The following is a 57,671-nucleotide window of genomic DNA, read 5'->3' as shown; positions in this document are numbered from 1 at the left end:
AGGGACAGCGTCCACACGGTGGACGCCACCGACCGGATCTTGGTCCATTCGGACCGGACGACCTGGGCCGCCGTCATGCCCGTCCCTCCTTCCAGCCGTCGCCCCACCGCTCGGCGGACGCGGGTGTGTCGGAGTGCGCGTGGTACTCCACGGACTCCGCGGTCAGCCGCATGAACGCCTCCTCCAGGGACGCCTGCTGCGGGCTCAGCTCGTGCAGCACCAGCTGGTGCCGGGCCGCCAGCTCACCGATGTGCTCGGCCTTGGAGCCGTCCACCTCCAGCGTCCCGTTGCCGTTCTCCACGGCGGTGATGCCGGCCCCGTGCAGCACGTCCAGCAGCCGCTCCCGCTCCGGGCTGCGCACCCGGACGTAGGAGCGCGAGTTGCGCTGGATGAACTCGGCCATGGAGGTGTCGGCGAGCAGCCGGCCCTGGCCGATGACGACGAGGTGGTCGGCGGTCAGCGCCATCTCGCTCATCAGGTGCGAGGAGACGAAGACCGTGCGGCCCTGGGCGGCGAGCGACTTCATCAGGGTGCGGATCCAGTGGATGCCCTCCGGGTCGAGCCCGTTGACCGGCTCGTCGAACATCAGGATCCGCGGGTCGCCGAGGAGCGCGGCGGCGATGCCGAGCCGCTGGCCCATGCCGAGCGAGAAGCCCTTGGCCTTCTTCCGCGCCACCGCCGACAGCCCGACCGTGTCCAGCACCTCGTGCACCCGCCGCGCCGGGATGCCGTTGCTCTGCGCGAGGCACAGCAGGTGGTGGTAGGCGCTGCGGCCGGGGTGCACGCCCTTGGCCTCCAGCAGGGCGCCGATGGACGTCAGCGGGTCCTTGAGCCGGTCGTAGTGGGTGCCGTCGATCCGCACGTCCCCGGCGGTGGGCCGGTCCAGGCCGAGGATCATCCGCATGGTGGTCGACTTGCCCGCCCCGTTCGGGCCGAGGAAGCCCGTGACGATGCCCGGTCTGACGGCGAAGGTCAGGTTGTTGACCGCCACCTTCTCGCCGTACCGCTTGGTCAGCCCCTCGAGCTCGATCATGCGGCCACGCTAAAACGGGACAAAGCCCTCTGCCACCTCAGTGGCAGAGGGCTTCGCCGATGTTCGCTCGCCGTACGGCGGGACGTTACCGGGACTGCTGGGCCGGCACTCCGCGGGAGATCGGCTCGTCCTCGGTGGCGGGCGCGCCGGTCGCGGCGACCGCGGCACCGGTGAGCGTCGCCAGCATCTCGCGGACGTTCGTCAGCTGGGCGTTGATCGAGTCGCGGCGGTTGGTCAGCGCCGCGAGCTCGCGCTCGGATTCCGAACGGATGCGGTCGGCCTTGGCGTTGGCGTCGGCCACGATGTCCTCGGCCTGGCGCTGCGCGGTCTCCACCGTCTGGCGGGCACGGCGCTCGGCGTCGGTGCGCAGCTTCTCCGCCTCCAGGCGCAGCTGCTCCGCACGGTGCTCGATCTCGGCGAGGCGCTTCTCGGCCTTGGCCTGACGGGAGGCCAGGTCGCGCTCGGACTGCTCGCGGCGCTTGGCGAGGTTCGTCTCGAAGTCGGCGGCGGCCTGCGCGGCCTTGGCGCGGGTCTCCTCGAAGAGGGCGTCCGCCTCCTCCCGCTTGGACTGCGCGTCCTTCTGCGCCTCGGAACGCAGCTGGGACGCCTCGCCCTTGGCCTTCTCGACGATCCGGACGCCCTCGTCCTCGGCCTTCGCCTTGCGCTCGGCGGCGTAGGCCTCGGCGTCGTTGCGCACCTGCTGGGCGGCGGACTCGGCGAGCTCGCGGTGCTGCTCCGCGGCGCGACGCGCCTCCTCGCGCAGATCCTTGGCCTCCTCCTCGGCGAGGCGGAGGATCTTCTCCACCCGCGCGCCGAGACCGGCGTACGACGGCTCGGCGTCGTTGACCTGGGCCTGGGCGTTCTGCGTCTCGAGGTGGAGCTCCTCGATGCGCTTTTCCAGAGCGGTGATGCGGGCGAGGGCGCTGTCACGGTCGGAGACGAGCTTGGAGATACGTTCGTCCACCTGAGCGCGGTCGTACCCACGCCGCACAAGCTCGAAGCCGTAGGGGGAAGTGTCGCTCATGGGGTTCCTGTCGAATGAGACCGGTGAGGTGATAAGTGGAATCCTAGGGGTCGAAGCGCTGTGTCATCGAGCGGATGCACGTTTGATACGGAGAATGACACCCCTTTTGAGTGGCTAACCGTCCCAGGGCTTGCCAAACCCTTGGTCAAAGCCCTTCAGGAGCAAGGGATTTCGTCCGTTTCGCTAACTATCCGATGACTTGCCACCCGTACGGGTAGCACCCGCCGCGGCCCCGGCCTTGACCCCATTGTCCTTGCCGCCGACGGGTGCCTCGAACGACTCCAGCGCCTCCAGCACGTCCTGCACGCGGGAGATCTCGGCGTTGATGTCCTCGCGGCGCCGCACCAGCACCTCCAGCTCGCGCTTGCCCTCCTCGACCGTGCGCCGCGCCTCCCGGACCGCCTCGGCCTTCAGCTCCTCGGCCTCCTTCACGAGCGTGGCCTTCTTCTGCTCCGCCTCCTTGAGCAGCCCCTCGGCCTTCTTCACGGCGGCGATACGCACCTTGCCCGCCTCGGAGTTGGCCTCGGAGACGATCTCCTTGGCCTTCGCCTCCGCCTTGGCGAGCTGCTCCTCGGCGGCCTTGACGAGCGCGTCGCAGCGGTCGCCGGTGGCCTTCATCGTCTCCGCCGCCTCACGGCGGGCCCGCTCGTGCAGCGCCTCGATCTCGGAGGTGATGCGGTCGCGCAGCTCCTCGGCGCGCTGCCGGATCTGCGTCGCGTCCCGGCGCGCGCCGACCAGCAGCTCGTCCGCGTCCGTGCGGGCCTTCTCCACCCGGGAGTTGCCCTCGACGGTCGCCTCGGACACGATCCGCTCGGCCTCGCTGCGCGCGGCGCCGACCATGGTGTCCGCCTGCGACTCCGCCTCGGCCGTCGTCTTCAGCGCCTGCTTCTGCGCCTCGGCGAGCAGCTTGTCCGCCTCGGCGGTGGTCTCGGTGATGAGCGTGTCCACCTGCTCGGCGGCCTCGGAGCGCCGCTTGTTGGCCTCCTTGCGGGCCTCGTCCAGCGTCCGCTCGGCCTCCTCGCGCGCGACCGTGACGAGCCGTTCGGCCTCCGCCTCCGCGTCGGTCCTGACCCGCTCGGCCTCCCCGCGGACCCGCTCCGCGTGCTGCTGGGCCGCCCCGACCGTCTCCGCGGCCTCGGCCCGCAGCCGCTCCGCGTCCCCGGTGGCGTCCGCGATCAGCTTCTCCGCCTTGGCGACCGACTCCGAGCGCACCCGCTCGGCCTCGGCCACGGTCTCCGAACGCAGCCGGTCGGTCTCCGCGACGGTCTCCGCGCGCAGCCGGTCGGTCTCCGCGACGGTCTCCGCGCGCAGCCGGTCCGTCTCCGCGATGGTCTCGGCGCGCAACCGGTCGGTCTCGGTGACGGTCTCGGAGGTGAGCCGCTCCGCCTCGTTGCGCGCCTCCGTGATGAGGGTGTCCGCCTGCGTCGCCGCGTCCGAACGGATCCGGTTGGCGTCCTCGCGGGCGTCCGCCCGGGTGCGCGCCGCGGCCTGCTCGGCCTCCGCGATGGCGTCCGACGCCTCCGTACGCACCCGCTGGGCGTGTTCGGACACGTCCGTGCGGATCCGCTCGGCCTCGGCGATCGCCTCCGAAACGGTGCGCTCCGCCAGCGACTTGGCGGCCTCCGCCTCCTCCTGCGCCTCGCGCCGCAGCCGGCCCGCGTCCTCGCCGGCCCGCTCCCGCTCCGCGTAGGCGTCGGCGCGGACCCGGTCCGCCTCCTCCTCCGCCTCGTGGCGGGTGCGCTCCGCGGCGTGCTCGGCGGCGCTGCGCAGCCCGGCGATCTCCTCCTGGGCCTGCTCGTGCAGCCCCGCGACGGACTCCCGCACCTGCTGCGCGTGCTGCTCGGCCGCCGACACCATCTCGGTGGCGCGCCGGTCGGCCTCCTCGACCAGGCGCACGGCCTCGGCCTGCGCCTCCTCCACACGGGTGCGCGCCGAGGCCAGCAGCTCCTCGCTCTGCTCGCGGGCCCGCTCGCGTTCCTGGTCGGCCTCCTGCCGCGCCGCGCCGAGGAGTTCCTCGGCCTCCCGGCGGCGCCGGGCCGCCTCCTCCTGCGCGGCGGCCAGCGTCTCCGACGCCTCCGTGCCGATGCGTTCCGCGGCGGCCTGCGCCTCCGCCCGCATCCGGTCGGCGCTGTCCTGCGCCTCCGACTTCAGCCGCTCCGCCTCGGCCGCGGCCTCCGACCGCAGCCGCACGGCGACCGCCTCGCCCTCCGCGCGGGACGCGGACGCGTCCGCCGCGGCCTCGGTGCGCAGCCGCTCGGCCTCCGTCTCCGCCTGCTGCTGCAGCGCCCGGATCCGCTCGGCCGCCTCGGTGCGCAGCCGCTCGCTCTCCTCGGACGCCTCCCGGCGGATCCGGGCGGCCTCGTCGCGCGCGTCGCTCAGCGCCTGCTCGGCGGCGGCGAGCCGCTCCTCGGCCTCGGTGTGCAGCCGGGTCAGTTCCGCGGTGGCCTCGGCCTGCCGTGCCTCGACGGCCCGCTCGGTCTCCTCGCGCAGTTCGCGCGCCGCCCGCTCGGCGTCCGCCTTGACCGCGTCGGCCTGCTCGACGACCTCCGCGCGGTGCCGCTCGGCCTCCTTGCGGGTGCGCTCCAGCGTCTCCTCGGCCTGCCGGCGCAGCGTCGTGGCGCGCTCGATGGCCTCGGTGCGGACCTTCTCGCTGTCCGCCTGCGCGGTGGAACGCAGTTCGTCCGCGTCCGCCTTCGCCTTGGCGAGCAGTTCCTCGGCGGACTTCGCCGCCTCCTCGATCTGCGCCACGGCCTCCTTGCGGGCCTCCGCGCGGATCTTCTCGCCCTCGGCGACCGCGTCGGCGCGCAGCTGCTCGGCCTCGCCGCGCAGCCGGCGGGCCTCCTCCTGCAGCTCGACCGTCTTGGCGCGGTACTCCTTGGTGTCGTCCTTCGCCGCGCCCTTGAGCTGCTCGGCGAGGTCGTGCGCCTCGGCCCGCAGCCGGTCCGCCTCGGCCTCGGCCTCCTTGCGGATCCGTTCGGCCTCCTCGGCGGCGGCCTTGGTGGTCCGCTTCGCCTCCTCCGACGCCTTGTTCAGCACGTCCTCGGCGGTCTTGGCCGCCTTGGACAGCTGCGTCGCGGACTCCTCGGCGGTGATCGTGCGGGCCTTCTCGGCGGCCTCGGCGACGAGCTTCTCGGCCTCCGCGCGGGCGTCGGCGACCAGCTGCTCCGCCTCGGACTTGGTCTGCTCGGCCTCCTTGGTGGCCTCCTCGACCAGCCGGGCGACCTGCTCCTTGGCGGTGCGGGTGCGGGTCTCGTTGGCGGACTCGGCGGTGGCGATCGCCTTGGACGCGGCTTCCTTGGCCTCGGCGAGCACCTTCTCCGCCTCGGCGCGCGCCTCGCGCAGCGCGGCCTCGGCCTCGGACATGCGCTGCTCGGCGGCCCGGCTGAGTTCCTGCGCGGCGCGGCGCGCGGCCTCCGACTCGCTGGCCGTCGACGTCCGCAGCTGCTCGGCGTGGTCGGTGGCCTCCTGCGCCTGCGTGGAGGCGGCGTTCAGCAGCCGCTCGGCGTCCGCGCGGGCCCGGCGCAGGATCTGCTCCGCCTCGGAACGGGCCGACTCGGCCTCGCTCTGCAACCGCTGGCGCGCCTCGGCGGTCAGCCGCTCGGCCTCCGCGCGGGCGGCGGCCATGGCCTGCTCGGCCTCCGCGCGGGACTCCTCGAGCAGCCGGCGGGCCTGCTGCTCGGTGCGGGCGCGCAGTTGCTCCGCCCACGCCACGTTCTCGTTGACGTGCGACTCGACGGTCTGCCGGCGCTCCGCCAGCTCCTGGTCGAGCTGCTGGCGCCGGGTCACCGCCTCCTGGTGCAACTCCGCCTGGAGCCGGGCCGCCTGCTCCGCGTGCTCCTGGAGGATGCGCTGGGTCTGCGCCCGCGCCTGGCTCAGCTCGCGCTCGGCGTCCGCGCGGAGCTGGTCGGCCTGCATCTGCGCGTTGCGCAGCATCTGCTCGGCCTGGTAGCCGATGTCGCCGCCGTCGTACGCGGGCCGGGACATGATGGTGCGCCGCGCCTCGTGCAGCTTGGCGCGCAGCACCTCGACCTGGTAGCCGAGGTCCTCGGCGTGCTGGATCGCCTTTTCCCGCTCGGTCTTCAGCCGCTTCATCTCGGCTTCGAACCGAGAGAGGTGGTCGACGTCAGCCGCCGGCTCTCGCTCCTGGCTCTCGTAGCCCCGCACTGCGCGGTCCCATCCGTCCCCTGGTCGCAAGTCTGGCCGAGCTCCGTCCATTCGCCGAACGGGGCCCCCGGGGAATGGTGTCAGATCAACGGCGGAGCTTGGGCCGCTGCCCCGCGATCGCCCCCCGAAACCCGGACCCCGGTGATCCCGTCGGCACACGCGACGGGACGCGGTCACCACGGATCGTGCGGCGACCGGACCCAACCCTACCGGCCCTTATGTACGTGGGTCAGTGCTCGGACGACTCAACAGGCGCCGAAGTGACCAGTTCTGTCAGGACGCCATGGCAGTCCTTGGGGTGCAGGAAGGTGATTCGTGACCCCATGGAGCCGCGCCGGGGCTCTTCGTACAGGACGCGCACGCCCTTGCCGCGGATGTCGGCGGCCTCCGCGTCGACGTCCGCCGTACCGAACGCGATGTGGTGGACGCCCTCGCCGTTCTTCGCGAGCCACTTGGCGACGGTGGAGTCCTCGCGGATCGGTTCGAGCAGTTGGAGGTAGGAGGCGCCGCCGTCGGAGGTGTCGTTGATCTTGAGCATGGCCTCGCGCACGCCCTGCTCCTCGTTGACCTCGGAGTGGAACACCTCGAAGCCGTAGGTGGCCCGGTAGAACTCCACGGTCTTGTCCAGGTCGAAACAGGCGATCCCGATGTGGTCGATTCGCGTCAGCATGGATTCAGTGCAGCGCTCCGGAGGTGGTTACGCAACGTGCGCGCGATCACACCGAAAGGCCGATGACGGCGCGGACCGCGCGTCAGTACATTCGAAGTAAACCCTCGTTCACTCCTCGGCTGTGCAGCCGGAAGGGGACCGCAGCTCATGACTTCTGCATCTTCGGCATCATCGGCATCATCAGCAACGAACGGCACCACCTCCGTCATCGTCGCGGGCGCCCGTACCCCGATGGGACGGCTGCTCGGTTCGCTGAAGTCCTTCTCCGGGGCCGACCTCGGCGGCTTCGCGATCAAGGCCGCCCTCGACCGTGCGGGGATCGGCGGCGACCAGGTCCAGTACGTGATCATGGGGCAGGTGCTCCAGGCCGGGGCGGGGCAGATCCCGGCGCGTCAGGCCGCGGTGAAGGCCGGCATCCCGATGAGCGTCCCGGCGCTCACGATCAACAAGGTGTGCCTCTCCGGTCTCGACGCGATCGCGCTGGCCGACCAGCTGATCCGGGCCGGGGAGTTCGACGTGGTCGTGGCCGGCGGCCAGGAGTCCATGACCAACGCGCCGCACCTGCTGCCGAAGTCCCGCGAGGGCTTCAAGTACGGGGCCGTTCAGATGCTCGACGCCATGGCGCACGACGGCCTGACCGACTCCTTCGAGGGCATCGCCATGGGCGAGTCCACCGAGAAGCACAACACGCGCCTGGGCATCGCCCGCCCCGAGCAGGACGAGATCGCCGCCCTGTCCCACCAGCGTGCCGCCGCCGCCCAGAAGAACGGTGTGTTCGAGGCCGAGATCACCCCGGTGGAGATCCCGCAGCGCAAGGGCGACCCGGTGCTGTTCAGCCAGGACGAGGGCATCCGCGGCGACACCACCGCCGAGTCGCTCGGCAAGCTGCGTCCCGCCTTCGCCAAGGACGGCACCATCACGGCCGGCTCCTCCTCGCAGATCTCGGACGGTGCGGCGGCCGTGGTCGTGATGAGCAAGGCCAAGGCGCAGGAGCTGGGCCTGGAGTGGATCGCGGAGATCGGCGCCCACGGCAATGTGGCCGGCCCCGACAACTCCCTCCAGTCGCAGCCCTCCAACGCGATCCGGCACGCCCTGAAGAAGGAGGGCCTGGAGGTCTCCGACCTCGACCTCATCGAGATCAACGAGGCGTTCGCCGCGGTGGCCGTGCAGTCAATGAAGGACCTCGGCGTTTCCACCGAAAAGGTGAACGTCAACGGTGGTGCCATTGCCCTGGGTCACCCGATCGGCATGTCCGGCGCCCGGCTGGTGCTGCACCTGGCGCTGGAGCTGAAGCGGCGTGGCGGCGGTGTCGGCGCGGCGGCGCTGTGCGGCGGCGGCGGCCAGGGTGACGCGCTGATCGTGCGGGTACCCAAGGCCTGACCCGGTTTTTTGCTGATTTCCCTTACGCGAACGGAGCTGTGATGCAGGACGTCTCCACTCTGGTGGCCCAGGCCAGAGAGGGCAGGCCGCGGGCCGTGGCCCGGCTGATCTCCCTGGTGGAGGGGGCGTCCCCGCAGCTGAGGGAGGTCATGGCGGCCCTGGCGCCGCTGACCGGCAACGCCTACGTGGTCGGCCTCACCGGCTCTCCGGGTGTCGGCAAGTCGACGTCCACGTCGGCGCTGGTGAGTGCCTACCGCAAGCAGGGCAAGCGGGTCGGCGTCCTGGCCGTCGACCCGTCGTCCCCGTTCTCCGGCGGTGCCCTGCTCGGCGACCGGGTCCGGATGTCGGAGCACGCCTCCGACCCGGGCGTCTACATCCGCTCCATGGCCACCCGCGGCCACCTGGGCGGTCTCGCCTGGGCCGCGCCGCAGGCGATCCGCGTGCTGGACGCGGCGGGCTGCGACGTGATCCTCGTCGAGACGGTCGGCGTCGGCCAGTCGGAGGTGGAGATCGCCTCCCAGGCCGACACCTCCGTCGTCCTGCTGGCTCCCGGCATGGGCGACGGCATCCAGGCCGCCAAGGCCGGAATCCTGGAGATCGGCGACGTCTACGTCGTCAACAAGGCCGACCGTGACGGCGCCGACGCCACCGCCCGCGAGCTGAACCACATGCTGGGCCTCGGCGAGTCCCGCGGTCCCGGCGACTGGCGCCCGCCGATCGTCAAGACGGTCGCCGCGCGCGGTGAGGGCGTGGACGAGGTCGTCGAGGCCCTGGAGAAGCACCGGGCCTGGATGGAGGAGCACGGCGTCCTCACCGAACGCCGCCTGGCCCGCGCCTCCCGCGAGGTCGAGACCATCGCCGTGACCGCTCTGCGCGAACGCATCGGCGACCTGCACGGGGACCGGCGTCTCGACGCGCTGGCGGAACGCATCATCGCCGGCGAGCTGGACCCGTACCGCGCGGCGGACGACCTGGTGACGGGCCTGACCTCGGCCGGCCCGTCCGGCGTCTGACGACCTGGTGACGGGCCCGACTTCCTCGGGCCCGTCCGGCGTCCGAGCCGCCCGAGTCCGTAACGGTGGCGGGCGAGTCCAGCCCGTCCGGCGTTCGAGGACGAGGCCCGTCCAGGGCCGAAGCAGGGGTCCGGGGGCGGCAGCCCCAGGGGGCGGGACGGGAAGGGGCGGCGGGGGCGCAAGCCCCTCACCGCCCCACCCACCACACCGCGCGATCAGTCGTCGTCGGAGTCGTCGTCGCCCGAGTCGTCCCCGCGGTCGGCCTTCACGGCCCCGCCGTCCAAGCCGACCCGCCAGTCCTTCTCGTGCCCGCCGGAGGCGGCCGTCTCGGCCTCCCAGCCCCGGTCATCGTCGTCGTCCAGGTCGATCGAGACCACCGTGCCCTTGGCGGCCACCAGTTCCGCGGCCTCCTGAGCCGTCACCGACGACCCCTTCAGCGCGGCCCGCACCTCGCCGGCGTCGTCCTCGTCGTCCTTGTGCGCGCCCAGCACCTTCCCGGTCGCCGGGTCGACGCGCACGCTGTACCAGGAGTCGCCGCCCCCGAGGACGTCGACCTCCCACACCGCCCGGCCGCGGTTGCCGTCGTCGTCACCGTCGTCGCTGTCGCCGTCGTCGTCCAGATCGGCGGAGACGGCGGTGCCGGGCGTGTGCTTCAGCGCGGCGGCGATCGCGTCGGCGGCGCTCACACCACCGGAGACACCCCGCTCGTCGTCCCGGTCGTCCCGGTCGTCCCGGTCGTCCCGGTCGTCCCGGTCGTCCCGGTCGTCCGCCCGTGCGTCGTCGCGGTCGTCCCGCGCCTCATCGCGGTCGTCCCGGTCGTCCCCGGCGTCGTCCCGGTCGTCGTCCCGCCCGTCGTCGTCCCCCGCCCGGCTCTCCGTCTGCGCCACCGACGTCCCCGACGTCCCCGACGCCTCGTCGCCCCCCGAGACCGCGAGGGCCGTCGCCGCACCCCCGCCGACGAGGGCCGCGGCCGTCACGACGGCGATCACGATGTTGCGCTTCATGCTGGTTCCTCCCGAGCCGTTTCGTTTTCGACGCCTTCAATCTCGCCGACCGACGCTGAGGAGAAGCTGAAGCACCCTGAAGGGATCTTCAGCTTCGCTTTGCGACCCTTGACGCCATGCGCCTGTTGATCGTGGAGGACGAGAAGCGGCTGGCCCTGTCGCTCGCCAAGGGCCTGACCGCCGAGGGCTACGCCGTGGACGTCGTCCACGACGGCCGGGAGGGCCTGCACCGGGCCACGGAGGGGACGTACGACCTGCTCGTCCTCGACATCATGCTGCCCGGCATGAACGGCTACCGGGTCTGCGCCGCCCTGCGCGCCGCCGGGCACGACGTGCCGATCCTGATGCTCACCGCCAAGGACGGCGAGTACGACGAGGCGGAGGGCCTGGACACGGGCGCCGACGACTACCTCACCAAGCCGTTCTCGTACGTCGTCCTCGTCGCCAGGATCAAGGCGCTGCTGCGCCGCCGCCAGGGCGCCGGGGCCTCCCCGGTGCATGTGCACGGCGACCTGAAGGTGGACACCGCCGCCCGCCGCGTGTTCCTCGGCGAGAGGGAAGTGGCCCTGACCGCCAAGGAGTTCTCGGTCCTGGAGCAACTGGTGCTGCGGGCCGGTGAGGTGGTGTCCAAGGGCGAGATCCTGGAGCACGTCTGGGACTTCGCCTACGAGGGCGACCCGAACATCGTCGAGGTCTACGTCAGCGCCCTGCGCCGCAAGCTGCGGGCCGGGCTGATCCGCACCGTGCGCGGCGCCGGTTACCGGCTGGAGACGTCGCGGTGAGCCGGCTGTTCGGTTCGGTCCGCTCGCGGGCGACGCTGGGCGCCACCCTGGTGGTCGCGGTGGCCCTCGTCGCGGCGGGCACCGCCGTCCTGCTGTCGCTGCGGTCCAACCTGATCGGCGAGGCGGGCACCCAGGCGGAGCGCTCCGCCCGCGCCGTCGCCTCCGAACTCGCCGCCGGGACGGCGTACTCGGCGCTGTCCGGCCTGGACGGCGACGCCGGACCGGTGCAGATCGTCGACGAGGACGGGAAACTGGTCGCGGCGAGCGAGGACCTGCAACGGATCACCGGCACGGCCACCGGCGAGGTGACGCCGCGGCCGTCCGCCCCGGCCCGCGGAGACGACGCCGACGACGACGGTGGCGATTCGGACGACGGCGGCGACGCCGACGACGGTGGCGACGACGGCGACGACTCGGACGGCTCCGGCGAATCCCTGGAACCCGGCGAGATCGGCCGCGGCACCACCTTCAACAACGGCTCGGCGACGATCGACGGCGACACCGAGGACTACCGCTTCGCCGCCGTCGAGGTGGAGACCCACGACCGGGGCCGCCTCACCGTCCACGCGGGCGCGCCGCTCGCCGCCGAGCACAGCGCCGTGGACACGTCGCTGACGGCGATGCTCATCGGCCTGCCCCTGCTGCTGGGCGTGGTCGCCGGAGTGACCTGGCTGGTCACCGGGCGTGCCCTGCGTCCGGTGGAGGGCATCCGGCGGGAGATGGCCGCCATCACCGCCTCCGAGGACCTGGCCCGCCGCGTCCCCGAACCGGCCACGCACGACGAGATCGCCCGTCTCGCCCGCACCACCAACGAGACGCTCGCCGCGCTGGAGACGTCCGTGGAACGCCAGCGGCGGTTCGTCGCCGACGCCTCCCACGAACTGCGCAGCCCGATCGCGTCCCTGCGCACCCAGCTGGAAGTGGCCGCCGCCCACCCCGAACTGCTCGATCTGGACGGCGCCGTCGAGGACACCGTGCGGCTCCAGCACCTGGCCGCCGACCTGCTGCTGCTCGCCCGGCTGGACGCGGGCGAACGGCCCGCCGACGCGCCGGTCGACCTGGCCGCGCTGGCCCGTGAGGAGGCCGCGGGCCGTACGGGAGTGACGGTGGACGCGGAGCCGGCCGAGGTGACCGGATCACGGGGTCAGCTCGGGCGGGTCCTGGCCAACCTGCTGGACAACGCCGGCCGGCACGCCCGCGAGCGGGTCACCGTGACCGTGCGGCGGGAGGGCGCCTGGGCGGTGCTCGGGGTGGCCGACGACGGCGACGGCGTGGCCGAGGCCGACCGTGAGCGGATCTTCGAGCGGTTCGTACGGCTGGACGCCGCCCGCAGTCGCGACGACGGCGGCGCCGGGCTGGGCCTGGCGATCGCCAGGGACGTGGCCGTACGGCACGGCGGGACGCTCACGGCGGGTGCCGCGCCGTCCGGCGGAGCCCTGTTCGAACTCCGTCTGCCGCTCGCCCGGTCCGGCTGACCGGTGTCCCGGCCGGGACACCTCAGTGGCGTCCCCGCTGGCCGCGCAGGTGCTCCGCGATGGGCTTGAGGGCCTTGTCGAGCTCGGTGAGCGCCTCGGGGGAGAGCAGGTCGATGAAGTGCCGGCGTACGGACGCCACATGGTGCGGCGCGACCTTCTGCATGGTCTCCATGCCGTGCTCGGTGAGGACGGCGTACAGTCCGCGGCGGTCGGACTCGCAGTTCTCCCGCCGCACGAGGTTCGCGTTCTCCATGCGGGTGATCTGGTGGGAGAGACGGCTCTTGGACTGCAGCGTGGCGGAGGCGAGGTCGCTCATCCGCATCCGCCGGTCCTCCGACTCCGACAGGTTCACCAGGATCTCGTAGTCGTTCATCGTCAGGCCGAACGGCTGCAGATCCTTCTCGAGCTGGTACGTCAACAGCCTGTTGACCTCCAGGTGGGTGCGCCAAGCGCACTGCTCCGCATTGGTCAGCCAGCGGGTGGCCGTCTCGGTCTCCATGAATGAAGTCTACCTAAAGGAAGTTGAAAGGTGAACTAATGACGCTACCGTGTGGCACCGCGTGCAGGCGTTCGATGTCACACTCCGCAGACTACCGCTCACAGCCCGAAGCGACGCTGGAGGTCTCCCAGCTGTCCGGGAAGGCGCGGTGCCCCCGAAGGCTGCCCAGGACCCCCGGGCGCCCCGCTCCCGGGTACCCCGGGTTCACCCGGAGTGACCCCCGTGGCCTGCTCGGCCATGAGTGTCTCCGACGACTGCAGCAGCACGGTGCCCGCCCCCACGAACTCGAACTGGTGCTCCTCGCCGGACGCGCCGCCGAGGCCCGTCAGTGCACGTAGACCCCCCATTACGCCGGTCAGGTAGCCGTGGTCGTAGTGGTGGCACGGAGAGGGGCAGTCGGCCCATCCGACCAGCGCCTGCGGGTCCACCCGGACGGGAGGCTCCATGAACACCACCGGACCGTTCGACGCCGCCACGAACTTCCCGGTTCCGATCAGCGTCAGAAAGCCCGGCACGATCGACTGTTTCAGCGACAGACTTGGCTGAAAAGCGAGGAGGTTGCCCGAGCGAATGGTCAGGTTGCCGTCCTCGAGGTCGTAGGAATTCACGTCAAAGGCCCGGTCGGCGAGGAGCATCTTGCCCGAGCCCTCCGCCACGACCCAGTCGCTCGCGTGCAGAGGCGAATGGAACGACGTACGGACAAGTCGGTCGAGTCGGCCGTGCCCGATGCCGTTGAACTCGATCGAGCCGTAGTAGGCGATCATCTTCCCCTTCTGCATGAACCACTGGCTGCCCGTGAGCTCCACGCAGAAGGTGTAGTGATCGACGTTGTCGTCGGACGGCAGCGTCGAAGGGTCGTGGGCCGCGGGGCCGGCGCCCGGGGTTCCGTAGGTGCTCACAGCTTCTCCTCCGAGGCCTGCACGTACACGGCGCCGCTGCCGCTCAGCTCCAGCTGGAACGCCTCGCCGGAGCCGCGGCCCACCATGTCCCGCCAGCCGAGGGCGGTGGACAGCTTGTTGCGGACGTCGCCGTGGTGGGCGACGTAGGCCTGCGGGTCGACGTGCACCGGCCGCTGCGGAGTGATCGGGATCTCGATCACCCCGCCGTGCGCCATCACGGCCACCGAGCCGTGGCCCTTCAGCGAGGTCGTGAAGAGCCCCTGCCCGGAGACCTGGCCCCGCACCATGCCCATCACCCCGCCCTGGGAACCGAGGAACACCGTGCCCTGCTGGAGGGTGCCCTCGAAGGCCAGCAGCCGGTCCGCCTCGACGTACAGCGTGTCCCCGGCGAGGTTGATCACCTGCACGTGGTGGCCCCCGTGCCCGAACAGCACCGTGCCGCTGCCCTCGACGGTCATCAGGGGCGTGTCCTCGTCGGCCACCCGCCGGCCGATCATCGACATCAGCCCGCCCTGGCCGCCCGCCGTGTTCGGGGTGAAGCTCACCTCGCCCCGGTAGGCGAGCATCGCGCCGCGCTGGCTGAACAGCCGCTGCCCAGGGACCACGGTCGCCTCGACCATCTTCGCGTTGATCTCCCGGAAGGCCATGTCAGACGTCCCCCGCGATCGTGTTCCGCTCACTGGGCTGCACGTAGACCAGCCCGTCGCCCTCGAAGCGGATCTGGAAGGCCTCGCCGCCGCCCTCGCCGAGCAGCGTGCGGAAGGTCACACCGGACTGGAAGGACTGCCGCAGGTCGCCCTGGTGGGCCACATAGGCGCCGGGGTCCACCGTCAGCGGATACTGCGGGCTGACCCGCAGCAGCACCGCCGGCCCGTCGGACATGATCGCCGCCTGGCCGTGCCCCTCGATCGTGGTGGTGAACAGCCCGTTGCCCTGCGAGGCGCCGCGCACGCCGGTGAAGCTGGTCCCGGTGCGCAGGCCGCCGTCGGTCGCCAGCAGGTTGCTGGACTCCACGTAGAGCTTGTCGCCCTGGAGCCCCACCAGGCTGATCTCGGCGGCGCGGTCCGCGAACCAGCAGGTCCCGTGCCCCTTCACCTCCATCAACGTCATCTGCTCGCCCGTCAGCCGCCGGGTCACCATGCCCCGGATGCCCTCGCCGCCGCCGCTGAGCTTCTTGAAGGCCATCTCGCCGTCGTACGCGACCATGGAGCCGTTCTTCGCCTTCACGGCATCCCCGGTCATGTCGACGGCGAGCACCTTGCTGCTCTGAAGTCGGAACATCGCCACGCTTGCGACGGTAGCCGCCCCTTTGCCCCGCCGACAGATCCTGTGGAAGGACTCGCACCCTGAGCGGACCCCGACGGCCCACGAACCTCGCCACCCCGCCCGGCCCCTACCGACCCCGGCTACCCCGACCGGCCCCTACCGGACTCCTCCGAGCCCTTCCGGACCTCTACGGCCCCTACGGACCCCTACGGACCCGTCCGGACCCCCTCCCGTGATCGCGGATGGCGTTTGCCACAATGGACGCGCGCTTGTGCGTACGTTCACAAGCCGTCCGACCCGTCGACGCCGACGTCTCTCCCATCGAAGGTGACCCGTGGACATCAAGACCGCCACCGCCCTCCGCCGCCTCCGCCTGGTCTCGGGCCCCGAGGCGATCTCCTTCCTCCTGCTGCTCGTCTGCTCGGTCCTGAAGCGGACCACGGAGTTCAACGCCGTACCGGTGATGGGCGCGATCCACGGCTTCCTCTTCATCGTCTACGTGCTCTTCTGGGCCGACGCCTGGAACCGCGCCAAGTGGCCGCTGAAGACCGCCGCCTTCTACTTCCTGATGTCGGTGCTGCCCACCGGCGGCTTCTTCGCCGACCGCCGGCTCAAGCGTGAGGTCGAGGACGCGGTGATCGCCTCCCGCGCCCGCAACGAGAAGGTGGCGAACGCGTGATCGTCGCCTTCTCCGTGACGCCGCTGGGCGTCGGCGAGGACGTGGGGGAGTACGTCGCCGACGCCGTACGGGTGGTCCGCGAGTCCGGGCTGCCGAACCGCACCGACGCCATGTTCACCTCGGTCGAGGGCGAGTGGGACGAGGTCATGGACGTCGTGAAGCGCGCCGTGGCCGCCGTGGAGGCCCGGGCCCCGCGCGTCTCCCTGGTCCTCAAGGCGGACATCCGTCCCGGAGTGACGGACGGCCTCACCTCCAAGGTGGAGACCGTCGAGCGTCATCTGACGCGGGAGGGCGGCTGACGCGGGACCGATGAGTGAGACGGGGCTGACCGCCATATGACCGGCCGGTAGGGTCTGGTCCGTGCCGAAGCCCCTCAGTCTCTCGTTCGATCCCATCGCCCGCGCCGACGAGCTCTGGAAGCAGCGCTGGGGAAACGTGCCGTCGATGGCGGCGATCACCTCGATCATGCGGGCCCACCAGATCCTCCTGGCCGAGGTCGACGCCGTGGTCAAGCCGTACGGCCTGACGTTCGCCCGGTACGAGGCGCTGGTGCTGCTCACCTTCTCCAAGTCCGGTGAGCTGCCCATGTCCAAGATCGGCGAGCGGCTCATGGTGCACCCCACGTCGGTGACGAACACCGTGGACCGGCTGGTGCGCTCCGGCCTGGTCGACAAGCGCCCCAACCCCAACGACGGCCGGGGCACCCTCGCGACCATCACCGACAAGGGCCGCGAGGTCGTCGAGGCCGCCACCCGCGACCTGATGGCGATGGACTTCGGCCTCGGCGCCTACGACGCCGAGGAATGCGCCGAACTCTTCGCCATGCTCCGCCCCCTGCGACTGGCGGCGGGGGACTTCCGGGAGGAATGAGAACCACCGCCGGGCGCCCCGCCGCTCTCCCGGCAGTCGCCGGCAGTCGGGCGGCCCACGCGCCGCCGAGGCCGTGCGACCCGGAGCAAGATCTCCCGGAACGGCCCGTTACGCTCGACGGCATGAAGCGAAGCGTGCTGACCCGCTACCGGATCATGGCCTATGTCACCGGTGTCCTCCTCGTCGCCCTGACCCTCGGCATGATCGGCAAGTACGTGCTGGACCTGGGCGGCGCGGCCGACTTCACCCAGGTGGTCAGCATCGCCCACGGCTGGCTGTACGTGGTCTACCTGATCTTCGCCTTCGACCTCGGCTCCAAGGCGAAGTGGCCGGTCAAGAAGCAGCTCTGGGTGCTGCTGGCCGGCACGGTGCCCACCGCCGCCTTCTTCGTGGAGCGCAGCATCACGCGCGAGCTGGAGGCCGAGGCGGCCGTCGAGGACCCCGCCGTCGCCAAGGCCTGATTTCCCGGGCGTTCCCGCCGTACGGAGCAGCGTGCGGCGGTCCGCCATCGACATTTACTTGGACGTCCTAGTAAATTCGAAGGTATGGACGCTGACGCCATCGAGGAGGGCCGCCGACGCTGGCAGGCCCGGTACGACGCCGCGCGCAAGCGCGACGCAGACTTCACCACGCTCTCCGGCGATCCCGTGGAGCCGGTGTACGGACCCCGGCCCGGGGACACCTACGAGGGGTTCGAGCGGATCGGCTGGCCCGGTGAGTACCCGTTCACGCGCGGCCTGTACCCGACCGGCTACCGCGGGCGCACGTGGACCATCCGGCAGTTCGCCGGGTTCGGGAACGCCGAGCAGACCAACGAGCGCTACAAGATGATCCTCGGCAACGGCGGCGGCGGGCTCTCCGTCGCCTTCGACATGCCGACGCTCATGGGCCGCGACTCCGACGACCCGCGCTCCCTGGGCGAGGTCGGGCACTGCGGGGTGGCGATCGACTCGGCGGCCGACATGGAGGTGCTGTTCCGGGACATCCCGCTCGGCGACGTCACCACGTCGATGACCATCAGCGGGCCCGCCGTACCCGTGTTCTGCATGTACCTCGTCGCCGCGGAGCGGCAGGGCGTCGACCCGGCCGTGCTCAACGGCACGCTCCAGACGGACATCTTCAAGGAGTACATCGCGCAGAAGGAGTGGCTCTTCCAGCCCGAGCCGCATCTGCGCCTGATCGGCGACCTGATGGAGCACTGCGCGGCCGGCATCCCCGCCTACAAGCCGCTGTCGGTCTCCGGCTACCACATCCGCGAGGCCGGTTCGACGGCCGCGCAGGAGCTGGCGTACACGCTGGCGGACGGCTTCGGGTACGTGGAACTCGGGCTCAGCCGCGGCCTGGACGTGGACGTCTTCGCGCCCGGCCTGTCCTTCTTCTTCGACGCGCACGTCGACTTCTTCGAGGAGATCGCCAAGTTCCGCGCCGCACGCCGCATCTGGGCGCGCTGGATGCGGGACGTCTACGGCGCGAAGAGCGAGAAGGCGCAGTGGCTGCGCTTCCACACGCAGACCGCCGGTGTCTCGCTGACCGCGCAGCAGCCGTACAACAACGTCGTCCGCACCGCCGTGGAGGCGCTCGCCGCGGTGCTCGGCGGGACCAACTCGCTGCACACCAACGCCCTCGACGAGACCCTCGCGCTGCCCAGCGAGCAGGCCGCCGAGATCGCCCTGCGCACCCAGCAGGTGCTCATGGAGGAGACCGGCGTCGGCAACGTCGCCGACCCGCTGGGCGGTTCCTGGTACGTCGAACAGCTCACCGACCGCATCGAGGCCGACGCGGAGAAGATCTTCGAGCAGATCAAGGAGCGGGGACTGCGCGCCCACCCGGACGGGCAGCACCCGATCGGTCCGATCACCTCCGGCATCCTGCGCGGCATCGAGGACGGCTGGTTCACCGGCGAGATCGCCGAGTCGGCCTTCCGCTACCAGCAGGCGCTGGAGAAGGGCGACAAGAAGGTCGTCGGCGTCAACGTCCACACCGGCTCCGTCACCGGCGACCTGGAGATCCTGCGGGTCAGCCACGAGGTGGAGCGCGAGCAGGTGCGGCTGCTCGGCGAGCGCAAGGCGGCCCGCGACGACGCGAAGGTCCGCGGCGCGCTCGACGCCATGGTCGAGGCGGCCCGTTCCGGGGCCAACATGATCGAGCCGATGCTCGACGCCGTCCGCGCCGAGGCGACCCTCGGCGAGATCTGCGGCGTCCTGCGCGACGAGTGGGGCGTGTACACGGAGCCCGCCGGGTTCTGAGTCCACGGGCCGGTGCGCGGGCGGTGCGAACCACCGCCCGCGCGTCCTCACGACACCAGCAGCACCCCGGCGTACGACAGCCCGGCCACGACCACCCAGGCGCACAGGCCGAGCGCGGCCACCCGCACCCCGGTGCGGGCCACGGCCGGCAGGTCGACGGCGCTGCCCAGCCCGAACAGGGCGGCGGCCAGCAGCAGTTCCTGCGCCACACGGGCCGTCTCCAGAGCCGCGCCGGGCAGCAGACCCGTGCTGCGCACAGCCACGGCGGCCAGGAAGCCGACGACGAACAACGGAACCAGCGGCACCCGGGCCCCGCCCGGCGCACCACCCTTCCCGCGCCGCACGCCCAGCGCCACCAGCGCCACGACCGGCGCGAGCAGCGCCACCCGCATCAGCTTCACCAGCACCGCCTCGCCCAGCGCCGGCCCGCCCGCGGTCTGCGCGGTGGCGACCACCTGGCCCACGTCGTGCACGCTCGCGCCGACCCACCGCCCGAACTCCGCGTCGCCGAGCCCGAGTACACCCCGGAGCAGGGGCAGCACGGCGATGGCGAGCGTGCCGCAGAGGGTGACCAGCGCGACCGAGGCGGCCGCGTCCCGTTCGTCGCTGCCCCGCGCCTCGCCCACCGCGCCGATCGCCGACGCCCCGCACACCGCGTACCCGACGGCGATCAGCAGCGGCTGGTCGCCGGGCAGGCCCAGCCGCCGGCCGAGCCACCAGGTGCCCAGCAGGGTGACCGTCACCACGCCGAGCACCATGAGGACGGTGGCCCAGCCCAGGGCACGGACGTCGTCGAGGGCGAGCCGCAGCCCGAGCAGGACGATCCCGGCCCGCATCAGCCTCCGGCCCGCGTACGACAGCCCCGGCCGCCCGGTGGTGCGTACGACGGTCCGCAGCCCGGGCAGGTGCGCGGCCGCCACCCCCAGCACGACCGCCGCGGTGAGCATCGGCACGCCCGGCAGCACCCGGTGCGCGCACCAGGCGAGCGCGACGCCGAGCAGCGCGAGGGCCAGCCCGTGGCGCCGGGTGGCGGGACGGTCGTCCGGGGCCGTGGCGGCCCGTTCCCGCAGCAGCGCCATCAGCGGTCCGCCGGCAGCGGGTAGACGCGGCGGACGCTGCCGCCGGACCGGGAGACGTCGGCGCCGTAGACGTGCAGGGATATCGCGGTGTCCGGCCCGTCGTTCCACACCCGGTGGATGTCGCCCGGCGGCGCGAAGCCGCAGACCTCGCCCCGCGGGTTGACCACGTCGGCGGTGGCGACGAGCCGCGCCGTGCCGTCCGGGCCGGCGGCGGGCAGCAGCCGGTACCGCCGCTCCCGCTCCCGGCCCTCGTGGACGCCGGTGGTGCACCAGGCGATGTGGTCGTGCACCGACGTGCCCTGGCCGGGCAGCCAGACGAGCGCGACGAGGGAGAAACTGCCGTCGTGCTCGGCGTGCAGCAGGTGCTGGCGGTAGCGCGCCGGGTCGCTCGCGCGCTGCTCCTCGGTCAGCAGGTCGGGTGCGCCCAGGTGCGGGGCCAGGCACTCCCCGACGAGGTGCGCCGTCGGGTCGGGAGGCAGTCCCCGTCCGACGGTGTCCCTGATCTCCGCGATCAGGGCGGCGAGGCGTGCGGTGGGGTGCGGGGCCGTGAAGGCGCCCGGGCGGCTGGGTGCGTCGGCGGCGGTAGACATACCGGGAGCGTCGGCCCGCCGGACGCATTACGTCCAACGCGAGTTTCTTCGCCTTTCCCAAGTGCTGCTTATGGATCGAGGGTGCGGACGCCGCTTGTGGGCCCTTTCCTCCCGAAGCCGAGGGGGTGTGACGGGTGGGTCCCTGCAGCGGATTTGGGGTGCGCTCACTCAGCGCTTCTGATCGTGCGGCGTTACGGCGCCGCTGCCCGGCCTGCAGGGCGAGCGGGGGCCGGCGGTGGTCAGCAGCCGTCCTTGCGGGCGGCGACCGTCCTCAACTGGTCGAGGACGCTCGCCGTGGCCGGGATCCGCAGGTGTTCGGGCAGCACGTAGGCCGAGATCTTGCGCCGGGAGAACGGCTGCAGCGGGCGTCCCGCGACCTTCGGGTGGCGCATGAAGTTCAGGACGAGCGCGGGGAGCATGGCGACGCCCAGACCCTCTGCGACCAGGCTCTGCACGGCGAGGTTGTCGTCGGTCATGAAGGCGACGTCCGGCACGAAGCCCTCCTGCGCGCACTCGTGGAGCAGGTTCGCCCGGCAGCGCGGGCAGCCGGCGATCCAGCGCTCGCCGGCGAGGTCGGTCAGCCGGACCGCGCGCCGGCGGGCCAGCGGGTGCCCGGCCGGCAGCAGCACGGTCAACTGGTCCTCCAGCAGCGGGATCTCCACCAGTCCTTCCGGCACCTGCTCGTGCAGTCCGGGATAGGTGAACGCCAGCGCGATGTCGCACTCGCCCCGGGTCAGCCGCCGCAGGGACTCGGGTGGTTCGTTCTCCAGCAGGTCGACACGGAGCGCCGGATGCTCGGCCGTCAGCCCGGCCAGCGTCTCGGGGACGAGGGTGGAGTTGGCGCTGGGGAAGGCGCACAGGCGGACCCGTCCGGCGCGCAGCCGGGCGAGGGCGTTCATCTGCTCCTGCGCGGCCGACATCGCGTCGAGGATGGCCGACGTGTGCCGGGCCAGCGCCTCGCCGGCCTCGGTGAGGCGCAGGCCCCGGCCCACCCGGACGAACAGCGCCGAGCCGGTCTCCCGTTCCAGGGCCTTCATCTGCTGGGTGATCGCCGGCTGCGTGTAGCCGAGGGCCCGTGCGGCGGCCGAGTAGGAGCCGCACCTGACCACTTCGTGGAACGTCCTGATGTGCCGGGAATCGAACACCGGGGCATCACAAGCAGCGTTCGGTGGGCCGCCACCGGCCGGCCGAGGGCGTGGCGGGCCTCATGGCTTGCGGGCCACCGCGCCGTACAGCGAGATCACCGCGCGGTCGTCGTCGTCCTCGTCGACGGCGAGTTCGGGGTGCCAGTCGGTCAGCTGGACCAGGCCGGGCGGCACCGGCTCCAGCCCGTCGAAGAAGCGGGCGACCTCCGCGCGGCTGCGCGGGGCGAGGGTGACACCGCCCGCCGCGTACATCGCCACTCCGCGTCCCACCGCCTCCGGGTCGAAGTCCGCGGTGAGCTGCGACAGGACGAGATGGCTGCCGGAGGGAAGGGCGTCGACGAGCTGCGCCACCAGGCCGTACGGGTCGTCCTCGGCGCCGAGGAAGTGCGTCAGCGCCACCAGGGACAGCGCCAGCGGCCGGTCGAAGTCCAGGGTTTCGCGGGCCTGTTCGAGGATGCGGGCCGGGTCGCGCACATCGGCCTGGAGGTAGGCGGTGACGCCTTCGGGGGTGCTGCGCAGCAGCGCCTCCGCGTGCTTGAGCACGATGGGGTCGTTGTCGGTGTAGACGACGCGGGACTCCGGCGCGATGCGCTGCGCTATCTGGTGCAGATTGGGTTCGGTGGGGATGCCGGTGCCGATGTCCAGGTACTGGCGGATGCCCGCCCGGCTCGCCAGCCAGCGGGTGACGCGCTGCATGAACCAGCGGTTGGTGCGGGCGACGTGCCGGGCCGTTCCGTCGACGCCCATGATCTGCCGGCCGAGTTCCTCGTCGACCGGGTAGTTGTCCTTGCCGCCGAGGAACCAGTCGTAGACCCGCGCCGGGTGCGGTCTGGAGGTGTCGATCCGTGCGGCGACGGGTCGGGTCCCGGTCATGGGCTGCTCCCTGGCTGCTCGACGTCCCGTGCGTCCCGGTCGGGATGATCGCGATCCTCGCAGCGCGCCGGAACGGCGGCAACCAACCACCCGGCGGCAAGGCCGAGTTCAGGACGTTTCCGTGCCGTCCGGGGCCGGTGCCGCGGCGAGGCCGGACAGCAGGACCCGGGTGAACCCGTGCACCCACTCCTCGTCCGCCGGCTCGGCGCTGACCAGGGTGCGGTGCACCACCGCACCGGCCACCATGTCGAAGATCAGGTCGACGGTGCGGGCCGCCTGCCGCGCGTCCGCCTCGGGCGGCAGCTCGCCGCGCGCCTGGGCGCGGGCGCGGCCCGCGAGGACGAGGCGCTTCTGCCGTTCCACGATCGAGGCGCGGATGCGTTCGCGCAGGGCGTCGTCACGGGTGGCCTCGGCGACCACGGCCATCAGTCCGCTCCTGGCCTCCGGGCGGGCCAGGATCGCCGCGAACTGGAGCACCACGCCCTCGATGTCGGCGGCCAGCGAGCCGCGGTCGGGCAGGGTCAGCTCGTCGAAGAGTTCCGCTACCGCGTCCACGACCAGTTCGTTCTTGCCCGCCCAGCGCCGGTAGAGGGTGGTCTTGGCGACGCCGGCGCGCACCGCCACGTCGCCCAGGGTGAGCTTGGACCACCCCAGTTCCACCAGGGCCTGCCGGGTCGCGCCCAGGATCGCCGCGTCGGCGGCGGCGCTGCGCGGACGCCCGGCGCGACCTGCTGGGGTGCGGCTCTGCATGCCCCGACCATAACCGGCGGGTTCCGTGCGGTCGTGAGGGAGATCACCGGCGAGGGGTGTCCGCGCGGCCCCGCCCGGCATTACGCTACGACCCGTAGCGAAAACACGGACGGGGGACGTGTCCGAGCGACGACCACGGGCGTGGGGTGGGGACCCGGCGCCCAACACCACACGTAGGCCTGGGTTTCCCGGCCACTTTTCACACACGCGCGCAGTACGGGGGAGGATAGACGCATGCAGCCACGGAACATGTCCATGAGCGGTGTCGTCGACCTCGCCGCGGTGAAGGCGGCCCAGGAGGCCAAGGCGAAGGCGGAGCAGGCGCGCGCCGAAGCGGCCCGGCAGGGCGGCGGGGGCGCCGTCTCCCCGGCCGACCTCGTGATCGACGTCGACGAGTCCGGCTTCGAGCGCGACGTCCTGCAGCGGTCCACCGAGGTCCCGGTCGTCATCGACTTCTGGGCCGAGTGGTGCGAGCCCTGCAAGCAGCTGAGCCCCGTCCTGGAGCGGCTCGCCGTCGAGTACGACGGGCGCTTCCTCCTCGCCAAGATCGACGTCGACGCCAACCAGATGCTGATGCAGCAGTTCGGGATCCAGGGGATCCCGGCGGTCTTCGCGGTGGTGGCCGGTCAGGCGCTGCCGCTCTTCCAAGGCGCCGCGGGCGAGGCGCAGATCCGTCAGACCCTGGACCAGCTGGTGCAGGTCGCCGAGCAGCGCTTCGGCCTGACCGGCCTCACCGTCGACCCCGACGCCGAGCCCGGCGGCGGCGACCGGGAGGCCGCGGCCGCGCCGGCCGGCCCGTACGACGCCCTCCTCGAAGCCGCGGTCCAGGCGCTGGACTCGGGCGATCTGGCCGGTGCCGTCCAGGCGTACCGGAACGTCCTCGCCGACGACCCGGGCAACCCGGAGGCCAAGCTGGGCCTGGCCCAGGCCGAACTGCTCCAGCGGGTGCAGGGCGCGGACCCGCAGCAGGTGCGCAAGGAGGCCGCGGAGAAGCCGCAGGACGCCGCGGCGCAGATCGCCGCCGCTGACCTGGACCTGGTGGGCGGTCATGTCGAGGACGCCTTCGGCCGGCTCATCGACACGGTGGCGCGCACCGCGGGCGACGACCGCGACGCCGTACGGGTGCGGCTGCTGGAGCTGTTCGAGGTGGTCGGTGCCGACGACCCGCGTGTGATCGCCGCGCGCCGGGCGCTGGCGCGGGCCCTGTTCTGAGCGACCCGGGAGCCGTGTCCGGTTCCGGCGTCTTTGCCGGGACACCGGGTCCCTGGGGCCCGAGTTGCCGGTCGGCTCCCGGAGGCCGATGCGGCCGCGCTTTGCCAAAACTTGGTAATCGCGGCCGCTGTTACTCGGAGTAAGTCACCGGCGGTGATCTGTCGGATTCCGTCCAGAGATCAACTGTTTTGTACGTCCCCCGGGGTGCACCCAGCGTCGCCGGGTGGGACCGGCGTGTCGTCTTACGGTTATCCGCCCGTTACTAGCGAGTAACGAACCCCCTTGTGCGGGCGCCGAGAATGCACCACGATCGGCGACGCTCGGTCCATTCCCGTACCCCGACAGCCGGTCGGGCCGCGGGAACTCCAGGGTCCCCACCGAGCAGAGCGGGCGGCAGTGTGCGCCGGCTCTTGGACAGGGGGGTCTTCGCCCACTCGGCGAAGCCTGTCCGGCAGGGTTGTGCGTGATGCGTGTCAGGCGCGACCAGTGGTTGTCGCTCGGGGGTGAACGCCGGTGATTCGGGCGCGTGCGTTGCGCCGCCGAGTGCGGGCGCTCTCCTTCCCGAGGACGTAGCACTTCTCCCATCCCTGCCCGGCCGCGGTCGCCGGTATGGCGGCGAGCCGGGGCAGGAGATGTACGTCCGAGAAGGAGGAAATATGGAGTCCCAGGTGCGTGGCGGGACCAGATGGAAGCGGTTCGCTGTGGTCATGGTGCCCAGCGTGATCGCGACGGCGGCGGTGGGTGTCGGCCTGGCGCAGGGCGCCCTCGCGGCGTCGTTCAGCGTGTCCGGCCAGCAGTTCAAGGTGACGGCCGGTCACCTGCACGGTGAGGGTTTCGCCCAGTACGGCGGCATCGACAGCGTCTACACGTCGGTCAAGGGCAACGAGAAGAAGCAGGTTCCCGTTGCCATCTCGTCGTTCGACGACGCGACCATCAGCAAGATGTGCCAGTCGGTCAAGACGGACATACCCCTCGTGGGAACGGTCTACCTCCGTCTTGAGGCGGGCAACGACGCCAAGAAGCCGGTCGAGGCCAAGAACCTCTACATCGACGTCGCCCAGCTCGACGCCGACGCGACGTTCAAGAACATCGACATCGGCGTCGCCGTCAAGGACAAGACCCGCGGGCCCGCCGTCAAGGAGGGCGAGAGCGTGCTGCCGGGCGGCTTCGCCCAGCAGGCGGAGACGGCCGACCTCTACGGCGTCAAGCAGACGGCGTGGGCGACCACGGCCGGCACGTTCAAGCTGAGCGGCCTGTCGATGCGTCTCGGTACGGACGCCAAGATGGAGTGCTACTGACGGCTCCGTCACCGGGTGTCCTGGGGCAGCCGCGCTGTCCCGGGGGCGGGGAAGCCTTCGCTTCTCCGCCCCGCCCGCCCGGCCGGCCCCCGCGCCGGGCCACCCCCCACTGACTCACACTTCCGGCTTCTCCACGCCAACGGCCGAGCCGGTACGTACTTCCACCGGACCCAGGGAGTTTTTTCCATGAGTGCCGAGACTCCGGGCCAGAGCGCCGGGAACTTCGCCCGGTTGCGTCTGCGGTTCCGCGACTGGCGGGGCACCCGGCCGTTCTGGGCCGGCCTGTTCACCCTGCTGGGCGGAATCCCGATCGCCTACTTCCCCTACGCCACGCTCAAGCTGGGCCACATGTCGCTCGCCATGGCGACGACCGCCGGCGCCGGGTCACTGATAATCGGCGTGCTGCTGGTCACGCTGGGCCTGACCATGTGGTTCCAGTCGGCCACCCGTGTCTTCGCGGGTGTCGCGGCGATCCTGCTGGCCCTGGTGTCGCTCGTGGTCTCCAACATCGGTGGTTTCCTGGTCGGTTTCCTGCTGGCGCTGGTCGGCGGCGCTCTCGCCCTGTCCTGGGCGCCGGGCAAGCCGTCGTCCGGGGCGGCGGGCGAGCGCCACGACGCCGACGCGCCCACGGGACACACGGCCCCCGGCGACGCGCCCGGCGGCCCCGCCGCGGGACCGTACGACCCGGCCGACCCCTTCGACAAGGGGGAAGGCGGGGAGACGGGCGGCGTCCGGGCCGCAGTCCGGGACGGGGGCCACCGTGTCGGCTGACGAGGTGCGCGGGCCGCGCCACGCGGCCCCCAGGAAACCGCTGTTCACCAGATTCCACGTGCCGAGCGGCAAGGCGATAGCCCTGGCGGCCATGCCCACGGCGGTCCTCATGGGCATGGGATTCACGCCGACGCTGGCACTCGCCGACGGCAACGACGGGCCGCCGGCGAACAGCCTGACCGCCGACGAGTACAAGGAATGCCTGGAGGTCGTCGAGGGCGCCGAGAAGGAGGACGCCACGGCCTCGCCCACGCCGTCCGCCACGGCGAGCGACAGCGCCTCCCCCGAACCGGACGCGACCCCCGAGCCCGGCAACTCGGCCTCCGCCGGCGCGGACCCGAGCACGGCCCCTTCGTCGGATTCAGGTTCCGACGACGAGGACGAGCCCGCGCCCGCCCCGTCCGCGACCGCGGGCGGACAGGAGTCCGACGGGCAGGACGAGCCCGCGCCGTCGCCGTCCGGGACCGACCGCGGCTTCCTGGACGACGTCGGGGACGCCCTGAAGGACGTCCTCACCCCGGGGGACAAGGAGACCGCGGCGAGCCCCACCCCGTCCGCGTCCGCCTCCGCCGCCGAGGAGAAGGGCGAGGACGCGGCCGGCGCCGTGCAGGAGACCGCCGAGAAGGTCACCGGCACGGTCGAGGACACGGTCGAGGGCGTCGGCGACAAGGTGTCGGAGGCCGCCGACGACGCGGAGGACAAGGCCGAGGAGGCCGCCGGGGAAGCGACCGCGACGCCCGGTGCCACCGCCTCGCCCAGCCCCTCCGAGACGTCCACGACCGACCCCGAGGACTGCCCGGTCGCCACCGACGCCGAGGGCGGGGTCGACAACCGGATCCTGCTGCCCGACGACCCGTGGTTCCTCAACGCCAGTTCGCTGACCCTCAAGGGCGCCGACTACCAGGGCATCGTCGAGGTGCGCACGGCGAGTGGCGCCACCAAGAAGGTGCTGAAGTACGTCGTCTCCGACGGCACCGACATCGGCGACCTGCACCAGACGGTCAAGGACAAGCAGTCCGGCAAGACGCACCACGTGCAGGCCGCCGAGGGCTCGATGTCCACCATCCGCGACGGCGACACCGTGATGTACACCGAGAAGATCTCCGGCAAGCTGCTCGGCCTGATACCGATCACGTTCGACCCGGAGCACCCGCCGCCGCTGAACATCCCGCTGATCTACTTCACCGACGTGACGGTGCAGCAGGCCGGCCAGTTCGGCGGGACCCTGCACATCCCCGGGCTCCAGCAGTACGTCACCGACTGAGCGCCCGTCAGGACCCTTCCGGGAGCCGCACAGACGCCGAGGGCGCCCCCTGTTCGCAGGGGGCGCCCTCGGCGGCGTACGGGCCCGTCCGGGTCAGCTGGTCGGGCCGCCCAGGTGGTGGACGCGGACCATGTTGGTGGTGCCGGGGACGCCGGGCGGCGAACCGGCGGTGATCACCACGATGTCGCCCTCGCTGAACCGGCTCAGCCGGACCAGCTCCTGCTCCACCAGGTCGACCATCTCGTCGGTGCTGTTGACGAACGGCACGACGTACGGCTCGACACCCCAGCTGAGCGCCAGCTGGTTGCGGGTGGACTCGTCCGTGGTGAACGCCAGGATCGGCTGGGCGGCGCGGTAGCGGCACAGCCGGCGGGCGGTGTCGCCGGACTGGGTGAAGGCCACCAGGCCCTTGCCGCCGAGGAAGTCGGCGATCTCGCAGGCCGCGCGGGCCACCGAACCGCCCTGCGTGCGGGGCTTCTTGCCCGGCACCAGCGGCTGCAGGCCCTTGGACAGCAGCTCCTGCTCGGCCGCCTGGACGATCTTCGACATCGTCCGCACGGTCTCGATCGGGTACGCGCCCACGCTGGACTCGGCCGACAGCATCACCGCGTCGGCGCCGTCCAGGATCGCGTTGGCCACGTCGGAGGCCTCGGCGCGGGTCGGACGCGAGTTGGTGATCATCGACTCCATCATCTGGGTCGCCACGATCACCGGCTTGGCGTTGCGCCGGCACAGCTCGATCAGGCGCTTCTGCACCATGGGGACCTTCTCGAGCGGGTACTCGACGGCCAGGTCGCCGCGGGCGACCATCACGCCGTCGAACGCCATCACGACGTCCTCCATGTTCTCCACCGCCTGCGGCTTCTCCACCTTGGCGATGACCGGGACGCGGCGTCCCTCCTCGTCCATCACGCGGTGCACGTCGGCGACGTCCTTGGCGTCCCGGACGAAGGACAGCGCGACCAGGTCGCAGCCCATCCGCAGCGCGAACCGCAGGTCCTCGACGTCCTTCTCGCTCAGCGCGGGCACGTTGACGGCCGCGCCGGGCAGGTTGATGCCCTTGTGGTCGGAGATGACGCCGCCCTCGATGACGATCGTCCGCACCCGGGAACCGTCGACCTCGGTGACCTTCAGCTCGACGTTGCCGTCGTTGATCAGGATCTGGTCGCCCTTGGACACGTCGCCGGGCAGGCCCTTGTAGGTCGTCCCGCAGATCGTCCTGTCGCCCGGGACGTCCTCGGTGGTGATGGTGAACTCGTCACCGCGCACCAGCTCGACGGGGCCCTCGGCGAAGGTCTCCAGGCGGATCTTCGGGCCCTGGAGGTCGGCGAGGACGCCGATGGCCCTGCCCGTCTCCTTGGCTGCGGCACGGACCCGGTCGTACCGGCCCTGGTGCTCGGCGTGCGTGCCGTGGCTGAAGTTGAAGCGGGCCACGTTCATGCCGGCTTCGATCAGAGCGACGAGCTGCTCGTGGGAGTCGACCGCGGGGCCGAGAGTACAGACGATTTTCGAACGGCGCATGGGGCGATCCTATCGGTTTGTTTCGCTACGGAATATTCCGTCTGGCGGAAAATACAAATGAGGAAGTCCGTGCTCAGTTGTTCTTTCCGACCAGTGCGTATGTCTGCTGCGCAATCTCCATTTCCTCGTCCGTCGGCACCACCGCGACCGCGACCCGCACGCCCTCGGGCGAGATCAGCCGCGGCCCGCCGCCGCGCACGGCGTTGCGCTCGCCGTCCACGGCCAGGCCCAGCCCTTCCAGCCCCGCCACGGCCGCCTCCCGCACCGCGGCGGCGTTCTCGCCGACCCCGGCCGTGAAGGCCACCGCGTCCACCCGTCCGAGAACGGCGTAATAGGCACCGATGTACTTCTTCAGACGGTGAATGTAGATGTCGAACGCGAGCTTCGCCTGTTCGTCGCCGTCATCGATCCGCCGGCGGATCTCCCTCATGTCGTTGTCACCGCACAGTCCGACCAGACCGCTCTTCTTGTTGAGAAGAGTGTCGATCTCGTCGGCGGACATTCCACCAACACGCATCAAATGGAAGATGACGGCCGGGTCCATGTCACCCGACCGCGTACCCATCACCAGCCCCTCCAAGGGTGTCAGCCCCATCGAGGTGTCCACGCAGCGTCCGCCCCGCACGGCCGAGGCGGACGCCCCGTTGCCCAGGTGCAGCACGATGACGTTCACCTCCTCGGGCGCCTTCCCGAGCAGCTCCGCCGTCGCCCGGGAGACGTACGCGTGGGAGGTGCCGTGGAAGCCGTAGCGGCGGATGCGGTGCTCGTCGGCGGTCTTCACGTCGATCGCGTAGCGGGCCGCCGACTCCGGCATCGTGGTGTGGAAGGCGGTGTCGAAGACGGCGACCTGCGGCAGGTCCGGGCGCAGCGCGGTGGCCGTGCGGATGCCGGTGAGATTGGCCGGGTTGTGCAGCGGCGCCACCGGGATCAGCCGCTCGATCTCGGCGAGGACGCGGTCGTCGACGACGGTGGGCTCGGTGAAGCGCTTGCCTCCGTGCACCACCCGGTGACCGATCGCGGCCAGCTCGGGGGAGTCCAGGCCCAGTCCGTCGGCGGCCAGTTCCTCCGCCATCGCCTTCAGCGCGGCGTCGTGGTCGGCGACCGGCCCGGTCCGCTCCCGGGTTCCGCCGCCCGCGGCGAGCGGGGTGTGCCGCACCAGCGACGTCCGCTCACCGATCCGCTCGACCAGCCCGGCGGCCAGTCGGCTGCCGTCGCCCATGTCCAGCAGCTGGTACTTCACCGACGAGGAGCCGGAGTTGAGGACGAGGACACGGGTCTGGCTCACGGGGCGGTCGCCTTCTCGCTCGGGGACTGGGCCTGGATCGCCGTGATGGCGACGGTGTTGACGATGTCCTGGACGAGGGCGCCCCGGGACAGGTCGTTGACCGGCTTGCGCAGGCCCTGGAGCACCGGGCCGACGGCGATGGCGCCGGCCGAGCGCTGCACGGCCTTGTAGGTGTTGTTGCCGGTGTTCAGGTCGGGGAAGATCAGCACGGTCGCCTGCCCGGCGACCTCGGAGCCCGGCAGCTTGGTCGCCGCCACCGACGGCTCCACGGCCGCGTCGTACTGGATCGGCCCCTCGATGCGCAGGTCGGGCCGGCGGGAGCGCACCAGCTCGGTGGCGGCGCGCACCTTGTCCACGTCGGCGCCGGAGCCGGACGTGCCCGTCGAGTACGACAGCATCGCGATCCGCGGCTCGACCCCGAACCGCGCCGCCGTGGCCGCCGACTGCACGGCGATGTCGGCCAGCTGCTCGGCGTCCGGGTCCGGGTTCACCGCGCAGTCGCCGTAGACGAGGACCTTGTCGGCCAGGCACATGAAGAACACCGAGGAGACGATGTCCGCGTCCGGCTTGGTCTTGATGATCTCGAAGGCGGGCCGGATGGTGGCGGCCGTGGAGTGCACCGAGCCGGACACCATGCCGTCGGCCAGGCCCTCCTGCACCATCAGCGTGCCGAAGTAGTTGACGTCGGAGACCACGTCGTAGGCCAGCTCCACGGTGACGCCCCGGTGGGCGCGCAGCGCGGCGTACTTCTCCGCGAAGGCGTCCCGCAGCTCGGAGCCGGCCGGGTCGATCAGCTGGGTGTCGCCGAGGTCGATGCCGAGGTCGGCGGCCCGCTTGCGGATCTGGTCGACGTCGCCGAGCAGGGTCAGCTCGCACACCCCGCGGCGCAGCAGCACCTCGGCCGCGTGCAGCACCCGCTCCTCGGTGCCCTCCGGGAGCACCACCCGGCGCAGGTCGGAGCGGGCCTGCTCCAGCAGCTTGTGCTCGAACATCATCGGCGTGACGCGGTCGCTGCTGGGCGCGGAGACCCGCTTGGTCAGCTCGGCGGTGTCGGCGTACCGCTCGAACAGGCCGAGCGCCCGCTCCGCCTTGCGCGGGGTGGCCGCGTTGAGCTTGCCCTCCAGGGAGAAGAGCTGCTCGGCGGTGGGGAAGCTGGTGCCGGGCACCGACAGGACCGGGGTGCCGGGGGCGAGGCGGTCCGCGAGGGTGAGGATGGCGTCGCCGGGCACCTCGTCCAGGGTGAGCAGCACGCCGGCTATCGGCGGGGTGCCGGCGCTGTGCGCGGCCAGCGCGCCGACGACCAGGTCGGCCCGGTCGCCGGGGGTGACCACCAGGGAGCCCGGGGTCAGGGCGGCGAGGAAGTTCGGCAGCATCGCGCCGCCGAACACGAAGTCCAGGGCGTCGCGCGCGAGCCCGGAGTCGTCGCCGAGCACCACCCTGGCGCCGAGGGTGTGGGCGATCTGGGAGACGGTCGGCGCGGAGAGCGCCGGCTCGTCCGGCAGCACGTAGCAGGGCACGGGGAGCCGGTCGGCCAGCCGCTCGGCGATCTCGTCCCGGTCCTCGCGGGCGACCCGGTTGACCACGGTGGCGAGGACGTCGCAGCCCAGGGTGTCGTAGGCGCGGTAGGCGTTGCGGGTCTCGGCGAGCACCGACTCGGCGGTCTGCTTGCCGCCGCCCACGACCGGGATCACCGAGGCGGCGAACTCGTTGGCGAGCCGGGCGTTCAGCGACAGCTCGTCCGGGAACTGGGTGTCGGCGTAGTCGGTGCCGAGGACGAGGACGACGTCGTAGTCGCGGGCGACGTGGTGGAACCGGTCGACCAGGGTGGACACCAGTTCGTCCGTGCCCTGCTCGGCCTGGAGCGCGGAGGCCTCCTGGTAGTCCAGGCCGTAGACGGTCGACGGGTCCTGGGTGAGCCGGTAGCGGGCGCGCAGCAGCTCGAAGAGGCGGTCGGGCCCGTCGTGCACCAGGGGCCGGAACACGCCCACCCGGTCGACCTGCCGGGTCAGGAGCTCCATGACGCCCAGCTCGACGACCTGGCGGCCGTCGCCTCGGTCGATACCGGTCACGTACACGCTGCGGGTCACGCGCGCTCTCCGTTTCGTCGGGGGACGTTCGTCGGGGGACGCAAGGTCGTCGGGTGGCGCAGGGGTCCGCGCCGGAGTGACGCAGGGGGTCTGCGCCGGTGACGCAGGGGTCTGCGCCGGTGGCGCCGGGGTCAGCGCCGGGCCACAAAAATCGCCCACCGAGGTGAGCAGATCCCTCTTGACAATACCTCCGGCGCTCGTTAAGACGCCTGTCCGTCCGGCGTCGGCACCGCGCTGGGGGACGTGAAAGAATCGGGACTGGCTCACCGGTATCCACAGCGACCAGGAGACACAGCACGATGCGTATCGGAGTTCTCACCGCAGGCGGCGACTGCCCGGGCCTGAACGCAGTGATCCGGTCGGTCGTGCACCGAGCGGTCGACAACTACGGCGACGAGGTCATCGGCTTCGAGGACGGCTACTCGGGCCTGCTCGACGGTCGCTACCGCACGCTCGACCTCAACGCGGTCAGCGGCATCCTGGCCCGCGGCGGTACCATCCTCGGCTCCTCCCGGCTGGAGCGCGACCGGCTGCGCGAGGCGTGCGAGAACGCCTCCGACATGATCCGGGACTTCGGCATCGACGCGCTGATCCCGATCGGCGGCGAGGGCACGCTCACCGCGGCCCGGATGCTCTCCGACGCCGGCCTGCCGGTGGTCGGCGTCCCGAAGACGATCGACAACGACATCTCCTCCACCGACCGCACCTTCGGCTTCGACACCGCCGTCGGTGTCGCCACCGAGGCGATGGACCGGCTGAAGACCACCGCCGAGTCGCACCAGCGGGTGATGGTCGTCGAGGTCATGGGCCGGCACGCGGGCTGGATCGCCCTGGAGTCCGGCATGGCCGCCGGCGCCCACGGCATCTGCCTGCCCGAGCGTCCCTTCGACCCGGCCCAGCTGGTCAAGATGGTCGAGGAACGCTTCGCGCGCGGCAAGAAGTTCGCGGTGATCTGCGTCGCCGAGGGCGCGCACCCCGCCGACGGCACCATGGACTACGGCAAGGGCGAGATCGACAAGTTCGGCCACGAGCGCTTCCAGGGCATCGGCACGGCCCTCGCGTACGAGCTGGAGCGCCGGCTCGGCAAGGAGGCCAAGCCGGTCATTCTCGGCCACGTCCAGCGCGGCGGCGTACCGACCGCGTACGACCGCGTCCTCGCCACCCGCTTCGGCTGGCACGCCGTGGAGGCCGCGCACCGCGGCGAGTTCGGCAACATGACCTCGCTGCGCGGCACGGACATCGTGATGGTGCCGCTGGCGGAGGCGGTCACCGAACTGAAGACGGTCCCGAAGGACCGCATGGACGAGGCGGAGTCGGTCTTCTAGTTCCGGCACTTCGTGCACTCGGAGGTCACGGGCCGGGTGGCCGCCGACCGGACGGTCCGCCGGACCGAGTCCGGCCGCGCCACCGGACCCCTCGACAAGTGGCGCAAGCCGCGGGACGCCATCCACGCCGACGTCTGCTGCCCACGGCGTCCGGCGCGAGCCGGACGCCGGTGACGTGCCGGTCCTGCGCCACCGCACGGCGGGCGCCGCGACCGGAGCCGACGGTCCGGCCGGTCTCCTCCAACGGACCGCGGCCCGCGCCGAAGCTGTCGTGCTGGACACCGCACGCCGGGTCCCGCCGTCACCCGCGGTTCCGCTCTCGGGCAGCAGCTCCAGGCGCCTGACCCGGTCGGCGTGCCGTGGCCTCCTCGGCCTTCTCGGCCTCCTCGGCCTTCTCGGCCTTCTCGGCCGCCTCGGCCGCCGCCGGCGGCGGCGTCCGTCCAGCCGACAGGCCCACCGACGCGCCGGTGCGACTGTCCTCGCCGCTGCGTCGCCGGCACGGGACCACCGGGCCGCGCAGCCCAGCCGGTGACGCCGGCTGCCGCGGCTGGTGCCGCCACCGGGATACGTCGTCGTTCCGCTCACCGCGCGGTCCGCCCCCGGACACCGGATCCCGCGTCGGCCCCCGCGCCCCGCGTCCACGACGGCGGCCGGCTCTGCGCGCGGTGCTGCGTCTTCTTCCCTATGGGGCTCCGGGCCACCAGCGGCAGTCTGCTGCAAAACACCGCTTGGAGGCTCACAGTGACAGCAGGACCGGCCCACGACAAGGCTCCGAACGACGTCGCCACCGCCACGGCATCCTTCGCGCAGCGCCGCCTGTGGTTCCTGGACCAGTTGGCCGGTTCTTCCACCGGATCCATGCTTCCGCTGGTCCTGCGGCTGCGGGGCTCGCTGGACGCGGACCGGCTGGAACGGTCGCTGTCCGGGATCGTGGCGCGGCACGAGGTGCTGCGCACCCGGTTCCGCGCCGTCGGCGGCGAGCCGGTCCCCGTGGTCGACCCGCCCGCGGGCATCGAACTGGAGCGGATCGAGGCGGACGGGCCCGAGGAACTGTTCGCGCGCCGGCTGGGACGTCCCCTCGACCTGTCGGCGCGGCACCCGGTGCGGGCCGTCCTCGCCCGCGTCGCGCCCGATGAGCACCTGCTGCTCGTCGAGGTGCACCACATCGCCGTGGACGGCTGGTCGTGGGGCGTCCTGCTGGACGAACTCGCCGCCGGCTACCGGGGCGAGCCGGTGGCCCCGCCCGCCCTGCGCCACGCCGACCTCGCCCGCGCCCAGTCCGAACGGCTGCGCGGCGAACGGCTGGAGCGGCTCCTCGGGCACTGGCGCGAACGGCTGCGCGGTCTCACCCCGCTCGACCTGCCCACCGACCGGCCGCGTCCGCGGGTCTGGGACGGCTCCGGCGACGTGATCCGCTTCGACCTGCCGGCCGGCCTGGTCACCGCGCTCGACGCCCTCGCCCGCTCCCGGCGCGTCACCCGGTACACGCTGCTGCTCACCGCCTACCAGGCACTCCTCGGACACTGGGCGGGCCGTACCGACGTCGCCGTGTGCAGCACGCTCGCCGACCGGGCCCGGCCCGGCGCCGACACGCTCATCGGCCCCCTCGTCAACACCATCGTGCTCCGCGCCGACCTGACCGGCAGGCCCGGCTTCGGCGCCCTGCTGGACCGGGCGCAGGGTCGCGTGCCGGTGGACCTCGCCCACGCCGAGGCCCCGTTCGACCTCGTCGTCGGTGCCCTCGGCGGCTCCCGTGACCTCTCCCGCCACCCGCTCGCCCAGGCCTCGTTCACCCTGCTCAACACGCCGATCAAGCCGGTGCGGATGCCCGGCGTCGAGGTGACGCTGGTCGAGCCGCCGCTCGCCCAGACCCCGCTGGACGTCTTCCTGGACCTGACCCTGCGGACCGACGGCAGCGTCGCCGCCGTCCTCCAGTACGCCACCGCGCTCTTCGACGCCGCCACCATGCGGGCCTTCGCCGCCTCCTACACGGCCCTGCTCAAGGCCGTCCTGACCGACCCCGACACGCCCGTGCAGGACCTGCTGCGCGCCCTGCCCGACGGCCCCGCCGGCCGCGGCCGGCCCCGACCCGACTGGCACCGGGCACCGGACCGTCCGGCGGAGCCGGCGCCGCCGGTCACCTTCCGCGGCGATCCCGACGCCACCGCGGTGCGCTGCGGCGAGGACAGCGTCAGCTACGCCGAACTCGATGCCATGACCGGCTCACTGGCCGCCGCGCTGCGCGCCGCCGGGGTCACCGCGGGCGACCCCGTGGGCGTGCTCCTGCGCCGCGGCCCGTGGTCGGTCGCCGCCATCGAGGGCGTCTGGCGGGCGGGAGGCGCCTACGTGCCGCTCGATCCGGAACTGCCCGCCGAGCGGCTGCGGTACATGGCCGAGGAGGCCCGGCTGGCCTGCGTGGTCACCGGACCCGCCACCGCCGGAGCCGCCGCACCGCTCGCCCCGGTCACGGTGGACGTCACCGCGCTCGGCCCGGCGGCGCCACCCCCGGCCGCGGACGCCGACGCCGTCCCGGCCGCGGACGCCCCGCGTCACCGTCCGCACCCCCGTGAACTGGCCCACGTCATCTTCACCTCCGGCTCCACCGGCAGACCCAAGGCGGTCGGCGTCGAGCACGGCGCCCTCGCCTCGCACGTCGCCGCCGCCCGGCAGCGCTACGGGATCACCTCCGCGGACCGGGTGCTGGCCTTCGCCTCCTTCGCCTTCGACGCCTCGCTCGACCAGGTGCTGCCCGCCCTCACCTCGGGCGCCACCGTCGTCATGCGGCCCGACGAGCCCTGGCTGCCCACGCAGGTGCCCGAGATCGTCCAGCGGTACGGCCTGACCGTCGTCAACGTGCCGCCCACCTACTGGTCGGAGCTGACGCTCTCCCTCGACCGGCGGCTGGCCGCCGCCCTGGGCTCCCTGCGGCTGCTCGTCCTCGGCGGGGAGGCGGTCCCGGCCGACACCCTCGCCGCCTGGCGCGCCGCCGTCCCCGGAGTGCGGGTCTGCAACGCGTACGGGCCCACCGAGACCACGGTCACCGCCACCACCCACGACGCCGACGGCCCGCCGGGGGACACCGTGCCCATCGGCCGGCCCCTGGGCGACCGCCGCGTGTACGTCGTCGACGCCGACGGCGAGCCGGTCCCGGTCGGCGTCGCAGGCGAACTCCTCATCGGCGGCACGGAGCTGGCCCGCGGCTACCTCGGACGCCCGGCGCTGACCGCCGAGCGCTTCGTGCCCGACCCGTACGGGCCGCCCGGCGGCCGCCTGTACCGCACCGGCGACCTCGTGCGCTGGACAGCCGGAGGCGAGCTGGAGTTCCTCGGCCGCCGCGACGACCAGGTCAAGATCCGCGGCTTCCGGATCGAACTGGGCGAAGTGGAGACGGTGCTGCGGGCCTGCCCGCTGGTCGCCGCTGCCGCCGCCCGTCCCGACCGGGCGACCGGACGCGGCCTCACCGGCTACGTCGTACCCGCCCCGGACGCGACCGCCGAGCCCGGCCGGGCCGAACTGCGCGCCTGGTGCGCCCGCTACCTGCCGCACTACGCCGTACCGTCCGATTTCGTCGTCCTGGACGCCCTCCCGGTCGGAGTGTCCGGCAAGCTCGACCGCTCCGCCCTGCCCGACCCCGCGCACACCCGCAGCACCGACGATCCCGCGTACACCGCGCCCCGCGACGAGACCGAGCGGATCGTCGCCGAGGTGTGGGCCGAGGTCCTGGGCCTGGACCGGATCGGCATCGACGACGGCTTCTTCGACCTCGGCGGCCACTCGCTGCTCGCCACCATGGCGGTCTCCCGGATCGCCCAGCGCCTCGGCCGCGAGATCGAACTGCGCACCGTCTTCGAGCACCCCACGGTCCGCGGTTTCGCCCCGAAGGTGGCGGCCGCCCGCGCCGGCGGCGCCGAGATCGTCCCCGTCGACCGCACCCGGCCGCTGCCGCTGTCCTTCGCGCAGGAACGCCTGTGGTTCCTGGACCGCACCTCCGACCACGGCGAGTCCTACCTGCTCCGGTACTGCTGGCGGGTACGCGGCGGCCTGGACCGTGCCGCGTGGCAGGCGGCCCTGGACGACCTGACCGAGCGGCACGAGGTACTGCGCACGGCCCTCGTCGAAATCGACGGCCGCCCCGTGCAGCAGGTCTGCGACCCGGTCGCGGTGCCCCTGCTCTGGGAGCGGGCACCGCAGGCCCCGGACGAGCAGGGCCGCCTGGAGGCCGTACGGAGCCTGGCCGCGGCGCACGCCACCCGCCGCTTCCACCTCGACCGGCCGCCGCTGCTGCGGGCCGGCGTGTGGGAGCTGGCCGACGACGACCACGTCGTCCTGCTCGCCTTCCACCACGCCGTCACCGACGGCTGGTCCAGGGGCGTGCTGCTGGACGAACTCGGCCGGCACTACACCGCCCGGCTGGCGGGCGGACCCGCCCCGTCGGCACCGCTGCCCGTGCAGTACGGCGACTACGCCGTGTGGCAGCGCGAGCGAGCCGACAGCGGCGCCCTCGAACCGCAACTCGCCTACTGGGAGCGGGTCCTCCAGGACGCCCCCGTGCTGGACCTGCCCACGGACCGGCCCAGACCCCCCGCCTTCACCGGCCGGGGCGGCGCGGTCGAGACCGTCCTGCCCCGCGCACTCGTCGACCGGGTCGACGCCCTCGCCCGCGAGCGCGGCGCGACCCGCTTCATGGTGCTGCTCGCCGCCGCGCAGGCGGTGCTGGCCCGCTGGACCGGCCAGAGCGACATCTGCGTGGGCACGCCCGTCGCCGGCCGCGGACGGCTCGAACTGGAGCCGCTGGTCGGCTTCTTCGTCAACACGGTCGTCCTGCGCACCGACCTGTCCGGGCGGCCCACCTTCGGCGCCCTCGTGGACCGGGTGCGCGACGTCGTCCTCGGTGCCTTCGACCACCAGGAGGTGCCGTTCGAGCAGGTCGTGGAGCGGCTGCGCCCGGAACGCGACCTGTCCCGCAACCCGCTGTTCCAGGCCATGGTCGACGTCCAGGAGTCCTCCGCGGCCGGCACCGACCTGCCCGGCCTGGAGACCGCCGACTTCGCGCTGCCCTGGGGGTCGGCCAAGTTCGACCTGACCGCCACCTTCGTGATCACACCGGACCGTTTCGCGCTCAACGTCGAGTACGCCGCCGACCTGTTCGACCCGGACACCGCGACCCGGTTCGCCCAGCACGTCGGCCGCGTCCTCCAGGCCCTGCTCGCCGACCCCGCCGCCCGCGCCGACGAGGCCGCCCTGCTCTCGGCACAGGAGCGGCGGCACCTCCTCGCGGACGCCGGACGGGACGCGCGGCCCGCGCCGCCGTTCGAGGTGGCGGGACCGCCGCACGCCCCGGCCGTCGTCTGCGGGGACACGGTCCTCGACCACGCCCGTCTGGACGCCCTCACCGGTGGGCTGGCCGCGGCCCTGGTCCGCGCGGGCACGGTCCCGGGCGACGCCGTGGGCGTGTGCGTAGGCCGCGGCGTGTGGTCCGTGGCGGCGATGCTCGCCGTATGGCGGGCGGGCGGCGTCTACGTCCCGCTCGACCCCGTGCTGCCCGAGGAGCGGCTGCGGTACATGTGCGAGGAGGCCGCGGTGCGGCACCTGGTGTGCGACGCGCGCACCCGGGACCGCGCCGCCACCCTCGGCAGGGGCACCGTCGACGTCGGCGACGTCCTCCCCGACCCCGCCGGACCCCGCCACACCGCCCGCCGCGACGACCTCGCCTACGTCATCTTCACCTCCGGCTCCACCGGCCGCCCCAAGGCCGTCGGCGTCGAGCACCACGCCCTGGACGCCCATGTCGCCACCGCCCGCGAGACGTTCGGGCTGACCGCGCGGGACCGGGTGCTCACCTTCGCCTCCACCTCCTTCGACGCCTCGCTCGAGCAGATCCTGCCCGCGCTGAGCACCGGGGCGACGGTGCTGGTGCGGCCCGACGAGATCTGGACGCCGGAGGAACTGGCCGCGTACGTCGCCGCCGAGCGGGTGACGGTCATGGAGCTGACCCCCTCGTACTGGACGGAACTGGTGGCCCGCCTGGACACGCTGGCCCCCCGACTGGCCTCCCTGCGGCTGCTCGTGACCGGGGGAGAGGCGCTGCCCGCCGACCCGCTGGCGCACTGGTTCGCCCACCTGCCCGACGTGCCCGTGGCCAACACCTACGGCCCCACCGAGACGGTGATCTCCGCCACCGCGCACACCGTCGCCTCGGCCCCGGCCGGCCGGGTGCCCATCGGCCGTCCCCTGGGCGGCCGCCGCGCCTACGTGATCGACCCGCTCGGCGAACCCGTACCGGCCGGCGTGCCCGGCGAACTCGTCCTCGGCGGGCCGGAGATGGCCCGCGGTTACCTCGGCCGGCCCGCCCTCACCGCCGAGCGGTTCGTCCCCGACCCGTTCGGCTCGCCCGGCGGCCGCCTGTACCGCACCGGTGACGTCGTACGCCGGCTGCCCGACGGGGAACTGGAGTTCCTCGGCCGCAACGACGACCAGGTCAAGATCCGCGGCTTCCGCGTCGAACCGGGCGAGGCGGAGGCGGTGCTGCGCGCGCACCCCGGGGTGCGCGGCGCGGCCGTCGTGGTGCGCACCCTCAACGGCGGGCCGGCCCTCGTCGGCTACGCCGCGGGCGCCGGACTGTCCGAGGAGTCCCTGCGCTCCCACTGCCGGGCCCGGCTGCCCCACTACCTCGTACCGTCCGCGTTCGTCCTCCTGGACGCCCTGCCCCTGACCGTGCAGGGCAAGCTGGACACCGCCGCCCTGCCCGAGCCCGAGGCGCCCGCGCCGCACGACGGCGTCGCACCGCGCACCCCGGCCGAGACGGTCGTGGCGCAGATCTGGTGCGAGGTGCTCGACCTGCCGAAGGTCGGCGTCCACGACGACTTCTTCGCCCTGGGCGGCCACTCCCTGCGCGCGGTCGCGGTCGCCGCCCGCCTGCGGACCGCCTTCGACTGCCCGCTCCAGGTACGCGACCTGTTCGAGCACCCCACCGTCGAGCGGCTCGCCGCCGAGGTGGAGCGGCGCCTCCTGGAGCTCATCTCGCAGATGAGCGACGAGGAGATCGACCTGTCCCTCACGGCCGACTTCTGACCCCCGGCCCCGGCCGGCCCCCGTCCCGCGGCTTCCGGGCGACCTCCGTCACCCGAGCCCTCGCCACCCACTGACCCTCGGCTCCGGCCGTCCGCACCCACGGCCCGGCGACCGACGAGCGGTCCCCCACCGACTTCCTCCCCTCCAGAACCGAGATCGGAGCGCCCCCATGACCACATCCGACGTGCGTCCCGGCCCCGTCACCACCGGCGGCACCCTCTCCCCGGCCGCCCGGCGCCTGATGGAACAGCGGCTGCGCGGCCGGGCCGCCGCGAGGGACACCGGCCCGGCCCGGGTCCGGCCGCGCCCGGAGCGGATCCCGCTGTCCGCCGCCCAGCAGCGCCTGTACTTCCTGGACCGGATCGACCCCGGCGCGCCGACCTACCTGCTCCCCGCCGCCTGGCGGCTGACCGGCCCGCTGGACGTGCCGGCCCTCACCGCGGCCGTCGCCGACCTGGCCGCCCGGCACGAGCAGCTGCGCGTGGTCTTCCCCGAGCACGAGGGCGTTCCCCACCAACGGGTCCTGCCCGTGGGCGGCACGGTCCTCGACGTGACCGAGGTGACCGGCGAGGACACCGGGGACCGCGAACGCCGGCTCGCCGCCGCCGTGCACGCGGCCGCCCTGCGCCCCTTCGACCTCGCCCGCGAACCCGCCTTCCGCGCCACCCTGGTACGCGCCGCCGAAGAGGACCACGTCCTCGTCCTGGGCATGCACCACATCGTCTCCGACGGCTGGTCCCTCGACCTCCTCGTCCGCGACCTGGCCGAGCTGTACCGGGCCAGAACGCGGGGACGCGCCGCCGAGCTGCCCGAACTCCCGCTGGACTACACCGACTACGCGATCTGGCAGCGCGAGAGCGACCAGTCCGCCGCGCTGGAGCACTGGCGCACCCGCCTGGCCGGGCTCACCCCGCTGGAGCTGCCGACCGACCACCCCCGCCCGGAGACCCCGTCCGGACGGGGGGCCGTGCACCGCGTCACCCTTCCGCCCGCCCTCGACGGCGCCCTCGCCGCCCTGGGCCGCCGCGCCGGCACCACCCCCTACATGACCGTGCTGGCCGCCTTCCAGGCCGCGCTCGCCTTCCACACCGGGCAGCACGACGTCGCCGTCGGCACCGTCGTGGCCAACCGGGAACGCGTCGAGACCGAGCAACTCGTCGGCTTCTTCGTCAACACCCTCGTGCTGCGCGGCGACCTCTCCGACGCCCCGACCCCGGCCACGCTGCTCGCCCGCACCCGGGACCGGGTCCTGGAGGCCTTCCAACACCAGTCCCTGCCGTTCGAGCGGGTCGTCGACGCGCTCAGCCCCGACCGCGACCTGGCCCGCAACCCGCTCGTGCAGGTGCTCTACACGCAGTCCGGCGCCGCCGCGCCCGGCATCGCCCTCGGCGGGGCGACCGGGACGCCGTACCCGATCGGCCTGACCACCGCCAAGTTCGACCTCACCCTGGACCTGCGCGACGGGGAGGACCGCACCGAACTCGCCTTCGTCTACCGGCCCGACCTCTTCGAGGAGGCCACGGTCGCCGCCCTCGCCCGGCACGTCGTCACCCTGCTCGAAGCCTTCTGCGCCACCCCCGACACCCCGCTCAGCGGCATCGACCCGCTCACCCCCGCCGAACGCGGCCACCTCCTCGGCGCCGACGGCCCCGCGGCCACCGGCGCCGCCGTCACCCCCGACCCGCCGACCGCGCCCGACCGGTTCGCCGAGCACGCGGCCCGCACCCCGCACGCCGTCGCCGTCAGCGGCTCCGGCCGCAGCCTGACCTACGCCCGGCTCGACGCCCGCGCCTCCGCGCTCGCGCGGCGGCTGCGCGCCGCCGGGGTGACCCGAGGCTCGCTCGTCGGCGTCTGCCTCGACCGCACCCCCGACCTGGCGGCCGCCCTGCTCGGCATCTGGCGGGCCGGGGCCGCCTACCTCCCGCTCGACCCCTCCCACCCGCCGGCCCGGCGCGAGTTCACCGTCACCGACGCCGGCATCGAATGGATCGTCACCGACACCGCCACGCGCACCGCCCTCGCGTCCCTGCCCGCCCGGCTCGTACCGCTCGACTCCGACGAGGAGCACCCGTCCGACACGGGTGACGACATCCGGCCCGCCCCCGGCGACCTCGCCTACGTCATCTACACCTCCGGCTCCACCGGCCGGCCCAAGGGCGTGGAGATCACCCACGGCAACCTGGCCTGGCTCCTCGACGCCGCCGACCGGCACTTCGACTTCGGACCCGCCGACGTGTGGACGATGACGCACTCGCCCGCCTTCGACTTCTCCGTGTGGGAACTGTGGGCGCCGCTCACCCGGGGCGCGCGGGTCGTCGTGCTCGGCGCGGACGAGGTGCGCGACCCGGCGGCCGTGCACCGCGTGCTGCGCGAGGAACGCGTCACCGTGCTCAACCAGACCCCCGCCGCCTTCAAGGGCCTGCGCGCCCACCTCGCGGACGCCGGAGCCGGCTTCGACGACCTGGCCCTGCGCACGGTGATCTTCGGCGGCGACGCCTTCGACGTGCGCGACTACCGCGACTGGTTCACCACCCCCGGCCGGCGCCCCGCCCTGGTGAACATGTACGGCATCACCGAGACCTGCGTGCACGTCACGATCCACACGGTGACCGAGGACGACGTCCGCGGCACGGTCCGCTCGCCCATCGGACGGCCGCTGGCCGGACAGCACGGATACGTCCTCGACCCCTGGGGCCGGCTCGTCCCGCCCGGCACCGTCGGCGAGCTGTACGTCTCCGGCGGCGGCGTCGCCCGCGGCTACCGCAACCGGCCCGAACTGACCGCCGAACGCTTCCTGGAGAACCCCTTCGGCGCCCCCGGCGCCCGCATGTACCGCACCGGCGACCTGGTGCGCGTGCTGCCCGACGGCCGACTGGCCTACGTGGGCCGCGCCGACCACCAGGTGAAGATCCGCGGGTACCGGATCGAGCCGGGCGAGATCGAGACCGCGCTGCGCGCCCTGCCCGGCGTCCGGGACGTCGCCGTGGTGGCCCGCGCCGACGGCGGCACGGCCCGGCTCGTCGCGCACGTCGTCACGCCCGAGGCCCGCCCGCTCGACCCGCCCGCCCTGCGCGAGGGACTGCGGCTGAGCCTGCCCGACTACATGGTCCCGGCCCTGTTCGTCCGCCACGAGCGGCTGCCGCTGACCGCCAACGGCAAGGTGGACCGCGCCGCGCTGACCGCCGTGCACGCCGGAGCCACCGGACACCGCACCCACGTGCCGCCCGAGGGACCCGTCGAGCGGACCCTGGCCGAGGTGTGGAGCCAGGTCCTCGGCACCGAACACGCCGGCCGCACCGACAACTTCTTCGACCTCGGCGGCGACTCCATCCTCGCCCTGCGCCTGGTCGGCCTCGGCCGTCTCGCCGGACTCGCCTTCACCGTCGCCGACGTCTTCCGCGCCCGCACCCTGGCCGACCTGGCCGCACTCGTCACCAACGCGGTCGACGCCCCGGAGCCCGTCGCCCCGTTCTCCCAGCTGGACCCCGCCGACGCCGCCCGGCTGCCGGACCACCTCGCCGACGCCTACCCGCTCACCATGCTCCAGGCGGGCATGCTGCACGAGATGCTCGCCGACCCCCGGCGCGGCGCCTACCACAACGTCACCGACCTGAAGATCACCGTCCCCGAGGGCTTCGACCTCGACGCCTTCCAGGCCGCCGTGGACGCGGTGGTCGCCGGCCACCCCATCCTGCGCACCTCCGTCGACCTCGTCTCCTACCGCGAGCCCCTCCAGCTCGTCCACCGCACCGCCCACCTCCCCGTCGGCTACACCGACCTGCGCGGACTGCCGCGCGAGGAGCAGCGGGCGCGACTGCGCCGCTTCGTCGACGAGGAGTTCGACCGCCGCTTCGACCTGGCCGCCGCCCCCCTGGTCCGCATCCACCTGCACCACATCACCGACCACGACCTGCGGCTCGTCCTCACCGACTGCCACGTCGTCCTGGACGGCTGGAGCCTGACCTCCCTCGTCGCCGACCTGCTCGCCCTGCACCGGGAGTCCGTCGCCCACCGCACCGCCCCGCAGCCGCCGAACGCGCCCCGGTTCGCCGAGTACGTCGCCCTGGAACGCGCCGCGCTGGAGAGCGAGGAGTCACTGGCGTACTGGCGCGACCGGCTCGCCGAGCTGCGGCCGGTGACCTTCCGCCGCCGCACCGACGGCGCCGCCGAGGACCACCCGCCGGTCCACGAGGTCCGCCGCTCCTACGCCCACCTCGCCGAACGCATCGGCCGGCTCGCCAGAGAAGCGGGCGTGCCGCGCCGCACCGTGCTCATCGCCGCCTTCCACCACACCATGAGCCTGTTCGCCGGCCGCGACGACGACGTCCTCGGCCACAGCATCGGCCTGGTCACCAACGGCCGTCCCGAACTGCCCGACGCCGACCGGATGCGCGGACTCTTCCTCAACACCGTGCCGTTCGGAGTGGCCCGCCCGCGCGGCACCTGGCTCGCCTACCTGCGGGACGTCTTCCGGGCCGAGCAGGCCATGCTGCCGCACCGCAGGGTCCCGCTGGTCCGCATCGCCGAACTCCGGCCCACCGAACCGCGGCTGACCGACGCCGTCTTCAACTACGTCAACTTCCACCGCCTCTCCCACGACTCCTGGGACGACTCCCTGGAGATCGCCCGCACCATGTTCCCGCTGCTGGTCAACGCCAGCGTCAACGCCTTCACCCTCGACGCCGACCCGCAGTACGTCGCCCCCGCCACCGCCGAGCAGCTGGCCGACGTGTACTGCGCCCAGCTGGAGGCCATGACCGCCGGCCCCGACGGCCGTGTCACCCGGCCCGCCCTCACCGGCGCCGCCCGCGCCACCGCCCTCGACGACTGGGCCCGCGGTCCCGTCGTCCCGTCCTCCCCGCTGCTCCTGCACGAGCACATCGCCGGCCACGCCGCCCGCACCCCGGACGCGACCGCCGTCGAACACCTCGGGCAGCGCATCACGTACGCCGAACTGAACGAGCAGGCCGAGCAGCTGGCGCGCCGGCTGCGGCGGCTCGGGGTGGGCCCCGAGACGGTGGTCGGCATCTGCGCCGAACGCGGCCCCGACCTGGTGCGCGCCGCCGTCGGCGCGCTGCGCTCCGGCGGCGCGTTCCTGCCGCTGGACCCGCAACACCCCACCGAGCGGCTCGCGTTCATGGCGCGGGACAGCGGCATGCGCGTACTGCTGACCCAGCGGCCCCTGGCCGGCACGGTCCCGTTCGACGGGCCGGTCGTCCACCTCGACGCCCCCGCGGAACACCAGGAGCCCGTGCCGGGCGGCGGCCCACAGGCCGACGCCGACACCCTCGCCTACATCATCTACACCTCGGGCTCCACCGGCGTCCCCAAGGGCGTCGCCATCCCGCACCGCGGTCTGTCCAACATGCTGGAGGGCCAGCGCGACCTGGTCGACCCCACCCCCGAGGACCGCGTCCTGCAGTTCGCCTCCTTCGGATTCGACGCCTCGATCCTCGAACTCACCTGGTCCCTGTCCAACGGCGGCTGCCTGGTCACCGCCCCCAGGGACGGCCTGCGCCCCGGTCCCGACCTCGCGCGCACCCTGCGCGAGAACCGCGTCACCGCCGCCATGCTGCCGCCCAGCGCCCTCGCCGTCCTCGGCGAGGACACCTTCCCCGACCTCAGGGTGCTCCAGGTCGCCGGCGAGGCCTGCCCGGCCGAACTCGCCGACGTCTGGTCGCGCGGCCGGCGCTTCCACAACATCTACGGCCTCACCGAGACCTCCGTGTGGTCCCTCGCCGCCGAACTGAGCCCCGGGCAGGGCCGTCCGCCCATCGGCACCCCGATGCGCAACACCCGGGTCCACGTCCTCGACGACGACCTCCAGCCGGTCCCGGCCGGCGTCCCCGGCGAGATCCACCTCGGCGGCGACGCCGTCGGCCGCGGCTACCTGGGCAGGCCCGCCCTGACCGCCGCCACCTACGTCCCCGACCCGTACGGGGCCCCCGGCGACCGCCTGTGCCGCACCGGCGACCTCGGCACCCACCGGCCGGACGGCTCCGTGGAGTGGCTGGGGCGCCGCGACTCCCAGGTCAAGCTGCGCGGATTCCGCATCGAACTCGGGGAGATCGAACACGCCCTGAGGCAACTCCCGGAGGTCCGGCAGGCAGTGGTCCTGCACCGCACCGACCTGCCCGGCGAACCGGCCCTCGTCGCCTACCTCGTCGTCTCCGGAGCGCGGCCCGACCCCGAGGAACTGCGCGGCGCCCTGCGGGCCTCCCTGCCCGGGTACATGGTGCCCGCACGGTACGTCGTCCTCGACGAGATGCCGGTCAACCGCAGCGGCAAGATCGACCGGCGGGCGCTGCCCCTGCCGCCGGCCGAACTCGACCGCACGGACACCGCGTACGTCGCCCCGTCCGGTGCCGCCGAGAAGATCCTCGCCGAGATCTGGCGCGAGGTCCTCGGCCTGTCCCGGATCGGCGTCCACGACGACTTCTTCCGCATCGGCGGCAGCTCCCTGTCCACCGTGCGCGTCTCCCTCATGGCCGCCGCGCGCGGCCTGCCGGTCTCCGTCGGCGACCTGATCGAGCACCCCACCCTCGCCCGGCTCGCCCGGCACGCCGTCCGGGCCGCGGGCGAGGGCCTGCCCGCCGCCGTCACCTCCGAGGTGCGGCTGCGCGAGGGCACCGGGGAGCCCCTGTGGTGCGTGCACCCCACCGGCGGCAGCGCCGCCTGGTTCGTCCCGCTCGCCCGTGCCCTGCCGCCCGGCCGCCCCGTGCACGCCTTCCAGGCGCGCGGCCTGCTCGGCGGCACCGACCCGAGCACCGTGACCGGCATCGCCGCCAACTACGTCGCCGAGATCACCGAACGCGGCGGCACCGGCCCGCACGCCCTGCTCGGCTGGTCCATGGGCGCCAACATCGCCCTGGAGATGGCCACCCAGCTCCACCGGGCCGGACACACCGTCGCCCCGCTGGTCCTCATCGAGCCCTACCTGCCCAACCCCGCCGCCCGCGCCCGGCTCCTGGGCGTCACCCGGGACCTGCGCGAGGCCCTGCGCCTGCGCGACCGGCTGCGCGACCTGCCGCCCTCCCCCGCGCGCGACCGGGCCACCGCCGAACTCACCGCCACCCTGCTCGGAGCCGGCATGAGCCCGTCCGAGGCCGCCCTCGTCGAGGGCGCACCGATCGAGGTGTGGCACTCGCTGCTCGCCGCCCTCGCCGCCTACGAGGTCCGCCCGTACCCCGGTCATGTGCACCTGGTGGTGGGCAGCGAGGCCGCGGGGCTGCCGCGCGGCCGCACCATGCCCGGTCTGGACGTCGACTACGACACCTACGTCGCCCGCTGGCGGGAGGTGGCCGGCGGCGGGCTCACGCTGCACGTCAGCGACGGCGACCACATGTCGATGATGGCCGAGCCCAGGGTGCGCGGCATCGCCGGCCTGCTCACCGGCATCGAGAACCCCGGCACCGCGGAGGCCGCCGGGGCCGCCGGAACCGGTGCCGCCACCGGGCGCACCGAGGCGGGAGAGACCCGATGACCACCCACGCCCCCGCCCCCGCTCCCGCCCCCACCGAGCGCTACCTGCTCTCCGCGGACATGATCGCCGACCCCTACGGCCATCTCGACGCCCTGCGCGACCACGCGCCCGTCCACTGGAGTCCCCTGCACCACGCCTGGCTCGTCACCGGCTACGACCAGGTGATGCGCTGCCTGCGCGACCCCGCGGTCTCCGCCGACCGGGTGCGGCCCCTGATGGACGCCGTCCCGCAGGGCGCCCGAGAGGACGCCGAACGGGCCTTCGGGATCCTCTCGCGCTGGATGGTCTTCAACGACCCGCCCCGGCACCGCAGGCTCCGCCAGGTCTTCCAGGAGGCGTTCTCCGCCCGGGCCGTGGCCCGCTACCGCGCCTTCACCGAGAAGGCGACCCGGGCCGTCCTCGCCCGCAAGGCGACGCCCGGCCGCACCGGCGACCTCCTGGCCGACGTCGCCAAACCGCTGCCCGCCCTGGTGTTCGCCCGCTGGCTCGGCATCCCGCCCACCGACGGGCCCTCCTTCTGGTACTGGAACACCCGCGTCGCCGACCTCGTCCTCGGCACCGCCCAGGAGGAGAGCGAGTACCGGGCGTCCCTCCAGGCCCTGGTGAGCCTCGACGACTACCTCGGCGCCCTCGTCGCCCGGCGCCGCGCCGAACCGGGCGACGACCTGATCAGCCAGGTGCTCCGGGAGGGCCGGGTCGGCGACTCGGTCACCGAGGAGGAGTTCGTCGGGATGCTCACCCAGATGGCGTTCGCCGGCGGGGAGACCACCAGCAACCTCATCGCCAACACCGTCCTGGCCCTGCACACCCGCCCCGACCAGCTGGCCGCCGTGCGGGCCGAACCCGAACTGGCCCAGGGGGCGGTGGAGGAGACCCTGCGCCTGGACGGCCCGTCCAAGATGTCCATCCGCACCGCCGCCCGCGACCTCGACCTCGACGGCCGCACCCTGCGGGCCGGGGACCGCATCTTCCTCGTCACCGCCGCCGCCAACCGCGACCCGGCCCGCTTCCCCGACCCCGGCCGCTTCGACGTCCGCCGCTCCGGCGCCACCCACCTCGGCTTCGGCTTCGGCGCCCACTTCTGCATCGGCGCCGCCCTGGCCCGCCTGGTCGCCGTGGCCGCCGTCCGCACGCTGGTGTGCGACCACCCCGGCCTGACCCTCGCCGACCCCGGGCGCCCGGCCTGGCAGCCCTCCCTGCTCAACCGCGGCCTGACCGCCCTGCCCGTCCACTACTGACCGGACCCCGGTCCGACGAAAGGCACCCCATGGCCACCACCCTCGCCGACGCCGGCCCACGCCTGTGGGCCCCCGCCCGGCACCGGTCCTTCCGGCTCCTGTGGACGGGGCAGGCGCTGTCCCTGCTGGGCGACGGCTTCAGCGTCGTCGCGTTCTCCTGGATCACCCTCGGCCTGACCGGCTCCACTCTCACCCTCGGCTACGTCCTGGCCTTCCAGGCCGTCCCCCGCGCCCTGTTCACCCTGGTCGGCGGCAGCCTCGGCGACTCGATGTCCCCGCGCGCCCTCATGGTCGCCTCCAGCTGGACCCGGGCCGTCCTGATGGCGGCCGTCGGACTGACCGGACTGACCGGGAACCTGACGGTGTGGATGCTGTGCGCCGCGGCCGCCGCCTTCGGCACCGTCGACGCCTTCTTCCAGCCCGCGCGCGTCTCCATCCTGCCCTCGGTGGTCGACGACGAACTGCTCACCCCGGCCAACGCGCTGATGGGGGCCGGCGCGCGGACCGCCGCCGTCATCGGCCCAGCCATCGGCGGCCTGGTCATCGCGCTGACCCAGGCGCCGGTCGCCTTCCTCGTCGACGCCGTCTGCTTCGCCCTGTGCGGCCTGTGCGTGGCCCGCGTCCGCACCCGCCCCAGGGCGGCCCGCACCGGCACGGACGGCACGCCCGGGAAGCAGGCGTCCCTCGGCGCCCGCATCCGCGAGGGCATCGCGTACACCGCCCGCGACCCGCGGCTGCGGACGATCGTCGCCCTCGACACCGCCGTCAACTTCTGCTACGCCGGGCCCTTCACGGTCGGCTTCGCCACCCTCGCCGACCAGGTGCTGCGCGGCGGCTCGGCCACGCTCGGCGTGCTCAACGGCTCCCTCGCCGCGGGCGCCGTGCTCGGCACGCTCGCCGGCGGTGCCCTCGGCGGGCGGCCCAGGGTCGGCCTGCTGGTGGCCGCCCTGGCCGGCTGGCTGAGCGCGGGCATGGCCGTCCTCGGTCTGGTGCACAGCACCCCGGTCGTCGTGGTGACCGTCCTCGCCATGGGCTTCGCCATCGGCTTCCAGGGCGTGTTCGGGCTGAGCTGGATCCAGCGGAACATCCCGCAGGACGTGCTCGGCCGTGTCGTCTCCGTCGACATGGTCCTCGGTTACGCCGTCGCCCCGCTGTCGCTGATCGTGTGCGGGGCGCTGGCCGGCCGGGACGTCTCCGCCCTGTTCGGGGTGGCGGTCGCGGTGCTCGCCGCGACCGGACTGGCGGTGCTGGCGTCCAGGAGGGTGCGCGAGATGCGGTAGGCGGCCCTCGCCGGCCCTGCCCTACTCCCGGAAGGCGGCCGACCGCGCGCACAGGTCCGCGCGGTTGGCCGCCCCCGTCTTGGTGATCAGGCTCGCGATGTGCTTCTCCGCGGTGCGGGGCGAGATGAACAGCCGGTCGGCGATGTCCTTGTTGCTGAGCCGCTCCGCGAGCAGCCGGAACACGTCGAACTCCCGCACGGTCACGCCCTGGGCGCGCAGTTCCCGCGGGATCGAGCCGGTGCCGGAGCGGTGCTGGTGCACCGGGGCGCCGAAGCGGCGCAGCGCCGCCCGGCAGGCGCCGGTGACGGCCGCGACGTCCCGCTCGTGGAAGTAGTGCTCGGCCTGCCGCAGCCAGCCCACCGCATCGCCCCAGCCGTCCTGGTGCGCCGCGTCCGCGATCAGCCGCAGCCCCAGGTGCCGGGCGAGCGGATACGGTTCCGCCGCCGCCAGCGCCGCCTCCACCGCCGCGACCGCGCGCGGCCCCGCGCCCTCCCGGCCCAGCAGCACGGCGTCGGCGAGCAGGACGAACTGGCGGTTCCACCGCATCCGGGCCATCGCGGTGGCGGTGATCTCCTCGTGCCGGGTCCGGTCCGCGTCACCGGCGAGCACGTCCAGCAGCAGGACCAGGCCGTGGATCCCGCCGAGGTGGTACGTGGAGGGGTTGTCCGCCTCCAGCGCCTGCACCGCTCGCAGCTCGGCGCGCGCCAGGTCGCGGTCCTCCTCCAGCAGCGCGCAGAAGGCGCGGGCCAGGCCGAGGCTCAGCGGCTCCTCCTGCGAACCCGCGCCGTCCCACTCGGCGAACGCCGCCAGCGTCGCCTCCATCGCCGCCCGGTCCGCGCGGTGCGCCTCCATGGTGGCCCGCGCCATCAGGACGTACCGCACGACGGGCGCCAGGCGCAGCCGCCGCGCCACCGCCAGGCAGTCCGCCGCGGCCGACCGCGCGGTCGCGTGGTCACCGCGCAGTACCGCGTCCAGGACGAGGATGCCGTCCACCGTGTGCACGATGTTCACCGAGCCGAGCCGCAGCGCCTCCTCGCGGGCCGCCAGCAGGCCGGAGGCGTCGCCCTCGGCGAGCCAGGCGTTGCCGCTCATGCGGGTGGCCGCGTACATGCGCTGCAGGGGCAGCCGGTGCCGTTCCGCCGTCTCAAGCGCCCGCCGGAGCATGTCCGCGGACTCCTCGGGGTCCCGCTCACGGGCGACGGTGGCCAGCAGCTCCCACGCCTGGCAGGCGACGACCGGCAGGCCGTGCCGCTCGGCGGCGTCGGCCGCCGAGCGGGCCAGCTTCTCCGCGTGCTGGGTGCGGTCCGGACCCGGGGTGTCCAGGGCGAGGTAGGCGGCCGTGACGTCGACGGCCGCGGCCGTCGCCTCGTCCGGGGCCGTCGCCAGGACCTCGCGGGCCCGGGCCACCTGCCGGTTGCCGTCGCTCCACCGGCCCGCCGTGTGGGCCACCTTGGCCAGCCGGCTGTGCAGCGTGGCCAGCCGTACGGCGTTCAGCCCGGCCCCGCCCAGCGCGTGCAGGTCCTCGGCCAGGTCGAAGGCGCGGGCGAAGTCACCGGCCTCCGCGAGCGCGGGCAGCAGGTCCTCCAGCACCGAGGCCCGGGCCTGCGGATCACCGGCCTCCGCCAGCAGTTCCTCGGCCCGGCTGAGCAGGGTGACCGCCGAGCCCAAGGCGCCCGCCGCCAGGGCCCGCCCGCCGGCGTCCGCGTAGAGCCGCCCCGCCTCCACCCGGTCCCCGGCCTCGCAGCGCAGCCCGGCCGCCAGCGCGCACCAGTCGCCGTCGAGGCCCGGGTGCAGTTCCTCGACGGCCCGTGCGCCGCGCCGTGCCAGCTCCGCGCGCTGTCCCGGCGTCATCTGCGTGAACAGCGCCTCCACCGTGGGGGAGTGGCGGAAGGAGTACCAGTCGGGTGCGGGCTCGTCGGGGATGACCAGCCGGGCGGCGACGCCCGCGTGCAGATGGCTCAGCAGGGTCCGGTCCTCGACGCCGGTCATGTGCTGGAGCACGGTGAGCGAGAAGCGGCGGCCCAGCACCGCGGCGGCCGACAGCAGTGTCAGGCCCTGCGCGCCCAGCCGGTCGATGCGGCGCAGGATGCCCCGGGCCAGCGTGGAGGAGACGTCGCGCCGCAGGTCGCCGACGGTGCGCCAGCCGTCGACGCCCTGCACCAGCGTGCCGGCCCCGATCATGGACTGCAGCAGTTCCTCGACCAGGTAGGGACTGCCCGCGCTGTCCTCCCACAGGCGGTCCGGGACCGCCGGCGGCACCTCGTCCGGGCCGTCCACGCCCAGATGCGCCGCCGTCATCTCCTCCACCTGCGCCCGGGTCAGCGGCGGGAGTTCGGCGAGGGTGGCGACGCCCCGGCGGCGGGCGGACTGCGCCAGGTCCAGCGCGTCGCTGAAATCGGTCCGCACGGTGGCCAGCAGCAGCACCGGCGTGTACTCCAGGTTGTCCACCAGGTACTCGAGGACTTCGAGGGTCTCGGGGTCGGCGTCGTGCAGGTCCTCCAGCAGCAGCAACTGCCCTTGCCCGCGCCCGGCGGCCAGCAGCAGCCGCAGCACCGCCTCGCCCAGGATCACCATGGAGCTGCTCTCGCGCTCGCCGGTGTCCCACTCGGGTATCAGCCGTCCCAGAACCGACCGGTACGGGCCGAGGGCCACGTCGTCCAACGGCTCGCCGCCGCGGAACAGCGGCATCAGGGCCTCGGTCAGCGGACGGAACGGCACCGCGGGCCCGGTGGTGCTGCTGCGGCCGCGCAGGACCCGCATCCCGGAGCCGAGCGCGCCGCCCACGGCCTCCGCCGCGAGCCGCGACTTGCCCACCCCGGCCTCACCGACCAGGAAGACGACACCGCCCCGTCCCTGTCGCGCCTCGGCCAAGGCGCTCTCGAGCAGGCTGAGTTGGAGGTCCCGCCCGACGAGGGAAGGCGCATGGGAACGCATGAACGCAGATGATAATCAGGATGTCGGGTTCCAGGGCAGGCCGCAGCGGAGCGGCCACGCACCCTGAACCCGCCCGGCCCCGACGCGGAACGGCCGCACACCGGAGCGGGAACGGGCGGTCCCGCCGGACGCACCGCGGCGCGGGCCCGCCGGACGGGCCCGCGCCCTCACGCGAAGTGACGGCCGACCGGGATCAGTTCGGCACGGAGACCGAGGTGTCCACCGAGGTCAGCGTGATGACGATGCCGCTGGTCAGCACCATCCCGGCCAGGACGCGGGCGCGGGCGCAGGCGCGGTTGCGGCCGGTGAGCGTGATCCCGCCCGCCGCGTCCTGCTCCTCGGCGGCGGTCGCGGCGGAGTCGGCGGCGGTCGCGGTGGTGTTCGGGTGCTGGTCCATCGGTGACCCCTTCTGAAGGTCCGTACGGGAGGTACGGGGGTGGAGGTGGAAGAGCCGTGGTGGCGAGGTGCCCTGCCGGTCAGTGGCCGGGGTGGGACAGGAGCAGGACGGACGGGACGGTGCCGGGATGGGCGAGGCGCAGCAGCCCGTACCCGATGCCGGACAGCCCGTCGAGCAGTCCGGGGGAGGGAACGTGGTCGGGGGTGGCGCAGCGGTGGTTCTGCGCCTCGACGAGGGCGAGCACCCGGCCGGCGTGCCGGGCGAGCGCCCCGGCGGCGGCCGGGTCACCCCGTCCGGCGCGTACGGCCAGGGCTTCCAGCGTGCCGAGCGTGCCCTGCCCCAGGCTGAGGTCGGGGCGCACGTCGGGGTCCGCCGGTGGGGCCGCGGCGGGCGCACCGGGTACGGGGGGCAGGTGGGCGGCGACGGCCGCCGCCCCGGAGAGCCCGCGGGACCAGGACGCGTCCGCGGGGTCCGCCCCGGCGCCCCGTGACGCGGTGTCCAGCAGCGCCCGGGCGGCGGCCGTGTGCACGGCGGCCCGACGAGGGCGGCGGGCGGCGTACCGCAGCAGGGCCCAGGCGATGCCCGCGGTACCGTCGGCGAAACCGGCGGGGAGGCCGTGCGCGGCGGCGGCCCACGACGCCGGGGCCCTTTCGGGGCCGGACACCGCGTCGAGCAGCCGGTCCGCCAGGGCGTCCGCGAGCCGCAGCGCCGCCGGGTCGCCGGTCGCCTCGTGCACGGCGACGGCGGCGGTCAGGGCTCCGGCCGTGCCGCCGGCGAACCCCGGATCGGATGAGGCGGACGCGGCGTGTCCGAGGGCGGTGAGCGCGTCGGGCAGGCAGTCGGCCGGCTCCGGGCCCAGCAGCGCCGACAGCCGCAGCACCGCGTACACGACGCCGCCGAGACCGTCGTACGCGCCCGGCCCGGCCGCCGCGCTCAGTTCGGGATCGTCCGCCAGGGCCTTCAGCAGGACGGGCAGCGGGCGGACCGCCTCCCGGGCGAGCGCGGCGTACCGGCCCGCTCCGGCCAGCGCGTCCGCGTGCGCCAGGAACAGCGCCACCCCGCAGTAGCCCTGCGCGAGTCCGGCGCCCATCGGCAGCACCGCCCAGTGCGGGCCGGACACCCGCTCCAGACCGAGCCAGTTGGTCCGGCCCCCGTCCCGCACCGCGCGAGCGGCGATCTCGTCGGCGATCCCGCACGCGGCGGCGAGCAGCCGGGACGCGTCGGGTGCGACGGCCGGCACCGGCTCCACCGCCAGTTCGGACCGGGGCCGGTCCAGCGGCGACCCCGCACCCCGCGCCGCGATCGTGGCCGCGATGATCCACTCCTGGTCGTGGCAGTCGACCTCGTCCATCCGGGCGATCTTCTCCCGCACCGAGGCCAGGCCCGCCACCGGCAGCAGTCCGGGCAGCCACGTGCCGTCGTCGGCCCGCACCGCGGTTCCCGACGGCCGGTGCGTGAACAGCGGGACGTCACCGCGCCACAGCGCCGCCGTCTCGTGTTCGATCAGCCGCCGGCGCGCCTCGTCGTCAACGGACTCCGTCCACAGCACCGCGAAGACGCCCTCCCGGGCGAGCGCGTCGCCGAGCAGCGACGGGTGGGTGGACTCCTCGAGGAGGGTCGCGTACAGGCGGGTGGCGCGGGCGACGAGCCGGGCGGGGCGGTCCGCGCCGGACATCAACGGGCCGTCCTCGCCGAGAAGTTCGTGCCCGTCGGCGGCGAGTGCCGTGTACGCGGCGCGGAAGCCCTCCAGCAGCGCGGCCCGGTGGTCGGCGCCCTCCAGCAGGCGGCCGGCGGGCAGCGGCTGGTTGTGCCCGGCGGGGCTGAGCAACGGCCCCCGCACGGCCCGCATGGTGTCCAGGCCGCTGTCCCGCCAGTGCAGGCCCTCGCTCGGGTAGGTGCCGTCGGTGGACCGGCCGAGCGCGGAGATGTCCAGGGCGCCGTGCTCGCCGATCAGCAGGTGCGGCAGCAGACAGGTGCGGTGCACGGACGCCCGCAGCGCGTCCGCCGCCGGATCGGCGCCGGCCGTCATGGACTGCGCGAGCCCGGTGTGCAGCAGCGTCTCGGCGTCCACCAGGACCGGCTGGTCGCCGCAGGCGATGACGTTCTCGTAGTGCATGTCGGCGCCGTCCACCGCGTACAGCAGGGCCAGCAGCGCGCCCTGGCGCCGGTAGAAGGCGTCGGTCTCGGTCACCGAACGGCACCACCGGTGCTCGACGAACTCCAGCCAGCCGTACGCCTCTCGGCGCAGACTGCGCGGGGTGCGCAGGTCCAGCCCGGGCACCTTGGTGTTGAGCCAGCCCACCAGGCCGTCGAGGAGGGCGTGCTGGCCGAGCGGCCGCGGCTTGTAGACCAGCCGCTCGTCGGCGAAGTGCAGGACCGCGACGGACCGGTTGCCCTCGTGGGCGTCCCCGCGGCCGAGATCCACCCCGGTGAGCGGCCCCGGGTCGCGTCCGTCGAGGAGCCCGGCGGCCAGGTCCTCCCGGTCGGCCGCGAAACGGGCCGCCAGCTCGGCGGTGGCCGCGGTCGCGTCCAGTGCGGTCTGCGCGAGCATCCGGGCCAGCACCGGGCGGGCGGCGAACAGCGCGCCGAGGCCCTGCCGGGTGCCGGCGGCGGCGACGAAGGCGTCGAACCGCTCACGGGAGCCGGCACCGGCCAGCCGCCCGGCGCGCCGCGCCGTGTCGAGTTCGTGGACCAGGGTCCGCGCCGCCTGACGGACCATCTGGTGCGTCAGCCGCCGCGCGAACGCATCCCGCCACACCGCCGGTTCGGCGTCCGCGGGCAGCGACTCGGCCAGCCGCGCGGTGGCGGCGGCGACGAGCGGCCGTACGACCGGGGCGAAGACGTCGGGTCCCTCGCCCCCGGCGGTGACCGGCTCCGCAGGCTCCGGGGAGGCGCCGGCCAAGGCGGCTTCGGCGTACCGCGCCCAGTCGGGTTTGGCGGCGCGCGCGGCCAGCCGGCCGACGGGCTCGGCGGCCAGCGCCGCGGCCGTGGCACGGTCCACGCCGAGATGGGCCAGCCGCTGGGCGAAGCCCTCGGCGTCCCCGACGGCCCACGGGGCGGGGCC

At 73.5% G+C, this 57,671-nt stretch carries 39 protein-coding genes (1 of these 39 running past the window's edge); 18 read left to right on the top strand and 21 right to left on the bottom strand.

What is annotated here, in order from left to right; genetic code table 11:
• The 5 genes from FGW31_RS10410 to mce form a co-directional block, all read right to left on the bottom strand.
• A protein-coding gene (locus tag FGW31_RS10410; RefSeq protein ID WP_142193111.1) for an ABC transporter permease crosses the window boundary here: on the bottom strand, positions 1 to 77 show its 5' portion. 697 nt of this gene lie to the left of the window's left edge; only the first 77 of its 774 coding nucleotides appear in the window; its start codon is at positions 75 to 77; its stop codon lies beyond the left edge, outside the window.
• Positions 74 to 1,033: an ABC transporter ATP-binding protein gene (locus tag FGW31_RS10405; protein WP_142193110.1), complete on the bottom strand. Its 960-nt coding sequence runs from the start codon at positions 1,031 to 1,033 to the stop codon at positions 74 to 76. Before FGW31_RS10405 ends, FGW31_RS10410 begins: the two co-directional genes overlap by 4 nt.
• Positions 1,034 to 1,118: 85 nt before the next feature.
• A complete protein-coding gene (locus tag FGW31_RS10400; RefSeq protein ID WP_142193109.1) occupies positions 1,119 to 2,057 on the bottom strand; it encodes a coiled-coil domain-containing protein in 939 nt (312 codons plus the stop codon).
• Positions 2,058 to 2,240: 183 nt separating this feature from the next.
• A complete protein-coding gene (gene scy, locus FGW31_RS10395; RefSeq protein WP_142193108.1) occupies positions 2,241 to 6,221 on the bottom strand; it encodes a polarized growth protein Scy in 3,981 nt (1,326 codons plus the stop codon).
• A gap of 229 nt (positions 6,222 to 6,450) precedes the next feature.
• Positions 6,451 to 6,891 carry a methylmalonyl-CoA epimerase gene (mce, locus tag FGW31_RS10390; protein ID WP_142193107.1) on the bottom strand — a complete coding sequence of 147 codons (441 nt, stop codon included), beginning with the start codon at positions 6,889 to 6,891 and terminating at the stop codon, positions 6,451 to 6,453.
• A gap of 147 nt (positions 6,892 to 7,038) precedes the next feature.
• On the opposite strand from mce, the gene FGW31_RS10385 reads away from it, so the two are divergent.
• Both FGW31_RS10385 and meaB read left to right on the top strand, forming a co-directional pair.
• On the top strand, positions 7,039 to 8,271 hold the full coding sequence (locus tag FGW31_RS10385) for an acetyl-CoA C-acetyltransferase (protein WP_142193106.1): 1,233 nt from the start codon (positions 7,039 to 7,041) through the stop codon (positions 8,269 to 8,271).
• A gap of 41 nt (positions 8,272 to 8,312) precedes the next feature.
• Positions 8,313 to 9,284 carry a methylmalonyl Co-A mutase-associated GTPase MeaB gene (gene meaB, locus FGW31_RS10380; RefSeq protein WP_142193105.1) on the top strand — a complete coding sequence of 324 codons (972 nt, stop codon included), beginning with the start codon at positions 8,313 to 8,315 and terminating at the stop codon, positions 9,282 to 9,284.
• A 215-nt stretch (positions 9,285 to 9,499) separates the two neighbouring features.
• Here the strand turns inward: meaB and FGW31_RS10375 are convergent, their stop codons facing one another.
• Positions 9,500 to 10,288: a PepSY domain-containing protein gene (locus FGW31_RS10375; RefSeq protein WP_142193104.1), complete on the bottom strand. Its 789-nt coding sequence runs from the start codon at positions 10,286 to 10,288 to the stop codon at positions 9,500 to 9,502.
• 116 nt (positions 10,289 to 10,404) lie between these two features.
• Between FGW31_RS10375 and FGW31_RS10370 the strand changes: the two genes are divergently transcribed.
• Both FGW31_RS10370 and FGW31_RS10365 read left to right on the top strand, forming a co-directional pair.
• Positions 10,405 to 11,070, top strand: coding sequence for a response regulator transcription factor (locus FGW31_RS10370; protein WP_142193103.1), 666 nt, complete (start codon positions 10,405 to 10,407; stop codon positions 11,068 to 11,070).
• Complete coding sequence (locus FGW31_RS10365) at positions 11,067 to 12,545, top strand: sensor histidine kinase (RefSeq protein WP_142193102.1); 1,479 nt, start codon at positions 11,067 to 11,069, stop codon at positions 12,543 to 12,545. The genes FGW31_RS10370 and FGW31_RS10365 overlap by 4 nt, the downstream gene beginning before the upstream one ends.
• A gap of 22 nt (positions 12,546 to 12,567) precedes the next feature.
• Here the strand turns inward: FGW31_RS10365 and FGW31_RS10360 are convergent, their stop codons facing one another.
• The 4 genes from FGW31_RS10360 to FGW31_RS10345 all read right to left on the bottom strand — a co-directional run bounded on the left by FGW31_RS10360 (position 12,568) and on the right by FGW31_RS10345 (position 15,224).
• A complete protein-coding gene (locus FGW31_RS10360) occupies positions 12,568 to 13,044 on the bottom strand; it encodes a MarR family winged helix-turn-helix transcriptional regulator (protein WP_142193101.1) in 477 nt (158 codons plus the stop codon).
• Between the two features lie 98 nt (positions 13,045 to 13,142).
• Positions 13,143 to 13,943 carry an AIM24 family protein gene (locus FGW31_RS10355; RefSeq protein WP_142193100.1) on the bottom strand — a complete coding sequence of 267 codons (801 nt, stop codon included), beginning with the start codon at positions 13,941 to 13,943 and terminating at the stop codon, positions 13,143 to 13,145.
• Positions 13,940 to 14,590, bottom strand: a complete 651-nt coding sequence (locus FGW31_RS10350) for an AIM24 family protein (protein ID WP_142193099.1) — start codon at positions 14,588 to 14,590, stop codon at positions 13,940 to 13,942. The genes FGW31_RS10355 and FGW31_RS10350 overlap by 4 nt, the downstream gene beginning before the upstream one ends.
• 1 nt (position 14,591) lies before the next feature.
• Positions 14,592 to 15,224, bottom strand: a complete 633-nt coding sequence (locus FGW31_RS10345; RefSeq protein WP_142193121.1) for an AIM24 family protein — start codon at positions 15,222 to 15,224, stop codon at positions 14,592 to 14,594.
• 319 nt (positions 15,225 to 15,543) lie between these two features.
• Between FGW31_RS10345 and FGW31_RS10340 the strand changes: the two genes are divergently transcribed.
• From FGW31_RS10340 to FGW31_RS10320, 5 genes are all read left to right on the top strand, one after another.
• Positions 15,544 to 15,888, top strand: a complete 345-nt coding sequence (locus FGW31_RS10340; protein ID WP_142193098.1) for a DUF3817 domain-containing protein — start codon at positions 15,544 to 15,546, stop codon at positions 15,886 to 15,888.
• Positions 15,885 to 16,187, top strand: a complete 303-nt coding sequence (locus FGW31_RS10335; protein ID WP_142193097.1) for an MTH1187 family thiamine-binding protein — start codon at positions 15,885 to 15,887, stop codon at positions 16,185 to 16,187. The genes FGW31_RS10340 and FGW31_RS10335 overlap by 4 nt, the downstream gene beginning before the upstream one ends.
• A 61-nt stretch (positions 16,188 to 16,248) precedes the next feature.
• Entirely contained in the window at positions 16,249 to 16,758 is a 510-nt protein-coding gene (locus tag FGW31_RS10330) for a MarR family winged helix-turn-helix transcriptional regulator (protein WP_142193096.1), read from the top strand.
• A gap of 122 nt (positions 16,759 to 16,880) precedes the next feature.
• A complete protein-coding gene (locus FGW31_RS10325) occupies positions 16,881 to 17,219 on the top strand; it encodes a DUF3817 domain-containing protein (RefSeq protein WP_142193095.1) in 339 nt (112 codons plus the stop codon).
• A gap of 84 nt (positions 17,220 to 17,303) precedes the next feature.
• Entirely contained in the window at positions 17,304 to 19,004 is a 1,701-nt protein-coding gene (locus FGW31_RS10320; RefSeq protein ID WP_142193094.1) for an acyl-CoA mutase large subunit family protein, read from the top strand.
• Between the two features lie 47 nt (positions 19,005 to 19,051).
• Here FGW31_RS10320 and FGW31_RS10315 read toward each other — a convergent pair whose 3' ends face one another.
• The 5 genes from FGW31_RS10315 to FGW31_RS10295 form a co-directional block, all read right to left on the bottom strand.
• Positions 19,052 to 20,083 (bottom strand): YeiH family protein, encoded by a 1,032-nt coding sequence (locus tag FGW31_RS10315; RefSeq protein ID WP_142193093.1) that lies wholly within the window; start codon positions 20,081 to 20,083, stop codon positions 19,052 to 19,054.
• Entirely contained in the window at positions 20,083 to 20,673 is a 591-nt protein-coding gene (locus tag FGW31_RS10310) for a cysteine dioxygenase family protein (RefSeq protein WP_142193092.1), read from the bottom strand. Before FGW31_RS10310 ends, FGW31_RS10315 begins: the two co-directional genes overlap by 1 nt.
• A gap of 239 nt (positions 20,674 to 20,912) precedes the next feature.
• On the bottom strand, positions 20,913 to 21,818 hold the full coding sequence (locus FGW31_RS10305; protein ID WP_142193091.1) for a LysR family transcriptional regulator: 906 nt from the start codon (positions 21,816 to 21,818) through the stop codon (positions 20,913 to 20,915).
• A 60-nt stretch (positions 21,819 to 21,878) separates the two neighbouring features.
• The gene (locus FGW31_RS10300; RefSeq protein ID WP_142193090.1) at positions 21,879 to 22,691 is read right to left on the bottom strand and encodes an SAM-dependent methyltransferase; all 813 of its coding nucleotides are present in this window, start codon (positions 22,689 to 22,691) and stop codon (positions 21,879 to 21,881) included.
• Positions 22,692 to 22,799: 108 nt separating this feature from the next.
• Positions 22,800 to 23,441, bottom strand: a complete 642-nt coding sequence (locus FGW31_RS10295; protein ID WP_142193089.1) for a TetR/AcrR family transcriptional regulator — start codon at positions 23,439 to 23,441, stop codon at positions 22,800 to 22,802.
• Positions 23,442 to 23,675: 234 nt separating this feature from the next.
• Between FGW31_RS10295 and FGW31_RS10290 the strand changes: the two genes are divergently transcribed.
• The 4 genes from FGW31_RS10290 (at position 23,676) to FGW31_RS10275 (ending at position 27,986) form a co-directional block, all read left to right on the top strand.
• Positions 23,676 to 24,653, top strand: coding sequence for a tetratricopeptide repeat protein (locus FGW31_RS10290; protein ID WP_142193088.1), 978 nt, complete (start codon positions 23,676 to 23,678; stop codon positions 24,651 to 24,653).
• Between the two features lie 656 nt (positions 24,654 to 25,309).
• Positions 25,310 to 25,951 carry a DUF6230 family protein gene (locus FGW31_RS10285; protein ID WP_142193087.1) on the top strand — a complete coding sequence of 214 codons (642 nt, stop codon included), beginning with the start codon at positions 25,310 to 25,312 and terminating at the stop codon, positions 25,949 to 25,951.
• Between the two features lie 186 nt (positions 25,952 to 26,137).
• A complete protein-coding gene (locus FGW31_RS10280) occupies positions 26,138 to 26,722 on the top strand; it encodes a DUF6114 domain-containing protein (protein WP_142193086.1) in 585 nt (194 codons plus the stop codon).
• A complete protein-coding gene (locus FGW31_RS10275; protein ID WP_142193085.1) occupies positions 26,712 to 27,986 on the top strand; it encodes a hypothetical protein in 1,275 nt (424 codons plus the stop codon). Before FGW31_RS10280 ends, FGW31_RS10275 begins: the two co-directional genes overlap by 11 nt.
• 93 nt (positions 27,987 to 28,079) lie before the next feature.
• On the opposite strand, the gene pyk is transcribed toward FGW31_RS10275, so the two are convergent.
• From pyk to pta, 3 genes are all read right to left on the bottom strand, one after another.
• Complete coding sequence (gene pyk / locus FGW31_RS10270; RefSeq protein ID WP_142193084.1) at positions 28,080 to 29,507, bottom strand: pyruvate kinase; 1,428 nt, start codon at positions 29,505 to 29,507, stop codon at positions 28,080 to 28,082.
• Positions 29,508 to 29,580: 73 nt separating this feature from the next.
• Positions 29,581 to 30,792 (bottom strand): acetate kinase, encoded by a 1,212-nt coding sequence (locus FGW31_RS10265; protein ID WP_142193083.1) that lies wholly within the window; start codon positions 30,790 to 30,792, stop codon positions 29,581 to 29,583.
• Positions 30,789 to 32,879: a phosphate acetyltransferase gene (gene pta, locus FGW31_RS10260; RefSeq protein ID WP_142193082.1), complete on the bottom strand. Its 2,091-nt coding sequence runs from the start codon at positions 32,877 to 32,879 to the stop codon at positions 30,789 to 30,791. Before pta ends, FGW31_RS10265 begins: the two co-directional genes overlap by 4 nt.
• Positions 32,880 to 33,178: 299 nt before the next feature.
• Here pta and FGW31_RS10255 point away from each other — a divergent pair, with 299 nt between their 5' ends.
• From FGW31_RS10255 to FGW31_RS10235, 5 genes are all read left to right on the top strand, one after another.
• On the top strand, positions 33,179 to 34,204 hold the full coding sequence (locus FGW31_RS10255; protein ID WP_142193081.1) for an ATP-dependent 6-phosphofructokinase: 1,026 nt from the start codon (positions 33,179 to 33,181) through the stop codon (positions 34,202 to 34,204).
• 741 nt (positions 34,205 to 34,945) lie between these two features.
• A complete protein-coding gene (locus FGW31_RS10250) occupies positions 34,946 to 41,275 on the top strand; it encodes a non-ribosomal peptide synthetase (RefSeq protein ID WP_142193080.1) in 6,330 nt (2,109 codons plus the stop codon).
• A 169-nt stretch (positions 41,276 to 41,444) separates the two neighbouring features.
• Positions 41,445 to 48,758 carry a non-ribosomal peptide synthetase gene (locus tag FGW31_RS10245; RefSeq protein WP_267905342.1) on the top strand — a complete coding sequence of 2,438 codons (7,314 nt, stop codon included), beginning with the start codon at positions 41,445 to 41,447 and terminating at the stop codon, positions 48,756 to 48,758.
• The gene (locus FGW31_RS10240; protein ID WP_142193079.1) at positions 48,755 to 49,996 is read left to right on the top strand and encodes a cytochrome P450; all 1,242 of its coding nucleotides are present in this window, start codon (positions 48,755 to 48,757) and stop codon (positions 49,994 to 49,996) included. The genes FGW31_RS10245 and FGW31_RS10240 overlap by 4 nt, the downstream gene beginning before the upstream one ends.
• A gap of 29 nt (positions 49,997 to 50,025) precedes the next feature.
• Positions 50,026 to 51,276 (top strand): MFS transporter, encoded by a 1,251-nt coding sequence (locus tag FGW31_RS10235; protein ID WP_142193078.1) that lies wholly within the window; start codon positions 50,026 to 50,028, stop codon positions 51,274 to 51,276.
• Between the two features lie 21 nt (positions 51,277 to 51,297).
• On the opposite strand, the gene FGW31_RS35940 is transcribed toward FGW31_RS10235, so the two are convergent.
• The 3 genes from FGW31_RS35940 to FGW31_RS10220 form a co-directional block, all read right to left on the bottom strand.
• Complete coding sequence (locus tag FGW31_RS35940) at positions 51,298 to 54,210, bottom strand: helix-turn-helix transcriptional regulator (RefSeq protein ID WP_142193077.1); 2,913 nt, start codon at positions 54,208 to 54,210, stop codon at positions 51,298 to 51,300.
• Positions 54,211 to 54,403: 193 nt separating this feature from the next.
• Positions 54,404 to 54,607 (bottom strand): hypothetical protein, encoded by a 204-nt coding sequence (locus FGW31_RS10225; protein ID WP_142193076.1) that lies wholly within the window; start codon positions 54,605 to 54,607, stop codon positions 54,404 to 54,406.
• Positions 54,608 to 54,686: 79 nt separating this feature from the next.
• Positions 54,687 to 57,671 (bottom strand): type 2 lanthipeptide synthetase LanM family protein (locus tag FGW31_RS10220; RefSeq protein WP_142193075.1); only part of this gene is annotated, 2,985 nt, incomplete at its 5' end.

Origin of the sequence: Streptomyces calvus, from assembly GCF_006782915.1 — a bacterium.
Taxonomy (GTDB): domain Bacteria; phylum Actinomycetota; class Actinomycetes; order Streptomycetales; family Streptomycetaceae; genus Streptomyces; species Streptomyces calvus.
This window is presented reverse-complemented; position numbering and strand designations above follow the sequence as displayed.

Excerpts from the sequence above, each read along its gene's own strand:
- FGW31_RS10240 (WP_142193079.1), top strand. The coding sequence starts at position 48,755 with ATGACCACCCACGCCCCCGCCCCCGCTCCCGCCCCCACCGAGCGCTAC.
- FGW31_RS10280 (WP_142193086.1), top strand. The coding sequence starts at position 26,138 with ATGAGTGCCGAGACTCCGGGCCAGAGCGCCGGGAACTTCGCCCGGTTG.
- FGW31_RS10320 (WP_142193094.1), top strand. The coding sequence starts at position 17,304 with ATGGACGCTGACGCCATCGAGGAGGGCCGCCGACGCTGGCAGGCCCGG.
- FGW31_RS35940 (WP_142193077.1), bottom strand. The coding sequence starts at position 54,210 with ATGCGTTCCCATGCGCCTTCCCTCGTCGGGCGGGACCTCCAACTCAGC.
- FGW31_RS10400 (WP_142193109.1), bottom strand. The coding sequence starts at position 2,057 with ATGAGCGACACTTCCCCCTACGGCTTCGAGCTTGTGCGGCGTGGGTAC.
- FGW31_RS10370 (WP_142193103.1), top strand. The coding sequence starts at position 10,405 with ATGCGCCTGTTGATCGTGGAGGACGAGAAGCGGCTGGCCCTGTCGCTC.
- FGW31_RS10315 (WP_142193093.1), bottom strand. The coding sequence starts at position 20,083 with ATGGCGCTGCTGCGGGAACGGGCCGCCACGGCCCCGGACGACCGTCCC.
- FGW31_RS10325 (WP_142193095.1), top strand. The coding sequence starts at position 16,881 with ATGAAGCGAAGCGTGCTGACCCGCTACCGGATCATGGCCTATGTCACC.
- FGW31_RS10360 (WP_142193101.1), bottom strand. The coding sequence starts at position 13,044 with ATGGAGACCGAGACGGCCACCCGCTGGCTGACCAATGCGGAGCAGTGC.
- FGW31_RS10310 (WP_142193092.1), bottom strand. The coding sequence starts at position 20,673 with ATGTCTACCGCCGCCGACGCACCCAGCCGCCCGGGCGCCTTCACGGCC.
- FGW31_RS10290 (WP_142193088.1), top strand. The coding sequence starts at position 23,676 with ATGCAGCCACGGAACATGTCCATGAGCGGTGTCGTCGACCTCGCCGCG.
- FGW31_RS10375 (WP_142193104.1), bottom strand. The coding sequence starts at position 10,288 with ATGAAGCGCAACATCGTGATCGCCGTCGTGACGGCCGCGGCCCTCGTC.
- FGW31_RS10405 (WP_142193110.1), bottom strand. The coding sequence starts at position 1,033 with ATGATCGAGCTCGAGGGGCTGACCAAGCGGTACGGCGAGAAGGTGGCG.
- FGW31_RS10255 (WP_142193081.1), top strand. The coding sequence starts at position 33,179 with ATGCGTATCGGAGTTCTCACCGCAGGCGGCGACTGCCCGGGCCTGAAC.
- FGW31_RS10345 (WP_142193121.1), bottom strand. The coding sequence starts at position 15,224 with ATGTTCCGACTTCAGAGCAGCAAGGTGCTCGCCGTCGACATGACCGGG.
- pyk (WP_142193084.1), bottom strand. The coding sequence starts at position 29,507 with ATGCGCCGTTCGAAAATCGTCTGTACTCTCGGCCCCGCGGTCGACTCC.
- FGW31_RS10245 (WP_267905342.1), top strand. The coding sequence starts at position 41,445 with ATGACCACATCCGACGTGCGTCCCGGCCCCGTCACCACCGGCGGCACC.
- FGW31_RS10285 (WP_142193087.1), top strand. The coding sequence starts at position 25,310 with ATGGAGTCCCAGGTGCGTGGCGGGACCAGATGGAAGCGGTTCGCTGTG.
- FGW31_RS10295 (WP_142193089.1), bottom strand. The coding sequence starts at position 23,441 with ATGCAGAGCCGCACCCCAGCAGGTCGCGCCGGGCGTCCGCGCAGCGCC.
- mce (WP_142193107.1), bottom strand. The coding sequence starts at position 6,891 with ATGCTGACGCGAATCGACCACATCGGGATCGCCTGTTTCGACCTGGAC.
- FGW31_RS10225 (WP_142193076.1), bottom strand. The coding sequence starts at position 54,607 with ATGGACCAGCACCCGAACACCACCGCGACCGCCGCCGACTCCGCCGCG.
- FGW31_RS10350 (WP_142193099.1), bottom strand. The coding sequence starts at position 14,590 with ATGGCCTTCCGGGAGATCAACGCGAAGATGGTCGAGGCGACCGTGGTC.
- meaB (WP_142193105.1), top strand. The coding sequence starts at position 8,313 with ATGCAGGACGTCTCCACTCTGGTGGCCCAGGCCAGAGAGGGCAGGCCG.
- FGW31_RS10300 (WP_142193090.1), bottom strand. The coding sequence starts at position 22,691 with ATGACCGGGACCCGACCCGTCGCCGCACGGATCGACACCTCCAGACCG.
- FGW31_RS10385 (WP_142193106.1), top strand. The coding sequence starts at position 7,039 with ATGACTTCTGCATCTTCGGCATCATCGGCATCATCAGCAACGAACGGC.
- FGW31_RS10235 (WP_142193078.1), top strand. The coding sequence starts at position 50,026 with ATGGCCACCACCCTCGCCGACGCCGGCCCACGCCTGTGGGCCCCCGCC.